64 protein-coding genes and 2 tRNA genes are annotated in these 52549 nt (G+C 37.4%); 6 read left to right on the forward strand and 60 right to left on the reverse strand.

The window, feature by feature from the left end; all coding sequences use genetic code 11:
* Positions 1-3 precede the first annotated feature (3 nt).
* Positions 4-153: a 50S ribosomal protein L33 gene (gene rpmG / locus FC77_RS07825; RefSeq protein ID WP_082137161.1), complete on the reverse strand. Its 150-nt coding sequence runs from the start codon at positions 151-153 to the stop codon at positions 4-6.
* Between the two features lie 177 nt (positions 154-330).
* On the opposite strand from rpmG, the gene FC77_RS00330 reads away from it, so the two are divergent.
* On the forward strand, positions 331-2073 hold the full coding sequence (locus tag FC77_RS00330) for a 1-deoxy-D-xylulose-5-phosphate synthase (RefSeq protein ID WP_054681175.1): 1743 nt from the start codon (positions 331-333) through the stop codon (positions 2071-2073).
* Positions 2074-2131: 58 nt separating this feature from the next.
* On the opposite strand, the gene FC77_RS00335 is transcribed toward FC77_RS00330, so the two are convergent.
* The 9 genes from FC77_RS00335 to FC77_RS00375 all read right to left on the reverse strand — a co-directional run bounded on the left by FC77_RS00335 (position 2132) and on the right by FC77_RS00375 (position 10969).
* On the reverse strand, positions 2132-3628 hold the full coding sequence (locus FC77_RS00335; RefSeq protein ID WP_056969468.1) for a gluconokinase: 1497 nt from the start codon (positions 3626-3628) through the stop codon (positions 2132-2134).
* 125 nt (positions 3629-3753) lie between these two features.
* A complete protein-coding gene (locus FC77_RS00340; protein WP_054681176.1) occupies positions 3754-3981 on the reverse strand; it encodes a P8 family protein in 228 nt (75 codons plus the stop codon).
* Between the two features lie 72 nt (positions 3982-4053).
* Entirely contained in the window at positions 4054-4629 is a 576-nt protein-coding gene (locus FC77_RS00345) for a sigma-70 RNA polymerase sigma factor region 4 domain-containing protein (protein ID WP_056969470.1), read from the reverse strand.
* A 126-nt stretch (positions 4630-4755) separates the two neighbouring features.
* Complete coding sequence (rlmB, locus tag FC77_RS00350; RefSeq protein ID WP_056969472.1) at positions 4756-5511, reverse strand: 23S rRNA (guanosine(2251)-2'-O)-methyltransferase RlmB; 756 nt, start codon at positions 5509-5511, stop codon at positions 4756-4758.
* A complete protein-coding gene (locus FC77_RS00355; protein WP_056969474.1) occupies positions 5498-5941 on the reverse strand; it encodes a Mini-ribonuclease 3 in 444 nt (147 codons plus the stop codon). Before FC77_RS00355 ends, rlmB begins: the two co-directional genes overlap by 14 nt.
* Positions 5928-7358: a cysteine--tRNA ligase gene (cysS, locus tag FC77_RS00360; protein ID WP_056969477.1), complete on the reverse strand. Its 1431-nt coding sequence runs from the start codon at positions 7356-7358 to the stop codon at positions 5928-5930. The genes FC77_RS00355 and cysS overlap by 14 nt, the downstream gene beginning before the upstream one ends.
* Before the next feature lie 99 nt (positions 7359-7457).
* Positions 7458-8957, reverse strand: coding sequence for a glutamate--tRNA ligase (gltX, locus tag FC77_RS00365; RefSeq protein ID WP_056969479.1), 1500 nt, complete (start codon positions 8955-8957; stop codon positions 7458-7460).
* A gap of 77 nt (positions 8958-9034) precedes the next feature.
* Entirely contained in the window at positions 9035-10411 is a 1377-nt protein-coding gene (gene radA, locus FC77_RS00370; RefSeq protein WP_056969481.1) for a DNA repair protein RadA, read from the reverse strand.
* Entirely contained in the window at positions 10412-10969 is a 558-nt protein-coding gene (locus tag FC77_RS00375; protein WP_056969483.1) for a dCTP deaminase/dUTPase family protein, read from the reverse strand.
* A gap of 121 nt (positions 10970-11090) precedes the next feature.
* On the opposite strand from FC77_RS00375, the gene FC77_RS00380 reads away from it, so the two are divergent.
* Complete coding sequence (locus FC77_RS00380) at positions 11091-11393, forward strand: hypothetical protein (protein ID WP_054681179.1); 303 nt, start codon at positions 11091-11093, stop codon at positions 11391-11393.
* An 80-nt stretch (positions 11394-11473) separates the two neighbouring features.
* Positions 11474-12823: an aminopeptidase C gene (gene pepC / locus FC77_RS00385; protein WP_056969485.1), complete on the forward strand. Its 1350-nt coding sequence runs from the start codon at positions 11474-11476 to the stop codon at positions 12821-12823.
* Between the two features lie 52 nt (positions 12824-12875).
* Here pepC and FC77_RS00390 read toward each other — a convergent pair whose 3' ends face one another.
* The 6 genes from FC77_RS00390 to FC77_RS00415 all read right to left on the reverse strand — a co-directional run bounded on the left by FC77_RS00390 (position 12876) and on the right by FC77_RS00415 (position 17234).
* Complete coding sequence (locus tag FC77_RS00390) at positions 12876-13811, reverse strand: AAA family ATPase (protein WP_056969487.1); 936 nt, start codon at positions 13809-13811, stop codon at positions 12876-12878.
* 105 nt (positions 13812-13916) lie between these two features.
* A complete protein-coding gene (locus FC77_RS00395) occupies positions 13917-14594 on the reverse strand; it encodes a 2,3-bisphosphoglycerate-dependent phosphoglycerate mutase (RefSeq protein ID WP_056969489.1) in 678 nt (225 codons plus the stop codon).
* 11 nt (positions 14595-14605) lie between these two features.
* Positions 14606-14788, reverse strand: coding sequence for a hypothetical protein (locus FC77_RS00400; protein ID WP_054681182.1), 183 nt, complete (start codon positions 14786-14788; stop codon positions 14606-14608).
* A gap of 8 nt (positions 14789-14796) precedes the next feature.
* On the reverse strand, positions 14797-15693 hold the full coding sequence (locus tag FC77_RS00405; RefSeq protein WP_056969491.1) for a cation diffusion facilitator family transporter: 897 nt from the start codon (positions 15691-15693) through the stop codon (positions 14797-14799).
* 60 nt (positions 15694-15753) lie between these two features.
* Positions 15754-16434, reverse strand: coding sequence for a histidine phosphatase family protein (locus FC77_RS00410; RefSeq protein ID WP_056969492.1), 681 nt, complete (start codon positions 16432-16434; stop codon positions 15754-15756).
* 41 nt (positions 16435-16475) lie between these two features.
* Positions 16476-17234 carry a sulfite exporter TauE/SafE family protein gene (locus tag FC77_RS00415; protein WP_054681183.1) on the reverse strand — a complete coding sequence of 253 codons (759 nt, stop codon included), beginning with the start codon at positions 17232-17234 and terminating at the stop codon, positions 16476-16478.
* A gap of 76 nt (positions 17235-17310) precedes the next feature.
* On the opposite strand from FC77_RS00415, the gene FC77_RS00420 reads away from it, so the two are divergent.
* Together FC77_RS00420 and FC77_RS00425 are read left to right on the forward strand one after the other, a co-directional pair.
* Positions 17311-17970: an HAD family hydrolase gene (locus tag FC77_RS00420; protein ID WP_056969494.1), complete on the forward strand. Its 660-nt coding sequence runs from the start codon at positions 17311-17313 to the stop codon at positions 17968-17970.
* Positions 17971-18015: 45 nt separating this feature from the next.
* Positions 18016-18600 carry a DJ-1 family glyoxalase III gene (locus FC77_RS00425; protein ID WP_056969496.1) on the forward strand — a complete coding sequence of 195 codons (585 nt, stop codon included), beginning with the start codon at positions 18016-18018 and terminating at the stop codon, positions 18598-18600.
* Positions 18601-18673: 73 nt separating this feature from the next.
* Here FC77_RS00425 and rpsI read toward each other — a convergent pair whose 3' ends face one another.
* From rpsI to rpsL, 38 genes are all read right to left on the reverse strand, one after another.
* Complete coding sequence (gene rpsI / locus FC77_RS00430) at positions 18674-19069, reverse strand: 30S ribosomal protein S9 (protein ID WP_054681184.1); 396 nt, start codon at positions 19067-19069, stop codon at positions 18674-18676.
* Positions 19070-19080: 11 nt separating this feature from the next.
* Positions 19081-19524, reverse strand: coding sequence for a 50S ribosomal protein L13 (gene rplM, locus FC77_RS00435; protein WP_054681186.1), 444 nt, complete (start codon positions 19522-19524; stop codon positions 19081-19083).
* A gap of 105 nt (positions 19525-19629) precedes the next feature.
* Entirely contained in the window at positions 19630-20418 is a 789-nt protein-coding gene (gene truA, locus FC77_RS00440; RefSeq protein ID WP_056969498.1) for a tRNA pseudouridine(38-40) synthase TruA, read from the reverse strand.
* Positions 20419-21216 carry an energy-coupling factor transporter transmembrane component T family protein gene (locus FC77_RS00445; RefSeq protein ID WP_054681189.1) on the reverse strand — a complete coding sequence of 266 codons (798 nt, stop codon included), beginning with the start codon at positions 21214-21216 and terminating at the stop codon, positions 20419-20421.
* 4 nt (positions 21217-21220) lie between these two features.
* Positions 21221-22066 carry an energy-coupling factor transporter ATPase gene (locus FC77_RS00450; RefSeq protein WP_056969499.1) on the reverse strand — a complete coding sequence of 282 codons (846 nt, stop codon included), beginning with the start codon at positions 22064-22066 and terminating at the stop codon, positions 21221-21223.
* Complete coding sequence (locus FC77_RS00455; RefSeq protein WP_056969501.1) at positions 22042-22893, reverse strand: energy-coupling factor ABC transporter ATP-binding protein; 852 nt, start codon at positions 22891-22893, stop codon at positions 22042-22044. The genes FC77_RS00450 and FC77_RS00455 overlap by 25 nt, the downstream gene beginning before the upstream one ends.
* A gap of 179 nt (positions 22894-23072) precedes the next feature.
* Complete coding sequence (gene rplQ / locus FC77_RS00460) at positions 23073-23456, reverse strand: 50S ribosomal protein L17 (protein ID WP_054681194.1); 384 nt, start codon at positions 23454-23456, stop codon at positions 23073-23075.
* Positions 23457-23486: 30 nt separating this feature from the next.
* A complete protein-coding gene (locus FC77_RS00465) occupies positions 23487-24425 on the reverse strand; it encodes a DNA-directed RNA polymerase subunit alpha (RefSeq protein ID WP_056969503.1) in 939 nt (312 codons plus the stop codon).
* Between the two features lie 45 nt (positions 24426-24470).
* Positions 24471-24854, reverse strand: a complete 384-nt coding sequence (rpsK, locus tag FC77_RS00470; RefSeq protein ID WP_054681195.1) for a 30S ribosomal protein S11 — start codon at positions 24852-24854, stop codon at positions 24471-24473.
* A gap of 18 nt (positions 24855-24872) precedes the next feature.
* Positions 24873-25223 (reverse strand): 30S ribosomal protein S13, encoded by a 351-nt coding sequence (rpsM, locus tag FC77_RS00475; RefSeq protein ID WP_056969505.1) that lies wholly within the window; start codon positions 25221-25223, stop codon positions 24873-24875.
* A gap of 21 nt (positions 25224-25244) precedes the next feature.
* Positions 25245-25361 (reverse strand): 50S ribosomal protein L36, encoded by a 117-nt coding sequence (gene rpmJ, locus FC77_RS00480; RefSeq protein ID WP_005721621.1) that lies wholly within the window; start codon positions 25359-25361, stop codon positions 25245-25247.
* Between the two features lie 14 nt (positions 25362-25375).
* The gene (gene infA / locus FC77_RS00485; RefSeq protein WP_034980408.1) at positions 25376-25597 is read right to left on the reverse strand and encodes a translation initiation factor IF-1; all 222 of its coding nucleotides are present in this window, start codon (positions 25595-25597) and stop codon (positions 25376-25378) included.
* A 66-nt stretch (positions 25598-25663) separates the two neighbouring features.
* Positions 25664-26320 carry an adenylate kinase gene (locus FC77_RS00490; RefSeq protein ID WP_056969507.1) on the reverse strand — a complete coding sequence of 219 codons (657 nt, stop codon included), beginning with the start codon at positions 26318-26320 and terminating at the stop codon, positions 25664-25666.
* A 9-nt stretch (positions 26321-26329) separates the two neighbouring features.
* Positions 26330-27625, reverse strand: coding sequence for a preprotein translocase subunit SecY (gene secY / locus FC77_RS00495; protein ID WP_056969509.1), 1296 nt, complete (start codon positions 27623-27625; stop codon positions 26330-26332).
* Positions 27625-28059: a 50S ribosomal protein L15 gene (gene rplO, locus FC77_RS00500; RefSeq protein ID WP_054681198.1), complete on the reverse strand. Its 435-nt coding sequence runs from the start codon at positions 28057-28059 to the stop codon at positions 27625-27627. The genes secY and rplO overlap by 1 nt, the downstream gene beginning before the upstream one ends.
* 23 nt (positions 28060-28082) lie before the next feature.
* Entirely contained in the window at positions 28083-28268 is a 186-nt protein-coding gene (gene rpmD, locus FC77_RS00505; protein WP_054681199.1) for a 50S ribosomal protein L30, read from the reverse strand.
* A gap of 16 nt (positions 28269-28284) precedes the next feature.
* The gene (gene rpsE, locus FC77_RS00510; RefSeq protein WP_056969511.1) at positions 28285-28788 is read right to left on the reverse strand and encodes a 30S ribosomal protein S5; all 504 of its coding nucleotides are present in this window, start codon (positions 28786-28788) and stop codon (positions 28285-28287) included.
* Positions 28789-28804: 16 nt separating this feature from the next.
* Complete coding sequence (gene rplR / locus FC77_RS00515; RefSeq protein WP_054681201.1) at positions 28805-29164, reverse strand: 50S ribosomal protein L18; 360 nt, start codon at positions 29162-29164, stop codon at positions 28805-28807.
* 30 nt (positions 29165-29194) lie between these two features.
* Positions 29195-29725: a 50S ribosomal protein L6 gene (gene rplF, locus FC77_RS00520; protein ID WP_054681202.1), complete on the reverse strand. Its 531-nt coding sequence runs from the start codon at positions 29723-29725 to the stop codon at positions 29195-29197.
* Positions 29726-29749: 24 nt separating this feature from the next.
* The gene (rpsH, locus tag FC77_RS00525) at positions 29750-30148 is read right to left on the reverse strand and encodes a 30S ribosomal protein S8 (protein ID WP_054681204.1); all 399 of its coding nucleotides are present in this window, start codon (positions 30146-30148) and stop codon (positions 29750-29752) included.
* Between the two features lie 24 nt (positions 30149-30172).
* The gene (locus FC77_RS00530; protein ID WP_056969513.1) at positions 30173-30358 is read right to left on the reverse strand and encodes a type Z 30S ribosomal protein S14; all 186 of its coding nucleotides are present in this window, start codon (positions 30356-30358) and stop codon (positions 30173-30175) included.
* 12 nt (positions 30359-30370) lie between these two features.
* Entirely contained in the window at positions 30371-30913 is a 543-nt protein-coding gene (gene rplE, locus FC77_RS00535) for a 50S ribosomal protein L5 (protein WP_054681206.1), read from the reverse strand.
* 14 nt (positions 30914-30927) lie between these two features.
* Positions 30928-31191 (reverse strand): 50S ribosomal protein L24, encoded by a 264-nt coding sequence (gene rplX, locus FC77_RS00540; RefSeq protein ID WP_054681208.1) that lies wholly within the window; start codon positions 31189-31191, stop codon positions 30928-30930.
* A 19-nt stretch (positions 31192-31210) separates the two neighbouring features.
* Positions 31211-31579: a 50S ribosomal protein L14 gene (gene rplN, locus FC77_RS00545; protein ID WP_054681210.1), complete on the reverse strand. Its 369-nt coding sequence runs from the start codon at positions 31577-31579 to the stop codon at positions 31211-31213.
* Between the two features lie 32 nt (positions 31580-31611).
* Positions 31612-31878 carry a 30S ribosomal protein S17 gene (gene rpsQ, locus FC77_RS00550; protein ID WP_056969515.1) on the reverse strand — a complete coding sequence of 89 codons (267 nt, stop codon included), beginning with the start codon at positions 31876-31878 and terminating at the stop codon, positions 31612-31614.
* Positions 31879-31896: 18 nt separating this feature from the next.
* Positions 31897-32094 (reverse strand): 50S ribosomal protein L29, encoded by a 198-nt coding sequence (gene rpmC, locus FC77_RS00555; protein WP_056969517.1) that lies wholly within the window; start codon positions 32092-32094, stop codon positions 31897-31899.
* Positions 32084-32524 (reverse strand): 50S ribosomal protein L16, encoded by a 441-nt coding sequence (rplP, locus tag FC77_RS00560; RefSeq protein ID WP_054681212.1) that lies wholly within the window; start codon positions 32522-32524, stop codon positions 32084-32086. Before rplP ends, rpmC begins: the two co-directional genes overlap by 11 nt.
* Positions 32524-33195, reverse strand: coding sequence for a 30S ribosomal protein S3 (gene rpsC, locus FC77_RS00565; RefSeq protein WP_054681215.1), 672 nt, complete (start codon positions 33193-33195; stop codon positions 32524-32526). The genes rplP and rpsC overlap by 1 nt, the downstream gene beginning before the upstream one ends.
* A 13-nt stretch (positions 33196-33208) precedes the next feature.
* Positions 33209-33562, reverse strand: coding sequence for a 50S ribosomal protein L22 (rplV, locus tag FC77_RS00570; protein WP_054681217.1), 354 nt, complete (start codon positions 33560-33562; stop codon positions 33209-33211).
* Between the two features lie 19 nt (positions 33563-33581).
* The gene (gene rpsS, locus FC77_RS00575) at positions 33582-33872 is read right to left on the reverse strand and encodes a 30S ribosomal protein S19 (protein WP_056969519.1); all 291 of its coding nucleotides are present in this window, start codon (positions 33870-33872) and stop codon (positions 33582-33584) included.
* 19 nt (positions 33873-33891) lie between these two features.
* Complete coding sequence (gene rplB, locus FC77_RS00580) at positions 33892-34728, reverse strand: 50S ribosomal protein L2 (protein ID WP_054681219.1); 837 nt, start codon at positions 34726-34728, stop codon at positions 33892-33894.
* Positions 34729-34744: 16 nt separating this feature from the next.
* Positions 34745-35065, reverse strand: coding sequence for a 50S ribosomal protein L23 (gene rplW, locus FC77_RS00585; RefSeq protein WP_056969521.1), 321 nt, complete (start codon positions 35063-35065; stop codon positions 34745-34747).
* Positions 35065-35682 (reverse strand): 50S ribosomal protein L4, encoded by a 618-nt coding sequence (rplD, locus tag FC77_RS00590; protein WP_054681221.1) that lies wholly within the window; start codon positions 35680-35682, stop codon positions 35065-35067. The genes rplW and rplD overlap by 1 nt, the downstream gene beginning before the upstream one ends.
* A gap of 14 nt (positions 35683-35696) precedes the next feature.
* Complete coding sequence (rplC, locus tag FC77_RS00595; protein WP_056969523.1) at positions 35697-36335, reverse strand: 50S ribosomal protein L3; 639 nt, start codon at positions 36333-36335, stop codon at positions 35697-35699.
* Positions 36336-36358: 23 nt separating this feature from the next.
* On the reverse strand, positions 36359-36667 hold the full coding sequence (rpsJ, locus tag FC77_RS00600) for a 30S ribosomal protein S10 (protein WP_054681226.1): 309 nt from the start codon (positions 36665-36667) through the stop codon (positions 36359-36361).
* 317 nt (positions 36668-36984) lie between these two features.
* A complete protein-coding gene (gene fusA / locus FC77_RS00605) occupies positions 36985-39090 on the reverse strand; it encodes an elongation factor G (protein WP_056969525.1) in 2106 nt (701 codons plus the stop codon).
* Positions 39091-39122: 32 nt separating this feature from the next.
* A complete protein-coding gene (gene rpsG / locus FC77_RS00610; RefSeq protein WP_054681228.1) occupies positions 39123-39593 on the reverse strand; it encodes a 30S ribosomal protein S7 in 471 nt (156 codons plus the stop codon).
* Positions 39593-40009, reverse strand: coding sequence for a 30S ribosomal protein S12 (gene rpsL / locus FC77_RS00615; RefSeq protein WP_054681230.1), 417 nt, complete (start codon positions 40007-40009; stop codon positions 39593-39595). The genes rpsG and rpsL overlap by 1 nt, the downstream gene beginning before the upstream one ends.
* Positions 40010-40195: 186 nt before the next feature.
* Between rpsL and FC77_RS00620 the strand changes: the two genes are divergently transcribed.
* Positions 40196-40891, forward strand: coding sequence for a prepilin peptidase (locus FC77_RS00620; RefSeq protein WP_056969527.1), 696 nt, complete (start codon positions 40196-40198; stop codon positions 40889-40891).
* A gap of 75 nt (positions 40892-40966) precedes the next feature.
* Here the strand turns inward: FC77_RS00620 and rpoC are convergent, their stop codons facing one another.
* The 6 genes from rpoC to FC77_RS00650 form a co-directional block, all read right to left on the reverse strand.
* Positions 40967-44635, reverse strand: coding sequence for a DNA-directed RNA polymerase subunit beta' (gene rpoC, locus FC77_RS00625; protein ID WP_054681233.1), 3669 nt, complete (start codon positions 44633-44635; stop codon positions 40967-40969).
* A gap of 15 nt (positions 44636-44650) precedes the next feature.
* Positions 44651-48295, reverse strand: coding sequence for a DNA-directed RNA polymerase subunit beta (gene rpoB, locus FC77_RS00630; RefSeq protein ID WP_056969529.1), 3645 nt, complete (start codon positions 48293-48295; stop codon positions 44651-44653).
* Between the two features lie 229 nt (positions 48296-48524).
* Complete coding sequence (locus tag FC77_RS00635; protein ID WP_056969531.1) at positions 48525-51008, reverse strand: ATP-dependent Clp protease ATP-binding subunit; 2484 nt, start codon at positions 51006-51008, stop codon at positions 48525-48527.
* Between the two features lie 314 nt (positions 51009-51322).
* Positions 51323-51396: transfer RNA gene (locus tag FC77_RS00640), tRNA-Pro, on the reverse strand.
* Positions 51397-51433: 37 nt separating this feature from the next.
* A tRNA-Gly gene (locus FC77_RS00645) sits at positions 51434-51508 on the reverse strand.
* Positions 51509-51566: 58 nt separating this feature from the next.
* Positions 51567-52352, reverse strand: a complete 786-nt coding sequence (locus FC77_RS00650; RefSeq protein WP_056969533.1) for a tyrosine-protein phosphatase — start codon at positions 52350-52352, stop codon at positions 51567-51569.
* Positions 52353-52549: the final 197 nt, after the last annotated feature.

Below are 52549 nucleotides of genomic sequence, written 5' to 3' on the forward strand. Positions count from 1 at the left end.
TTCCTACCTCGTTTCCTTATGTAAAGTCATTTTACCGCAATGCTTACAAAATTTTCTTAATTCTAGTCGCTGAGTGCGATTCTTACTTGCCGTGATTGAGTAGTTACGAGAGCCACATACACTGCAGGCCAAAGCTGCCTTTTTCACTGCCATAATCTCACTTCCAAACCCCTATATTTTAGCAAATTTTTTTTACTTAAGCAATTCATTTTATAACCTTTAATATCGTATCGTCAATAACTTTTAATTATTGAAAGCAATTAAAACAAAATGTTTTATAATTGGAAATATAAAATCTATAATAATCTCATAATTAATAAGGAAGTTCATATGAACAAGCATCCAGATTATTTATTAAATAAGATTTCTGGTCCAAAAGATCTCAAGAAATTGAGTATCCCAGAAATGGAAAAATTAGCAAAAGAAATTAGAACTTTAATCTTAGAAAAAGACGCAGCAAAAGGTGGTCACCTTGGCCCAGACTTGGGTATTGTGGAAGCTACAATTGCTTACCATTACGTGTTTGATGCACCAAAAGATAAGATTGTTTGGGACGTTTCACACCAAACTTATCCACACAAGATGTTAACCGGCCGTGCACAAGCATGGCTTGATCCTAACCACTACGATGACGTCACGCCATTTACCAATCCCGATGAAAGTCCCTACGACTACTTCGCTATTGGTCACACCTCAACTTCTGTTGCCTTAGCAACTGGAATGGCTAGGGCACGTGACTTGATGGGTGGTCATGAAAATATTACGGCTTTAATTGGTGATGGTTCAATGACCGGTGGTCTTGCCTATGAAGGCTTCAACAACGCCGCAATTGAAAAGCATAATTTAGTTATTGTTGTAAATGATAACCAGTGGTCTATCGATAAAAACGTTGGTGGTTTAGTCACTGCACTTAAAAAGCTCCGTGATTCTAACGGTGAAGCTGCAGAAAACCCATTTAAGGCTATGGGCTTTGATTATCGCTACGTTGCAGATGGCAATAATATTCAAGATATGATTAATGCGTTTAAGGCAGTTAAAGATGTTGATCATCCTATTCTTTTACACATTAATACCCTTAAAGGAAAGGGTTATAGCCCAGCTCTTAAAGATGAAGAGTTCCACCACTGGGTAATTCCGTTTGACCTAAAGACTGACAAACCACTCACACCAGAGAAAAAGCCAAATCCTAATACTGTAGCTACTGACGTAATTAAGGAACAAATCAAGGCTGGTAACAAGATAATCGCAATTAATGCTGCTATTCCAAGCAACTTTGATTTAGATGAAATTAAAGATAAGTACCCAGATCATTACAAAGACGTTGGTATCGCTGAACAAGAATCGGTCGCTTTTGCCACGGGCTTTGCAAAAGAAGGCGGAACTCCTGTCTTATTTGAAAATTCCAGCTTCTTACAGCGTGCCTTTGACCAATTATCACACGATACAGCTGCTAACGATTTACCAGTAGTTATGATGGTCGGTGCCGGTGGTATTTCAAGTGAATCTAAGACCCACTTGGGTATGTTTGACCAAGTACTGATTTCTAACTTGCCAAACTGGATCTACTTAGCTCCAACTAACTTAGCTGAAGAAAAAGCTATGATGCATTGGGCAATCGAACAAAGAAAGCATCCAGTAGCAATCAAGATGCCGATCAACGATGTACCTGAAGGCGACGATAATAAAGTCATCAAAGATTATTCCAACATTCAATACCAAGTTAAGCCTGGTAAAGATGTCGCTGTCCTTGCTTTAGGTGACTTCTATCAATTAGGAGCAAAGGTAGCAAGTAAATTAAATGCCACCCTCGTAAATCCTGTCTCTGCTAATATTCTTGATAAAGATACCTTAGATAAATTAGCAGCCAACCACAAAGTAATTATCACCCTTGAAGATGACGCACTTGATGGTGGATACGGTGAGAAGGTAGCATCATATCTTGGCAATAAAGGTGTTAAGGTACTTAACTATGGTCAAAAACGTGTTTACACTGACCAAACGCCACTCAAAGAGATTTATAAGCAAAATCATTTAACAGTTGACCAGATTGTTGCTGATGTAAAAGCACTTTAAAGTAAATATAATTTAAACAAAAAGTAGCTATATTCAAATTAATGAATATAGCTGCTCTTTATTTTTGCCTTTTTTGAAAAGCAGCTATTTTAGCATAACTCTTTTCTAGGTCTTGTCCTATTTCACAATAAAGCGGAAAAAGATTTTGATAAAGCTCAGCTTCCTCTTGATCCGGAAAATAAGTCTTATCTTCTTTAATTAAATTTTTTATCTTCTCCCGGTTCTCAGTAAAACCCAATTCTTGCCTTGCTAAGAGCATCGCCGCCATCGTTCCGCTCTGATCGTTTTTCATAGTTACAACCGGAATAGCAAATATGTTAGCAATCATTTGGCGAACAAAGTTACTACGGACAAATCCACCGGTAATACGCAATTCTTTCGGCTTACCTACACTTGCAGTCAACAAATGCGCCGCAGCCCGTAAATTAAAAATAATGCCTTCTAGAACACTACGAGCCATATAAGCTTTAGTATGTTTTCGGGTTAGGCCAACAAAAGACCCGCGAGCGTTTGAATCCCAAATCGGTGCTCGTTCTCCACCAAGATAAGGATGAAAAAGTAACCCGTCACTACCGGCCGGAGCAGTTTGTGCTAAGTCTAAAAAATTTTTGGCGGTAGCCTGCGGGCCTAAAAGCATTTTCTTGGCCCATTCAAAGATAATGCCACCATTATTCACGGGGCCCCCTAATAAATAATTATTTTTAGAAGACGGGTAGCAGAAAAAACGAGCCTTTTTATCCAGTAATACCTTTTTACTAAACATTCTGACTGCCCCAGATGTGCCTATGTTCAGAGCAAATTCGTTTTTATCAACAGCACCAACCCCAACTGTAGATAAATAACCATCACTAGCACCAGCAATGACTTTGACATCTGCAGGCAAGTCTAACTTATGCACATACTCATCCTTCATTTTGCCAATAACAGCAGTTGGTTGAACTAATTGTGGAAAATTTCTATCTTTCAATCCAAGCTGATTTAATATAATTTGATCCCAAGCAAGTTTTTTTAAGGAAAATAAACCCGTACCAGCGGCCATTGTTATGTCTTCTTTAAATTCTCCGGTCAAGCGATAAAGTAAATAAGTTTTAATATCTACCCATTTATCCACCTGTGTAAACAATTCTGGCTTATTTTCTTTTAACCAAGCCAACTTATACACAGGGGCCATTGGATGAACGGGCATCCCTGTCTGCTGATAAATTTTAAGAGCCAGGCCAGATTCTTTATCCCGCAAAACAATATCCTTTGCCCGATTATCTGCCCAAGTAATACTATTAGTTAACAGCTCACCATTTTTATCAAGTCCGATTAAGCTATGCATCTGACTTGACCAAGAAATAGCTATAACCTTACCCTTAACCATTTTGGATAATTTAAAGATAATCGTTTGAACCGCAGCAAAAATCAAACGTGGATCTTCTTCTGCTTGGTCCTCTTTAAGTTGAATTAAAGGATAGCCCTTCTTCAATTCAGCTTTTTTCTTACCATTTATATCATATACGGTACCCTTAGTAGCAGTCGTACCAACGTCTAGTCCGATAATATAATTCATTCGCTCATACCTATTTCTTCATTAACAAACCAAAATAAAAACAGCTACCAAAAAGTAGCTGTTTTTATTAGTGGTCATAACTTTAAACGTGGCCACCATGCGTAAGACATTGTTATTAGTTAGATTTACTTCTTAAGATTGTCGTTAACAAAGGCTTCGATCTTATCGTCATCGTCCTTTAAGAACGGAAGCATATCTTGCTCAGTCTTCATGGTATCTCTACCATTCTTTTCCATGAAGTAGTCCCAAAGGGCATCTCTAACTGGTACGTTTGAGTCGCTCCAGTCAAATACTTCTTTCATATGACGGTCTAATAATGCAGTCTTAAAAATTTTACCTTTTTCTTCTGCCATCTTAAATTACCTCCTAAAATTATTCTACAAATTAAATTATACCGCAAATTTAAATTTGCTTCTACAAAAAGGTTAATTAAACAATACTTTTCGTAATTTTTGAAGAACTCTCGACCTTGCTCTAAGTAAAGCCATACGGTCTATCTTCAGTCTTTTCACAATTTTTTCTTGATCTGCTTCTCCCAAAATAGTTAGTAAAGCACTAATTTCTAAAGCAGATAAACTATTAAGGAATTCAGTATAGGTCTCACTAATCGGCACTTCTAAACAACAACCAGTCGGTTGCTCAATACATTCGGTATTATTTTCAATCAAAGCTTCCAAAGAAATAGATTCCTTAAAAGCCCGTCTTCTATATGCCAAATCATACCTAACCAAAGTCCTGGCATGGTTATTGAGACGCTTCTTAAAATAGCTACCAAACTTTCCCCTCTTATGCGAATATACAATCGCAGATTTATAACACACGATCATTGCATCCTGCTCCCAATCCTGATGATCATAGTGCCGTAAGAAATAATTCTTTTCCACAGCATTAATCATTGGGCGGTAGTAATAACATAACTCCTGCAAGGCATCATCATCTTCATGACAAATCCTTGCAATCAGATCAGCTTCTATTTTTTCGGTTAATTCAGATACTTTCATTTCTATCCCTACTCCCTTTACTGAGTAAGAATATAGAAGTACTGAGTGCAAAAATAGCGAATCCATGTTCATATAAACATAAATAATCTTTTGTAAGCACTTAAATGACAATAAAGAAGGTATGTACTATTTTAATGGATTTCTGCTATTCATCATTTGATAAAGTAAAATACCGGTCGCAACACTCGCATTTAAAGATTGAACGTGTCCAACCATTGGTAAAGTAAGGGTTTGATCCATCTGTTCTTTAAGAAGATGAGAAATCCCTTTGCCCTCATTACCAATAACAAGCACGGTTTTACCATTGGCATTCCAACGGCGATAATCCGTACCCTTCATATCTGTGCCAAAAATCCAATAACCCCGTTTCTTCAACAATTTGGTCGTTTGAACTAGGTTATTAACACGGGCAACCGGAACATAATCGATAGCACCAGTAGACGTTTTAGCTACTACAGACGTTAAGCCCGTAGCGTGCCTTTTAGGAATAATAATGGCATTAACTCCCGTTGCATCAGCGGAACGCAAAATTGAGCCTAAATTATGGGGATCCTCAATTGAATCAAGCATAAGTAAAAAGGCATCTTTATCATTTTTTTCAAATTGATCAAGCAAAGCATTTAGATCAGCATATTCAAAACTAGAAATTGCTAAAACCAAGCCCTGGTGGTTTTGTCCCTGAACCAGTCGATCTAACTTATTTTTAGGAACTGTTTGTACAACCAAACTTTTCTTTTTAGCTAAGGCATACACTTGATTAGCAAAGTTTTCTTGAATGCCATGCTGTAAAAACACCTTATTAATCCGGTCCGCATTCTGCGTCCGCAAAAAATCTAAGCCACTATGTCTACCAAATACAAAATCCTTATCATTCGAAGTCATATTTACTTGTGCCACCATCTTCCACAGTCTTAATACACCACTTGCTAAGATCCGCTACGCGTTCATTTTTGCCTAATAAGTCTAGATAGCCCCAAACAGCTTCAAAACCAGTTGAAAGCTGGTAAGTCCTTAAAGTAGTATTCTTAGCCTTTGTGTGACTCTTAGAATTACGGCCACGACGAAAAATCGTTAATTCATCTTCAGTTAAACGATTTTCATCTTGGAGCTGGGTAATTAACGCTGCTTGAGCTTTAGCAGAAACATAGTGTGTTGCCTCACGTTGCAAAACTTGTGGCCTCACAATGCCACCTTTTACCAAATGCCGCCGAATAAACACTTCATAAACAGCATCCCCTAAATAAGCTAGAGTCTGTCCACTTAAAACGTTAGGATCAAAATTTTTTTCAGTTAATTTTTTAATTTTCGTCACGAGTCCACCTTGTCCCCTGTGGGGTATCTTGGATGGTAATACCCATCCTCTTTAAACGATCACGGATTTGATCACTGGCTGCCCAGTTTTTATTCTTACGAGCTTCATCACGCATCTTTATTAAAGTATTTATCTTTTCATTATCTGGAGAGGTTACTTTAGCGGTTAACTTTTTAGTATCAATTCCAAAGATACTGAGCCAGGAATTCAATAATTCCTTAAAGTGTTTCAATTCACCCTTATCTACTTTGCTAAGATTAGCATTAGCATTAACAACGGGCAAAACATCATAAATTGCGGTTAAGGCATTTTGAACATTGAAATCGTCGTCCATCGCTGCTTCAAAATGCTTTTGTGTTTCTTGAACGGCCTGTTTTAATTCTGCAGAAGCAGCACTTTCGGTATCATCCGCCAGACGGTAGTCAATGCTGGTCAATGTGTTTTTAAAACGGTTCAAAATAATTTCAGCCTGTTTTAAATTTTCCTCAGAATAATTAATTTGTCTTCTATACTGAACACTTGCCATAAAGAAACGTAAGACCTGTGGATCAACCCTTTTTAAAATATCATGGACAGTTACGAAATTATGAAGCGACTTGGACATCTTTTCTTGGTCTTTACCCACAGTGACAAAACCATTATGCATCCAGTAATTAACAAATTTTTTGCCGGTTGCTGCCTCACTTTGAGCAATTTCATTTTCATGGTGAGGAAATTCCAAATCCTGGCCACCACCATGAATATCGATCGTATCGCCTAAGTACTTGGTAGACATAACTGAACATTCAATATGCCAACCAGGGCGGCCTTTCCCCCATGGTGACTCCCATGCAATTTCATCTGGTTCTTTCTGAGCCTTCCATAGGGCGAAGTCGATCGGATCTTCCTTACGTTGCTGTTCCTCATCATTAATATGTTTTGAGGCACCTTCTTCAAGTTGGGCAATATTTTGATCGCTCAGTTCACCATAATGAGCAAATTTCTTAGCACGATAATACACGTCACCATCGACTTCATAAGCATAGCCCTTATCGATCAACTTTTGAATAAAAGTGATAATAGATTTAATTTCATGGGTAGCACGGGGATGTAAGGTTGCCTTTTCTACATTTAAAGCATTAGTGTCTTCTAAATAGGCCTTAATAAAACGATCCGCCAACTTTGGAACAGTCGTCCCTTCTGCTCGGGCCTCATTAATCATCTTGTCATCAACATCAGTAAAGTTAGAAACATACTTAACCTTATAGCCTTTATATTCAAAGTAACGGCGAATAGTATCAAAAGCTATAACACTTCTAGCATTTCCAATGTGGATATAGTTATACACAGTTGGACCACAGACATACATTGTAATTTGTCCGGGATGAATTGCTTTAAATTTTTCTTTTTTTCGCGTTAAAGTATTGTAAATCTTCACGAGTGTTTCCTTATCCCTTCTTAAAAATAGCTATTTTTATTTTAACAGAACTATAAAAAAGAAGCTGCGATTAATCGCAGCTTCTTTAACTTTTACTAATTAAAGGCCATTATCCTTCATTTGTTTCAAAGTTAAGTCTAGATGAGTTTTAACCCGTTTCTTACCTAAAAGTTCCATGGCTTCCCCAATACCAGGACCTACCATCGATCTTGTGGTAGCAATTCTAATTGGCATAAATAACTTTCTACCCTTAATGCCAGTCACATGACGAGTAGCATTAATTGCCTTCATAATCTGGACAGAGGTAAAACGCGGAATAAGATCAATTTGTTTCTTAAATTCCTCAATTACCGGACGAGCATCATCTTTACGAATTTCATCAATTTCCTTATCAGATAAATCTTTAGGATCTTCAAAGAAAATTTTTGCCAAATCAATAATTTGTTTGGTATAAGACATCTGAACAGAATAAATGTTAACCAATTGTCTTACCCATTCCATCTTTTCTGGACTAGGATTTTTATCTACTAAACCAGCTTCTTGCAAATTATTTAAAGCTAAGTCTAATAAGGTATCCCTATTGGTTTTCTTAATGTACTGGTTGTTAATCCATTCCAGTTTTTTCTGGTCAAAAGCAGCCGGAGACTTAGATAAACGTTTAGGATCAAACTGCTTGATCAATTGCCGCTTATTAAAAATTTCGTTTTCACCAACCGGTGACCAGCCAAGCAAAGCAATAAAGTTAAACATAGCATCTGGTAAATAACCCATGTCACGGTACTGTTCAATAAATTGCAGAACAGATTCATCACGCTTAGATAATTTCTTACCAGTCTTGGCATTAATAATCAGAGTCATATGACCAAACTTAGGCGGTTTCCAACCCAGTGCTTCATAAACAACTAATTGTTTAGGAGTGTTAGAAACATGGTCATCCCCACGAAGGACGTGGGTGATCTTCATTAGGTGGTCATCAACTACAACTGCAAAGTTATAAGTTGGCATCCCGTCACGTTTTTGAATGACAAAGTCGCCACCAATAGTATCAGATTCGAAACTCAAATGTCCCTTAACAATATCATCCCATTCATATGTTTCCATTTCAGGAATATGAATCCGGACAACAGGCTTCAATCCCTTAGCTTGAGCTTTAGCTTGGGTTTCTTTGATTTCATCAGCTGTCATACCTTCATATTCATAGGTATAATGTGGTGCAACACCCATAGCACGTTGTTCCTCACGCTGAGCTTCAAGTTCTTCCTCAGTCTTATAGGAATAATATGCTTTGCCTTCAGCAACCAATTGCTTGATATATTTGTTATAAATAGCTTTTCTATCTGATTGCCGATAAGGACCGTAGTCGCCGCCTTTATCAGGGCCTTCATCCCAATCAATACCTAGCCAATGAAGGTTATCCATCTGAGATTTAGAACCGCCCTTAACGTTACGTTTTTGGTCGGTGTCTTCGATTCTTAAGACAAGGGTACCCTTATTATGACGAGCGAATAAATAGTTAAAAAGTGCTGTACGTGCATTACCAATGTGCAAGTGACCAGTTGGACTCGGTGCATATCTTACACGGATTTTTTCTTTAGCCAAAATTCATGCCTCTTTCAAAAATAGTAAATTCAAACAGTTTTAGTTTACGCGTAATACAGGAAAAGTTCAATTTTCTGTTAACCAAAAACAAGCTTTAAAGCTTGCGGGATACTCGAAACGGGAACAACTTCAATTTCCAAATCTTTTAATCCCTTATACATATTGTGACGAGGAATAAAGATCCGTTTAAACCCAACCTTAGCTGCCTCATTAACTCGCGCCTGAATTTTATTTACCCGCCGAACTTCTCCGGTTAAACCAACTTCGCCTACAAAACAATCTGTAGCACTTATTTCTTTGTTAGTATAACTCGATGCCACAGACATCGTTATAGCTAGATCAATCGCTGGTTCGTTTAATTTAATACCACCGGTCGCGGTAAGATATACATCCTGATTTTGCAACATAAGGTTGCCCCTTTTTTCAAGTACCGCTAAAAGAAGGGCGGCTCGATTATAATCAATACCTGATGTAGTCCTCTTAGCATAGCCAAACGCTGTTGGTGTGACTAGCGCCTGAATTTCAGCTAACAGAGGTCGTGTTCCTTCAAGTGAAACCACAACGGATGAACCTGTCGAACGCGGTAAACGTTCGTCAAGAAAGATTGACGAAGGATTAGTAACTTCTTTTAAGCCCTCATTTTCCATCTCAAACATCCCAATTTCATTAGCAGCACCAAAACGATTTTTTACAGAGTGTAAGATTCGATAGGAGTGGTGTTTATCTCCTTCAAAGTAAAGAACGGTATCCACCATATGCTCCATGATTTTTGGCCCAGCAATTGCTCCCTCTTTAGTAACATGGCCAATAACAAAAATAGTAATTGCGTCCATTTTAGCAATTTTCATCAACTCACTGGTTACTTCCCGAACCTGTGAAGCTGAGCCAGTCATTGTATCTAAACTTGGCTCATTCATGGTCTGAATAGAATCAATTACAACGAAATCAGGCTGTACATCATTAATTTGCTCACGAATATCGTGCATATCTGTTTCTGGATATAAAAGCATATCACTAGCGCCTAAGCCTAAACGATTGGCACGCAGCTTAATCTGACTAGCTGATTCCTCTCCAGAAACATAAAGAACTTTATATTTTTTAGATAGATCACTCATGATTTGTAACATCAAAGTAGATTTACCTATTCCAGGATCCCCACCGATTAATACAAGTGAGCCGGGTACAATACCACCACCTAAAACACGGTTCAATTCTTCAGATTTAGTGGCTATCCGGTCGTCTTTTTCCGCTTTAACTTTATCTAACTTAACAGGCTCATTTATACCTGTTTTCTTAATCAACCGACTGGGGCTGGCCTTGGCAGAACGCTTTTGAACTTCTTCCGTTTCCTTTTCAAATTGATTCCAGGCGCCACAATTAGGACAGCGCCCTAAATAACTTGCAGAAATATAACCACAAGAACGGCACTTATATTTGGTTTTTATACGGGCCATTTAATCCTTCCCCTCATCATCATTGGTGGATCCAAAACCACTAACTCGTTTACGGCTAACCGGTTGATCATCATCGGTCTTTAAGTACTTCATAAAAATTCCCTGGGCAATCCTATCACCCTTATGAATCCGCATAGGACGGACACCATAATTAATTATTTGAACAGAAATTTCGCCTTCATTATTAGGGTTATTGTAATAATCAGAATCAATTACCCCGATTCCATTAGGTAAAATTAAATTCTTTTTAAAGGTATTCGAAGAACGATTAGCCAAAAGCAACACTTCATCGTCTGGCATATATGCTTTAACTCCCGTCGGGATCAAAAATGGCTTAAGAATTTGATCAGCTAATTCATAATCTCTTTCATATAACTGGTGGCCATTTCGAATTAACCTAAAAATCCGTACAAAGTTTAAACGCCAAATACTTGGAATAACAACATCCTTAGCAGCCTCAAAATCATAACCTGCACTTGCAATAGTTTGTCTCTTCGGTAAATTGATATTATTATTTTTATATTTAGAAACTATTTCAAAACCACGTGTTTTAACCATTTTTAACTCCTTTTAAGTTACTAGGTATTTATTTTACAATAGTTTTCGGGGCTTATTGCATTTAAAGTCTTCTATAATTAAATACGATAAAAATTATATTTATTTTTAACAAGGAAAAAATATGACAGAAAATGATAATCATCACCAAATTTTTGAAAAATATGATAAAGACCACGTTCTAATCTGTCGCTGGACCATGGACAAAATTGAAAGGAAAGACAGCACCGTTTGGATCATGAACCACTTCTTCGTTAATCCAAAAGAAAATACTACCCAAATTTTAGATAAGGAAATGCCAACCGCATTAAAACTTGCACAAAAATCTGCCTTACCTATTTGGCCATTAGATCCCGTGGTAATTGCCTATTTTGCCCAACATCAAGAATTTGCTCAATACTGGTATCACAGACCTTTTACGCTATAATTACGTAATATAGACGCCATTCAGTTTATAGGATAAAATAGTATATAAAAGCACTAACCGACAAGGAGGTAAACAGCTTTATGTCAAAACAAATTACGAATGAAGACATTAAAAATTTTAAAAAAGATTTAGCCAATCATCCTGCAGCCAAAGTTGCTGGACGCGCTGCTCAAGAAAACGGTATTTTCAAGGCCAGTCAAAATTTACAGTCAAAGATCGATTTAGATCCTACCTTTTCTATAGAAATCAATACGGGCAAGCCATCTGACCAAAAGCAATCAGGTCGTTGCTGGATGTTCTCAGCATTGAACACGATGCGCCACCCAATGCAAAAGAAGTTAAAGATAAAGGATTTCGAATTATCCCAGAACTACACAAACTTTTGGGATAAGTTTGAAAAATCCAACTGGTTCTTCGAAAACGTGATTGCTACCGCCGATAAGCCACTAGGCAAGCGTAAGGTCGCATTCTTATTTGCTACCCCACAACAAGATGGTGGTCAATGGGACATGCTTTGCGGCATCATTGAAAAATATGGCATCGTTCCAAAGAGTGTCTACCCAGAAACTGCCAACTCCAACAATTCAAGCGCCTTAAATGATACCTTGAATACTTTACTTCGTAAAGATGGTTTAAAGTTAAGGAAAATGGTTAACAGTGGCAAGTCTAAGGATAAAGTCGAAGCTCGTAAAAATGAAATGTTAAACGATGTCTTTAGAGTACTATCTATTTCTTTAGGCATCCCACCAAAGAAATTTGATTTCGAATATAAGGATAACGATGGTAACTATCACCGCGATCCAGATGTCACCCCTAAAGAATTTTTCGACAAGTATGTTGGTATGAATTTAAGTGACCACATTTCAACCATTAATTCACCAACTAAAGACAAACCTTACCATAAAGTATTCTCAGTTGAATATTTAGGTAACGTTGAGGGTGGCCGACAAGTTCGTCACCTTAACTTAAAAGTTGATGAAATGAAGAAATTAATTATCAAACAGCTTAAAGCTGGGGAAGTTGTTTGGTTCGGTTCAAACGTTGTGAAGGATTCAGAACGTAAAGCTGGTTTATTAGATACTAAGCTTTATGACCGCAATGAATTATTTGACGTTGACTTTTCTATGTCCAAGGGTGACATGCTTGATTCAGGCGAAAGTATGATGGATCATGCCATGGTTATTACCGGTGTCGATATTGTTGACGGGAAACCGACCAAATGGAAGATAGAAAACTCATGGGGTGTAAAGCCTGGCTTCAAAGGCTACTTCGTAATGAGTGATAAATGGTTCGACAACTTCGTCTACCAAGCAGTTATTAACAAGAAATTCTTGCCTGATAATTTGAAGAAAGATTACGATGAAGGTGTTAAGAATCCTATCCAGTTACTTCCATGGGATCCAATGGGTGCCTTAGCATTTAAATATTAATTATTTTATTTAATATCAAAAAAGCGTTACAAATTTGTAACGCTTTTTTTCTTTACCAAATGTGCAGTAAACGATTAGGTTGCAATTTACTCAAGTTAAACTGATGAACATGCTGCTGCTTATTTTCAGGAAATTCTTTAACAAAATCAGCTAAGTTATATAGACCTGTAGAGTAATTCCATACGCCCTTAACTTTTCTAATCGGATCCAACATTTCACTTCTAATGGGATAAGTCGAGATCAAAAAATGTTTGTGGTGGAATTTAAAAGCAAAGTAAGGAAACTCAAAATCATCCACAACCTCATTGCGCGTTTTACCAATCGCAATCACATTACGATACGTACCATATTTTTCTGTAAATTTTTTATTAAACGAAAAATAAAAATTGGAAATATGTACGCGCGGAAAATCGCTCTCTTTGACTTGATCCGGAACCGCAATCACGTGTGAAAAATGATCGAGGTTACTCTCCCTTTGTGACAATGCCCAATTCATTTGGTTAGGTGTAATTGAACGAGCCCAATTGGGTACCTCTGGGTGAGCCTTGTACGAATTATACATTTGTTTAACCACTTCTGGCTTTACCCAATCATAATGCACGCGCACCTGATTACGTTTTAACAAACTATTTAAGGTCTTATGCTGCATTAGATCAACAACAAATAATTCATAATGATACTTATCTACCCAAGGTTTAAAGTGTTCGATTGCACTAGGAACAATGTGCGTACCGTCGACAATTACCGTCTCACCATACGACATTTTGTGCTCAACGAGGTTATCCACCATTTGCTCCGTACGCACTGTAACGTGACGTGGAATTACTTGATGTAAGTAATCGGTATCTTCTTCATAATAAACAGTTAAATCCGCCAATAATAATCTAATTTGATCGCGACTGATCGCGTAAGGCTGTAAGTGATGCCGAGAAATAAAAGAAGATTTACCGGAGCCAGGTGCACCTCGTAATAAAAATATTTTACGCATGCCTTTACTCCAAACTAAGAATCTATATAAAATCTATATCGTAATAAATTTTACCATACATCGGCATAATTCCTTAGAGAGAACAAAAAAGCATGTTCAAATATTTTATTTTAAAATTTCTTTATTAGTAATATTCAGCCTATTATCCATCGTATAAATAATGGGTTCAGCGTTCGGTACCTCTAATTTCACGATATCATGATCATTAATATTTTCTAACTTTTTAATTAGGGCCCGTAAACTTGAACCGTGAGCCACGATTAATTGGTCTTCATTATTAAGAAGTCGTGGCGCTACGTGATCATAATAATATGGCATTAACCGCAACTGGGTTTGATACAGACTTTCAGCACGCGGCATTAAATGCTGATCACATAAACGGTAGCGCCTGTCAATCATAGGTGAGCCCTGCTTAGGCGGGACAGAATAAAAGCCACGCCTCCACATCAGTACTTGTTTTACACCAAAGACTTTACGAGAAACATCTTTATTAAGGCCACGCAAAGAACCATAATGACGCTCATTAAGACGCCAGGTTTTAGTAATCGGTAAATATAAAAAATTACATATATCGGCAACAATATTAGCCGTCATTATTGCCCGCGACAAAACTGAGGTGTGAATGTGCGTGGGATAAAAATCAGGTATTTGCTGAATAAGTCGACCCGCTTTTTCTGCCTGCTCTTCACCCTTTTTAGTTAACGGAACATCATTCCAACCCGTATAAACATTAGTTGCATTGGCTATACTCTCACCATGTCGTACTAAAACTAACTTGACCATTTCAAGCCCCTTTATAAAAAGTGCATAATCAACAATACGATTCCACCAATAGTAAAAACTATTCCTAAAATCATAAAAGCGGTAATTCCGTGCTTATTATTTGGTTGCCGCCGGCGGTTAAAAGCATAAGCCATATCATATAGACCAACTATAAGAACTATGATCGCCGTAAATATATTTACCTTAAAAGCCATTTTTTCTCCTAATTTTCACGTTTATAACCAGGTGCAATCATATCGTCGTTTCTTCCACGCTCACATTCAGCTTGAAAGTTAATATGGTTAATTCCTAATTTATCTTTCAATTCTTTACCGATTTGCTGTGTCACTTTTTCAAATTCACCAGCAGTCAGATCTTTATCAACGTTAACATGAGCATCAAGCATAATACAATTGTCGCTATAACGCCATAAATGTACGTGGTGAATATTTTTTATTTCTGGAAAAGAGAGAACTATCTTATTTACCTGCTTTAAGTCAATATTGGGATTAGATTCCATTAAAATGTTAGCAGCCTTCATGGTAATTTTATAAGCTTCATACAGTACAAATAGTGACACTAACATTGTCAAAAGCGGATCAAGCCAGGTAACGTTCCAAAAGTAAATGAAGATAGCGCCAATTACGACCGTTACACTTGATAAGGCATCACTAAACATGTGAACAAAAGTTGAACGGACGTTTAAATTTTTCTTAGCGTCTTTCTGCATAGCGATCATCGAAATGAAATTTGCTAATAAGCCAACAATTGCGACTATTAGCATGATTCCGCCCTTAATATGTTCAGGCTGCCAAAAACGTTCAATTGCTTCTACAAACAAAATCAAGCTGATAATAATTAAAATGATTCCGTTAGTAAAAGCAGCCAAGGTTTCTGCTCTTTGATAGCCGAAAGTTTTATTTTGGTTACGGCTCCTGCGACTAATTAAATGTGCCACAAAAGAAAGGATAACGGCCCCAACATCACTTAAATTGTGCACCGCATCTGATAAAAGTGCCAAGGAACCCGAAAATATTCCTCCAATAAACTCAGCTACAGTAATAATTATATTAAGTGCCGTTACGTATGCATAACGTTTACTTGTATGATCCTCATTCATATGAACTTTCCTCTCGGCTTTTAGTGTACCAAAAAAGTCCCACATTTGCAGTGAGACTCCTCATAAATTTTCAGCTTTTACATTATAATCAACAATTTCAAATTTTCCATTGTCATGCAGAATTCCACGACTGACACTACCATTATCTGGAAATGGAATATCATGAATCCTGTCACTCTTATTCCAGTACTTAATAGCTAAGGTTTTAATAAAATCACCGTGGGTAACGAGTAAAACCCTTTTTTCATTTCTAGTTAAGTTATGCAACAATGCGATTGCTCGAATCATGCGATCATCAAGTTCTGCTGTATTTTCAGCCAAATGTCGGGGATCAGCTTTTTTGGTTGCTTCACGAAAATTATACACACCTACTGAGTTAATTATTTTACCAACATTAGTCTCATGACCAATGCCTGCCGCTTGAGCAACCTGATCCCAAGTATGGTCTATATCGTCCCCTTCAAAAGATCCAAAAAATACTTCTCGAAATTCTGGTAATTTTTTAATCTTACCAATTTCGGATACCACGTTAGCATTTTTCATAAGGTGAACCGTGTCAATTGCTCTCTTCAAATCTGAAGAATACATATTATCAAAATGAACCTGACTCAATGCTGAGGCCGTCTTCTTTAAATCATTAATCCCTTTAACAGTTAGTGGGGAATCACACCAACCTTGAACTTTGTTTAGTTGGTTAAACATCGTCTCACCATGACGGACTAAATAAACTTCCGTTGCCAAGATAAAAATCCCCCTTCCTTTTTATAATTGTAACAAAGCCGCTATAAATATGCTTTGTAAAAGAAATAACCTGCTTGAAAGAACGCCAAACAAGCAATAAATATCCTAATTATTTTAGCAGAAACGTGCCGTAAAATAATTGGGCCAATATAACCACCAATAAACATCCCAATTGCTAATGGAATTGCCTGTAACCAATAAATATGGGAAGTAAAAGCAAAAATTATCAAAGCAACTAAGTTTGCTAAGCCGGTAATCACATTTTTAATGGCATTAATAACAATAAATCTATCATTAGTAATATAAGTTAACAGTACCAAAACAATGACGCCACCAGCGGCACCAAAATAGCCCGTATAAGCGCCCATTCCTAATAATGCAATAATATATAAAATCCGTTGCCAGTTTGCCCGCTTTTTAGGAGTCAAACTATGATGCTTCCCAGTTACAAGCACCATGATCCCAGAAAAAGCGATAAAAATAGGAACTACTTTTTCAAAAACGTTAGATGGAAATGACAACAATAAAGAGCAACCAATAATTGAGCCCAAAACTGTAAAGATTGAAAAGAAGCCTACCTGTTTCCAATGCCCCTTTAGCTCCTTAGTTGAAGAAATCGTGGAACCAATACTCGTCCAAATCAGCGCCGCATCGTTAGTTACATTCGCGTATACTGGTGGTATCCCTACCGCAAGTAATACAGGGTACGATGCAAGCGAGGCCATTGAAGCTACCGATGAAAGTAATCCACCAGCCACTCCGCCTACTAAAAGAAAAATTATTGTTCCGATTGAGGTCATAGATAAACTCCTTTTACATAATAGTCTTATCCATTATAATGCAATTAAAGAACGAATAAAAAGAAGGTAATAAATAGTGTCTACATATGAAACTTTAATCTTCATCCCTGAAGGAAGTTTATTAAATGAAAAAGTAGCTGAAAGAAATGCTTTAAGGCAAACGCTAAAACATTTTCAACATGAATTTGGACCAGCAGAACGTTTAAAATATACAAGTTTACAAAAACAAGTAAAATTATTACCACAAAACAAAAGAATTGATTTGTTATTACAAACTTTTTTAAAACAGGACTTATCCGAAACTAAAGCTGTCTTTGAACATAAAATGCGGGAGCAAGACCAACTAATTAAAGGAAGTCCCGAATTTCTTGACCAAGTAAAAGGCAAGTTAAATTTAATTTTACTTGCAAAAGAAAGTAAGGGACAAATTTTGCCTCGTTTAGCGAAAAGTGAACTGATGAATTATTTTAGCGTCCAATACTTTAAAGATGATTTTAGCAAGCCTCTGCCTAATAAAGATATCTTCTTTAAAATTTTAGATGATAATCCCACAATCGATCCAGATACAACGTTGGTAATTGGAACTAACCTTGATGAAGAAATTCAAGGTGCAGAAAACACTAATCTATATTCATTATGGCTTGCTCCCAGGAAAGAAAAACTTCCTATCAATCCACACCCAACGCTTCATTTATCAAAATTAAGTGATTTATTATTTTACCTAAACCTGAATTAACAGTTACAATATGATATGTAATCAATTTCAGAAAGGAAGATGCTTATGACTAAAGCTGCTGTAGTTTTTGCAGATGGCTGTGAAGAGGTTGAGGGACTCAGTATTATTGATGTCCTTCGCCGTTTAGGAGTTAAAGCCGACATGATCGGCTTAACTAGTAAAACTATTAACGGTGACCACAACATAAAATTAACTTGTGACAAAATCGTTGATAACAGTTTACTTGATTATGATTTAGTTGCTTTCCCTGGTGGAAAAACTGGTGCAGAAAATTTACGGGATAACAAAAAATTGCAAGATTTAATGGTTAAACGCCACAAAGAGAACAAGTGGGATGCTGCAATGTGTGCTGCTCCTATTGCCTTAGCTCGCTATGGACTTTTAGCTGATACTAATTACACTTGCTACCCGGGATTTGATGAACAAATTAAAAAGGACGCCCCAACTGGCCACTTTAAAGAAACAATTACTGTTACTGACAAAAACAAGAAGATTTTAACCAGTCGTGGTCCTGCTACTGCTTGGGCATTCGCTTATGCGATTGCTGAAGTTTTAGGAATTGACACCAAAGCTTTAAAGAAAGGCATGCTTTACGATTATCTAGCTAATAATATTCAAGACAGCCTTTAATCATTTATTTTAAGAAATAAAAAAGATATCCCAAATCGGGATATCTTTTTTTGTATAAGCGTAAATATAGAAATTAACGCTTTGAGAATTGAGAAGCTTTACGGGCTTTCTTTAAACCTGGCTTCTTTCTTTCTACCATTCTTGGATCACGAGTTAAGAAACCTGCCTTCTTCAATGGACCACGGAAATCTGGGTCAACTTCAAGAAGTGCTCTTGCAACACCAAGACGGATTGCACCAGCTTGGCCAGAAAAGCCACCACCATTTACATTAACCTTAACGTCATATTGACCATCGGTCTCAGTTAATGTCAAAGGTTGTTTCAAATCCTTAACTAAGTTAGGGAATGGAATATATTGATTAACATCTTTATTATTAACAGTAATTTTACCGTTACCTGGTACTAAACGTACGCGCGCAACTGAATCCTTGCGGCGACCAGTACCTGCATATGCAGCTTGTTGTGCCATTATTTAACCTCCTAGATTAATTTATTAATGTCTAATTTCTCAGGCTTTTGTGCTTCTTGCTTATGATCAGCATTTGCATAAACATGCATCTTCATAAATTCTTGGTGACCAAGAGTATTCTTTGGAAGCATACCTTTAACTGACAATTCAACTAATCTAACTGGGTTATCAGCACGCATCTCACCAGCTGAGGTAATTCTCATACCGCCACGGTATTCAGAGTGATGGTAATAAAGCTTTTTGGCAGCCTTTTTACCAGTCAACTTAAGCTTTGAAGCGTTAATAACAATAACGTTATCACCTGTATCAACATTAGGTGTGTATTGAGGCTTATTCTTACCTCGTAAAATAGTGGCTATAGCTGCAGACAAACGTCCTAAAGAGATATCTGTTGCATCAATAATATACCACTTACGTTCAATTTCATTAGGTTTTGCTAATTGTGTAGTACGCAATGTAAATTCCTCCGTTTATTCGTTGTTTGAAAACAATAAGTTGCCGGGGCCTATCATGGACAAACATACTGTATTAGGATACGTCCTTTTACCAAAAAAGTCAATTTATAAATCAAGATCTTGCCGATATTTTTTTGGTATGTCTTCATAAAAAACGTGATAAAGAAATAATCCATTAGCCTGAGCGGTTTCTCTTACTTCTTGTCTATTTTTTGCTTTAATTATTCTTGGAACGTCATTTATTGGCCGTTTCCCGTTTCCAATTTCTAATAACATTGCTACTAAAATTCGAACCATATTATATAAAAAACCGGAACAAATAAAATCAAAAATTACTTCATTTTCTTTTTTATCCTCTTGAACATTTACATAATACATTGTGCGAATTTTATTTTTTATTTGACCACCACTTGCGGCAAAGCTAGTAAAATCATGAGTCCCTAATAAATCTTGGGCAGCCCGCTGCATTTTACTGACATCAACAGGATAAGGATAGTGTCCCGTATAGAAGCGCTTAAATGGATTGGTAAATTTATCTAAACTAACTCGATAACGATACCATTTCCCGGTAGTACTATACCGAACGTGAAAATTTTTATTAACTATCTCACTTTTTCTAAACACTATATCCAATGGCATCATCGAATTAAGTGCAAAAAGCATTCTTTTAGGAGGAATAATATTTCCCGGGTAATCAAAATGAATAACCTGACCCAGTGCATGAACACCAGCATCTGTTCTTCCCGATCCTTGCACTATGACTTCTTTGCCCTTAGTCATTTTCGTTAAGGCAGCTTCAACTGTGCCTTGAACAGTCCGCTGGTTTCGCTGTGTTTGAAAGCCATGAAAAAGATGACCATCATAGGCCATCGTCATTTTATATCTTATACTCATTTATTTTGTCCTAAAGACTAACAACAATAAAACTAAAATTATGAAATATGCTAGCTCATATAAATCATACTTGGACCATTTTAATATTCGGTACCTTGTTCTATTTGCTCCATCACGGTAGCCCCTTGATTCCATCGCTGTCGAAAGATCAACGGCTGTCTCCAATGAATTTATAAATAAGGGAACTAACAAAGGAGTTATTGCTTTAGCTCTTTTAATCAAACCGCCATTATTAAAATCAGCTCCACGAGACCTCTGAGCGTTCATTATTTTAAGAGTTTCATCAAAAAGTGTCGGTACAAAGCGTAAGGCAATTGACATGACTAAAGCAATTTTATCTATGGGTACCTTAACATACTTAAGCGGCGTTAATATCCATTCCATTGCATCAGCAATTTCAAGTGGCATAGTCGTTACTGTCATTACCGTTGAAATTAAAATAATTAACGTAAAACGAATAAAAATATAAATTGCATTAGTAATACCATAACTAGAGATAGTGAAAATTATCCAGTTCCAATATATTTGTCCACCAGTTGTAAAAAAAAGCTGAAGTACAGAAGTAAATAAGATCAACCATATTAGTGGCTTAACCCCATCCCAGAATACTTTTGCTTTTAACTTTGTCGCTGCGACAGCTAAGAAACTAAAAATAGTAATGATAGCGTAAGTAACCCAATTATTAGCTAGAAAAATTATAAATATGAAAAGGATAGTTACGAGTAATTTGCCTCGAGGATCCATTTTATAAACAAGTGAATTTCCAGGTACATATCGACCTATTAGGATTTTACTCACAGGCTCACTCCTTTAAATTGTTTTCTATACCCTTTACCAATTCCTTAATAGTTAAAGGAGTATTAGAAAAAGTAAAATTAGTTAATTTTGAAGCAAACAACGAAGCCTTTGGTTCCTCAATATAATGTTCTTTTAGCCAAGAACGATCTTTAAAAACCTCAGCTGGTCTTGCATGCTTAATCAATTTGCCACTTTCCATCACCAAAACATCATTAGCGTAATTAGCAACATCATCCATATTATGCGTTACCAAAATCACAGTATGGCCTTCTTGCTGATATTTAGAAAAAAGACCCATCATCTGTTTCCGGGCGCGTGGATCCAAACCAGCAGCTGGTTCATCTAAGCAAAGAATATCAGGTTCATAAGCCATGACTCCCGCAATGGCTACTTGACGCATCTGTCCACCAGAAAGATCAAACGGTGATCTGTTAGCCACGCTTTTCGGTAAACCTACCCGCGTTAGCCAAGTCCAAGCCTTCTCCTTTGCTTTTTGCTCACTATAACCAAAATTCTTAGGACCAAAAGCAATATCATCAAGCACAGTATTTTCAAATAATTGTGCTTCCGGGAATTGGAATACCAAACTAACGTGCTTTCGTAATTCTTTTAAGTTTTTATTTGAAGTGGTTGGAAGAATGGTTTGACCAGCTATTTCTATTCTACCCTTACTTGGTTTTAGTAAAGCATTAAAATGTTGCATTAAAGTAGATTTACCACTGCCAGTATGGCCAATGATCGCAATAAATTGTCCTTCTTTAATTTTGAAACTAACATTATCTAATCCTTTTTTTTCAAGTGGTGAACCAGGAAAATAAGTATAGCTTACTTTTTCGAATTTGATTGACATAAATAATTTATCAACTCTTTTTCTGAATTAATTTCTTTAGGAATAGAGATACCTGATTGCAGTAGCTTTTCTTTAACCTGTGAAGCGAACGGAACATCAAGACCCAAGCTTTTTAATAATTTAACTTTACTAAAAATTTCCTTTGTATTGCCTTGATCAACCAATCCGCCATTATTCATAACAATAATCTGATCCGCTAAGTTAGCCTCATCAATGTCATGCGTAATGGAAACGACGGTCAAATTATCCTTCTTTTTCATTTGATGAACAATTTGTAAAATTTTACTACGGCCACTGGGATCAAGCATTGAGGTAGCCTCATCTAAAATAATTATTTTGGGTTGAATAGCTAATATACCAGCAATGGCTACACGCTGCTTTTGGCCCCCTGAGAGATTAGAAGGCTCTGCATTAGTGTAATCATCCATGCCAACCGCTTTAATCGCTTCTGGTACAATTTTAAGCATTTTAGATCTAGGTACTCCACGGTTCTCCAACCCAAAAGCAACATCATCAGCTACAGTGGCACCAACAAATTGGTTATCGGGATTCTGAAAAACTATTCCAACTTTATCTCTAATATTCCAAACAGTTTTATCAGTTAATTCTGTGCCATCAACTTCGATATAGGGACTATTTTTATTATCCGGAACCAATAGCCCGTTGATTAATCTGATAATAGTAGACTTACCACTACCATTATGACCAATAATAGAAGTCCACGAACCTCTTTTAATATCGAAACTAATATTATTTATGGCTGGAGACGTGGTATCCGGGTACGTAAAACTAACATTTCTAATTTTGATAATACTATCTTTTGCCATCTCATCTCACCATCCTAAAAACTGCTTTAATTGTAACAGAAAAAAGAGTAAAAAAAATCACCCATGAAGAGGGATGATTTTCATCATCTAAGCTAGACTAAGCTTTCGCCATCATCTTCGCGCTTATTCTCACTTTCACGGATAATTCTTAATAGCTATTAAGTTTACATTATTCCAAATTATACTAATTCAAGAATAACCATTGGAGCTGCATCACCCTTACGAGCTAATGCCAACTTCATAATTCTGGTGTAACCACCATTACGATCTTTATAACGAGGTGCAATATCACTGAAGAGTTTTTGCAATGCTGACTTAACAACAACTGCATCTTTTTCTTCATGAATATCAGCAACTTCATCACGCACAAAAGAAGCAGCTTTTCTTCTAGAAGCTAAATCGCCACGCTTGCCTAAAGTTATCATCTTTTCAGCAGTTTTACGAATTTCTTTTGCTCGTGCTTCAGTAGTAACAATGCGTTCTTTAATAAACAACTGGGTTGTCATTTCTCTAAGCATTGCTTTTCTATGTGCACTATCGCGACCTAATTTACGGTATGCCATCAGTTTACCTCCTTTATTTACCTACTTAAGTTAATCTTCTTGACGAAGGGAAAGTCCTAAGTCAGCTAATTTGTTTTTAACTTCTTCCAATGATTTACGTCCCAAATTACGTACACGCATCATATCTGCTTCGGTCTTATCAGTTAACTCTTGCAGAGTATTAATGCCTGCTCGCTTTAAGCAGTTATATGAACGAACAGAAAGATCAAGCTCTTCGATAGTCATCTCAAGCTTCTTTTCCTTCTTATCGTCCTCTTTTTCTACCATTACATCATTGAATTTAGTATCTGCATCAGCAGTTTCGAACACTTTAAAGTGTGCTACCAAAATCTTAGCAGCAAAACTAAGGGCGTCATTAGGCTTGATTGAACCATCAGTCCAAATCTCTAAAGTGAGCTTGTCAAAATCATCTCTCTTACCAACACGAGTTGACTCAACCTGGTAATTAACCTTTTTAATTGGTGAAAAAAGAGAATCAACTGGGATAACACCAATCGGCATATCATCACTCTTGTTATCACTTGCAGTAACATAACCACGGCCTTTTCTAACCGCAATTTGCATATGTAAGTGACCACCTTCAGCAATGGTACAAATATATTGATCTGGATTTAAGACCTCTACATCTGCGTCAGCCTTAAGATCATCAGCAGTTACAGTAGCCGGACCTTCAACGTCCAATTCAATGATCTTTTGATCATCTGAAAGACACTTTAATTCAAGTTTCTTCAGATTCAGAATCATCTTAGCTACATCTTCTCTGACGCCAGGAACTGTTGAGAACTCGTGTAAGACACCATCAATTTGAACATAGACAAGTCCAGTACCTGGTATAGATGTAAGTAAAACTCTACGTAATGAATTACCTAAAGTAGTACCAAAGCCTCGTTCAAGTGGTTCAACAACAAATTTACCGTAGGAATCTTCTTGCTCAACAACGGTAATATTTGGTTTTTCAAATTCAATCATTACTAGGCCCCTTTCAAAACGTAACGTCCTTTATTAAGAACAAAATTAAACACGACGACGTTTTGGTGGTCTAGAACCATTATGTGGTACCGGCGTAACATCACGAATTGCAGTGATTTCAAGCCCTGTAGCTTGAAGTGATCTAATTGCAGATTCACGACCGGCACCTGGTCCCTTAACAGAAACTTCTATGTGTTTCATGCCTTGGTCCATGGCACTCTTAGCGGCTGCTTCAGCTGCCATTTGTGCTGCAAACGGAGTAGACTTACGACTACCCTTAAAACCTAATGCACCGGCTGAAGACCAGGCAACTGCGTTACCTTGAATGTCAGTAATCATGACTAAAGTATTATTAAACGTAGAGTGAATATGAGCAACGCCTTTTTCGACATGCTTCTTCACACGACGCTTACGTGCTGTTTTAGGCATCAATAAACCTCCTTATAATTATTTATTCTTTTTAGTGCCCTTACGAGTACGGGCATTATTTTGGGTATTTTGACCACGAACTGGAAGTCCACGGCGGTGACGCATACCACGGTAAGAACCAATATCAACTAACCGCTTAATGTTCATGCTAACTTGACGACGCAAGTCACCTTCAACACGATATTTATCAACTTCTGTGCGGAGTTTTTCTTGGTTTTCTGGAGTTAAGTCTTTTGAACGTATATCTTCAGAAACGCCAGAATCTGCACAAATTTTCTTAGCTGTTGAATCACCAATACCATAAATATATGTCAGAGCGACAACTATTCTTTTATCTCTTGGTAAGTCAACACCAGCAATACGTGCCATAAATTGCACCTCCTATTTAATTTAACCTTGACGTTGCTTGTGCTTTGGATTTGCTGAACAAATAACCATTACACGCCCATGTCTTTTAATAACTTTACAATGTTCACACATTGGTTTAACAGATGGTCTAACCTTCATGTTTGCCTCCGTTATTATTTTATAAATCGATACGTAATTCTACCTTTTGTCAAATCGTATGGAGAGAGTTCAACCGTCACACGGTCTCCTGGTAAAATACGAATATAATGCATTCTAATTTTACCGGAAACATGTGCTAAGATAACAGCTCCATTTTCCAATTCAACTTTAAACATAGCATTAGGTAAGGTATCAACTACCTTACCTTTTACTTCAATGACATCATCTTTTGCCAAAGTTGTTCCTCCGCAATTAAAACAGTCACACTTTGAAATTATAACACGTACGAGTAAATATACAAATTATTGATTATTACTTAGTACTGTGTCTATATCTTCAAAAACTTTTTCTGGAGTTTGTTCACCATTAATCACAGTCAACAAACCTTTCTTTTGATAGAAATCCTTTAATGGGGTATTCATTTTCTCATTAACTTTAAGACGATTCTTAACTACTTCAGGTTTATCATCTTCACGTTGATAAAATTCATGTCCACCACAACGATCACAAGTGTTCTTTACTTTAGGCATCTTAGAGATTTTGTTGTAAGTGGCACCGCAATTTTTACACATAAAGCGAGCTGACAAACGCTTAATTAAAGTTTTTTCATTTACTTCAAGTGAAATAACATTTGTTAAAGGCTTATTGAGTCGCTTAGTAATACCTTCTAGTAATTCAGCTTGAACCGTAGTTCTTGGAAAACCATCTAGAATATAACCATTTTTAATATCAGGCTGTCCTAAACGTTCCTCTACTAACTTTGCAGTAACCTTGTCAGGTACCAAATTACCTTTATCAATATAACTCTTAGCTTCAAGCCCAACTTTAGTCTTGTTAGCCATTGCTTCCCTAAACATATCTCCAGTTGAAATATGAGTTAAGTGATATTTATCAACGATTCGCTCAGATGCAGTACCTTTACCGGCACCTGGCAAACCTAAAAGAATTAAGTTAATCATTATCTATTCCTATCTGATGAATCCAACATATTCTCGCTTCATTAATAATCCATTAATTTGACGAGATAATTCTAGGACAACTCCAATAACAATTAAAAGACTTGTCCCACCTAAACCAATTGAACTAGGCAAATTCCAGAAATTAGTAGCTAATTGTGGTAACAACGCAACTAATCCTAAGAATACTGAACCAACAGTTGATAACCTTATCAATAGTTTAGAAATGTAATCTTGAGTGTCTTTACCTGGCCAAATACTTGGAATGTATGCACCTTGCTTTTGTAAATTCTTAGCTAGCTTCTCAGGGTTAACCTGAACAAAAGCATAGAAGAAAGTAAACAAAATAATTAAGAGTGTATAAATGATAACTCCAGGTGTAGTTTGTAAGCTAAAAATATTAGTTAAAACTTTAAACCACTGCTGATCACCCTGAGATTTTTGAAAGGCCATTAAAATCGTTGCTGGTGTAATAATAAACGAACTCGCAAAAATTACTGGAATAACTCCAGAAACATTGACCTTCAATGGTAGAAAACTTTCAGAGCCACTGACAGTTGCTCTTCTTGTGTATTGAATTGGAATACGACGATCAGCTTGTTCTACCCATGTAACTAACTGCGTTACGATAAGAATTGCAACGATAATCGCGATGAAGAACAAAATACCTTGCCAACGATCACTAGAGCTATTGTTAATAACTCCTTCTTTAAAGACTTGCCACAAACCTGCCGGCAATCGAGCAATAATACCAGCAAAAATAATTACTGATATACCATTGCCTAAGCCTTTATCAGTGATTTCATCACCAAGCCAGCTCAACAACATGGTCCCGGCCGTCATAATGACAGCTATTTCAATGTAAGTTTGTGGTGTTTGCGTTTTAACTAAACCCATCTGGGTTAAAGCGTTAAAACCAAGCGTAATACCAATACTCTGTACAAAAGCCACAAATAATGTAAGCCATCTTGTAACTTGATTGGTCTTACGCCGACCAACTTCACCTTGTTTTCCCCATTCAACCAAGGTTGGAACAATATCCATTTGCAACAATTGAATAACAATTTGCGCTGTAATATATGGAGAAACACCTAATGAAAAGATTGAATAATTATCTAGTCCACCACCAGATACAGTATCCAGCATTGGAACTAAACCAGTTTGTGCAACCTGAGTGATCGCTTTTGCATTAACACCCGGAACAATAATATTTGCACCGATGCGATATAGCAAAAGAATAAAGAGAGTAAAATAAATCTTATTTCTAATTTCTTTATCCTTAAAGGCGTTCTTCAAGGTCGAAAACATTAGATCACCTCAACAGTTCCGCCAGCGGCTTCAACTGCTTTCTTAGCAGCTGCGGAAACTTTATTAACCTTTACGTTTAACTTAACTTTCAATTCACCGTTAGCAAGTAATTTAACGCCTGATAATTCTTTCTTTACCAAGCCATTATCCTTAAGATCTTTGATAGTGACTTCACTACCATCTTTAAACTTGTTTAAGTCATCTAAATTTATAATTGCATATTCTTTACGATTAACGTTCTTAAAACCACGTTTAGGCATAGTTCTGAATAATGGCATTTGACCACCTTCAAAACCTAAACGAGTATAACCACGGGCTAATTGACCTTTTTGACCACGTCCAGCAGTTTTACCGAAACCGCTTGAAGTACCACGCCCAACACGCTTTCTAGCGCTACGTGAACCTTCTGCAGCATGTAATTCTTGAAGCTTCATTAAATCGGCACCTCCTTGATAAACTATTTCTTAATCTCTTCAACAGAGATTAAGTGAGCAATTTTCATTAATGCACCACGAGTTGCAGCATTGTCCGGAAGGACAACAGTACTACTTACTCTACCCAAACCAAGAGCTTTAACAACTTTCTTTTGGTTAGGCAGACGGTGCGCAACACTTCTAATTAAAGTAACTTTTAAATCAGTCATCTATAATCTCCCTAATCTAGTCCTTAGTTTGGCGAAGCTTATCAATCTCTTCACTTGTTCTAAGCTTCTTTAATCCATCCATAGTTGCGCGAACAACATTGATTGGAGTGTTTGAACCAAGTGACTTTGAAGTAACATCGGTAATACCAGCCATATCCATAACGATACGTACGGCACCACCAGCAGTAACACCAGAACCAGCTTCAGCAGGCTTGAACAAAATACTGCCTGAGCCATAATGACCAATAACTTGGTGGGGAATAGTTGTTCCAACTTTAGGAACATTAATCATTCTCTTTTTACCATTATCAACGGCTTTACGGATTGCTTCTGGGACTTCTTGAGCTTTACCAGTACCAAAGCCTACACGACCCTTTTTGTCGCCAACAATTACCAAAGCAGCAAATCTCATTCGTTGTCCACCTTTAACAACCTTGGTGACACGATTAATTGCTACTAACTGATCTTCGATATCGTCCTTTTTTCTACGATTATTACGAGAATCGTTGCGGTTTGCCATGTATTATTCTCCTTTCCTAGAAATCTAATCCGTTTTCACGAGCGGCATCTGCCAAAGCTGAAATACGGCCGTGGTATAAGTAACCACTTCTATCAAATACAATGTTTGAAATATTCTTAGCCTTTGCTGCTTTAGCAATTGCTTTACCAACAGCAGCAGCTTGGTCTACTTTGTTTGCATCTTTAGATACAGATTTGTCCAAAGTTGAGGCACTTGCTAGCGTTACACCCGCTACGTCATCAATTAATTGAGCGTAGATGTTTTTGTTTGAACGAAAAATGCTTAAGCGTGGGCGCTCAGCAGTACCAGAAATCTTGCTACGAATACGTCTATGACGCTTCAAGCGTAATCTGTTTTTATCTGGTTTAGAAATCACAATTTCACCTCAAAAAAATTTAATTAATTATTATTTACCTGTCTTACCTTCCTTACGACGTACATATTCATTAGTATAACGAATACCTTTACCTTTATAAGGCTCAGGTGGACGTACATCGCGGATTTCAGCTGCAAATTGACCAACATTTTGTTTTGAAATGCCACTTACTTCAATATCAGTTGCTGAAGAAGTTTTAACATTGACACCTTTTGGTGCAGTCAATACAACTGGGTGAGAATATCCAACATTCAAAGTTAATTTGTCACCTTGTGCTTGTGCACGGTAACCAACACCAACTAACTTTAAAGTCTTCTTATAGCCTTTAACTACACCCTCGATCATAGATGCTAAATTAGCTCTTTCTGTACCATGAAGTGGCTTATCATTTTCATTTGAACGTGAAAAATTAATCTTGCCATCTTTTTGTGCAAAAGTAATTCTAGGATCGAAATATCTAGTTAATTCGCCCTTTGGGCCCTTAACAGTAAGATTGTCACCTTTCTTGGTAACAGTGACACTGCCAGGGACTACAATTGTTTTTAAACCTATACGGCTCATTGATTGTTCTCCTTTCTGTCAGAATTACCAAACGTAAGCGACAACTTCACCGCCAACGTCTTTTTCTCTAGCTTCTTTGTCGGTAATAACACCAGCAGAAGTAGAAACGATGGCAATACCTAAACCATTAAGAACTTTAGGTAAGTTTTCAGAACTAACGTAATTTCTAAGACCTGGCTTAGAAATTCTCTTTAATCCTGAAATGACACGTTCTCCGTTTGGACCGTATTTCAAGAAAATCTTGATAACGCCTTGTTTATTATCATCAGTAATTTCGTAATCCCGAATAAAACCTTCGCGTTTCAAAATTTCTGAAATGGATTTTTTAATATTTGATGCAGGAATTTCAACTGAATCATGTTTTGCCATATTGGCATTTCTAATTCTAGTCAAGTAATCTGCGATCGGATCTGTCATGACCATTTATGCTATCCTCCTAACCGTATACTACCAACTAGCTTTTCTAAGTCCTGGGATTTGACCCTTGTGTGCTAAATCTTTTAAGCAAATACGGCATAAACCAAACTTACGATATACGGAACGTGGACGACCACATCTCTCACACCGAGTGTATTCACGTGAAGAAAATTTAGCAGGACGACGATTTCTAATTTTTTGTGATGTTTTAGCCATTAATGTCCTCCATTATTTTGCAAACGGCATACCAAATTGACTTAAAAGTTCACGAGCTTCTTCATCAGTCTTGGCAGTAGTAACGATAACAACATCCAAACCTCTAGTGCGGTTAACTTTATCAAAGTCGATTTCTGGGAAAATCAATTGTTCTTTAATACCCAAAGTGTAATTACCACGACCATCAAATGAACGGGTTGAAACACCACGGAAGTCACGAACACGTGGGAGAGAAACATTGATTAACTTGTATAAGAAATCATACATTCTATCTCTTCTAAGAGTAACCTTAGCACCAATAGACATACCTTCACGTAAACGGAAGTTAGCAATTGATTCCTTGGCTTTAGTAACCAGTGGTTTTTGACCTGAGATCAAGGTTAATTCATTAACTGCTTCATCTAGGTTCTTTGCATTGGAAACTGCGTCACCAACACCCATGTTCAATACGATCTTTGCAACCTTTGGTACTTGCATACTTGAATCATAATTAAATTTATCTTGTAATGCAGGAACAACTTTTTCTTTATATTCTTGAGCTAAATAACTTGCCATTTGTGTCCTCCCCTCTATTTCTTCTTATTCTTCTTGTTTTCAGTTTTCTTATTTTCAGCCTTTGAGATAACCTTAACGTTTGATGCATGAATTGAACCTTCAGATTCAACTACTCCACCCTTTGCGTTAGTTTGTGAAGGCTTTTGGTGTTTCTTGATCTTGTGAACGCCCTTAACAACCACACGGTCATTTTTAACGTCAACAGAAAGAACATTACCTTCTTTGCCTTTATCTTTTCCAGCTATAACTTTTACCTTGTCACCAGTTTTAACAAACATCAGTGCACCTCACTAACAATTATATGACTTCAGGGGCAAGAGAGACGATTTTCATAAAATCATGCTTACGCAATTCACGTGTAACTGGCCCAAAAATACGTGTACCACGTGGGCTCTTGTCAGCATTAATAATTACGGCAGCATTTTCATCGAATTTGATGTATGAACCATCTTCACGACGTGCACCTGATTTTGTTCTAACAATGACAGCTTTTACGATGTCACCTTTTTTGACAACGCCACCTGGTGTTGCTTGTTTAACAGTAGCTACTACTACGTCACCAATATTACCAGTCCTACGTCTTGATCCGCCTAAGACTCGGATGACCAAAAGTTCTCTGGCACCAGAGTTATCAGCAACCTTTAAACGGGATTCGTTTTGAATCACTATGTAATCCTCCCCACACTAAATCCGCAAAATTAAACAGATTTCTTAACAATTTTAACTAAACGGAAGCGTTTTGTACGAGATAATGGACGGGTTTCCATGATACGAACAGTATCGCCAACTTTAGCTTCATTATTTTCGTCTTGTGCATAATACTTCTTTGAGTATCTAATGCGCTTCTTGTAAATAGGGTGATTCTTATAAGTATCAACAACAACTGTAATAGTTTTGTCCATCTTATCTGAAATTACTCGGCCCTGATATACGTGACGATGATTTCTTTCAGTTGATTCGCTCAAGTTAATAACTCCCTTCCATTAATTTTTTTCTAACGCTTTTTCGCTGAGAATTGTTTTAATTCTAGCGATATTCTTGCGAACTTTGCTCAAGCGAGCGGTATTTTCTAATTGACCCGTTGCTTGTTGGAAACGCAAATTAAAAAGTTCTTTTTTATATTGCTTTTCCTTGTCTAACATTTGATCAGTGGTTAATGCCCTGATATCCTTAGCCTTCATTAGAATTGCCACCTACTTCCGAACTTTTAGTCACAAATTTACATTTGATAGGTAACTTAGTTGAAGCAAGTCTTAAAGCTTCACGAGCTGTTGCTTCATCAACGCCACCAATTTCAAATAAAATCTTTTCTCTCTTAACTACAGCTACCCAGCCTGCTGGTGCACCTTTACCGGAACCCATACGTACACCAACACCTTTAGCAGTATATGATTTTTGAGGGAAAATTCTAACCCAAACTTTACCGCCACGTTTCATGTAACGTGTCATTGCAACACGGGCAGCTTCAATTTGTTGAGTAGTAATCCAGTGTGATTCGAGGGCTTTTAAACCATAGTCTCCAAAGGCAATGGTTTTACCACCTTTAGCAGCACCACGCATTTTACCACGAAATTCACGACGGTGTTTTACTCGTTTTGGTACTAAAGGCATTATTTCTTTCCTCCCTTCACTGTTTTCGTGGCTTTCTTATTCTTACTTGGTAAGATTTCACCACGATTGATCCATACTTGGACACCAATTTCACCATAAGTAGTGAATGCATTGACCCAAGCAAAGTCAATATCAGCTCTTAAAGTTTGTAATGGAACTCGACCTTCAGTATGCCATTCTCTTCTAGCCATGTCGGCACCGTTTAAACGACCAGAGGTTTGTACTCTGATTCCTTCCGCACCGGCACGCATAGTTCTTTGAGTAGCCTGACGCATAGCACGTCTAAAAGCAATACGAGCTTCCAGTTGACGAGCAATACCATCAGCTACTAATTTAGCATCAAGATCTGGTTTCTTAATTTCAACAATATTTACGTGTACTTGCTTCTTAGTTAAAGCATTTAATTGTTTTCTTAATGCTTCAACTTCAGAACCACCTTTTCCAATTACCATACCTGGTTTAGAAGTGTTAATTGAAATATTGATTCTATTTGCTGCACGCTCAATTTCAACAGTAGAAACAGAGGCGTCTTTTAGCTTCTTAGAAATGAATCTTCTAATACGTAAATCTTCATTTAAAGTATCTTTATATCCCCTGTCAGCATACCATTTTGATTCCCAATCGCGAATTACGCCAAGACGGAAACCATTTGGGTTAATCTTTTGACCCATTAATATACCTCCCTTAATCGTTCTTTTCTGAAACTACTACAACTACATGACTAGTTCTCTTATTAATTGGAGAAGCCATGCCTTTAGCACGAGGACGAAATCTCTTCAAAGTTGCACCTTCGTTTACGTATGCTTCAGATACGTAAAGATTAGCACTTTCAAGATCGTAGTTGTGTTCTGCGTTAGCAATAGCTGAACGCAAAACTTTTTCAACGATTGGGGAAGCAGCTCTAGACGTAAATTCCAAGATTGCTAATGCTTCAGCAACGCTCTTGCCACGAATTAAATCAACGACTAATCGAGCTTTTCTTGGAGCGATGCGAACAGTCCTTGCTTCAGCCTTAGCTGAACTAATTTGTTCTGCCATTTAGATGTTTCTCCTCTCTCTATGATTGAACTGGTGCTGTGGCCTTGTCTTCGGTAGTTCCATGGCCATGGAAAGTTCTAGTTGGAACAAATTCGCCCAACTTATGACCTACCATATCTTCAGTTATATAAACTGGGACATGTTTTCTACCATCGTGAACAGCTATAGTCAAACCAACAAAGGAAGGAAAAATAGTTGAACGACGTGACCAAGTCTTAATAACTTGTTTTTTATCTGACTTTGCTTGTGCATTAACCTTCTTTAACAAAGATGCATCAGCAAAAGGCCCTTTTTTAATACTACGGCTCATTAATTAAACCCTCCTTCTATTACTTACTACCTTTACGGTGACGAATAATTAATCTCTCGCTGGCTTTCTTGACACTTCTAGTCTTAATACCACGAGCCTTTTTACCCCAAGGGGTCATAGGTTGTGGACGACCAACAGGTGCCTTACCTTCACCACCACCATGTGGGTGATCGTTAGGGTTCATTACTGATCCACGAGATTGAGGACGCTTGCCTAACCAACGCTTACGACCAGCTTTACCTAATTGGATTAATGAGTGTTGTTCATTACCAACAACACCAATGGTAGCACGACAAGCTGACAAAACCTTACGAACTTCGCCACTTTGTAACTTAACCAAAGTGTAGTTACCATCATTACCCAATACTTGAGCACTTGTACCAGCACTTCTAACAAGTTGTCCACCTTTACCAGGTCTCAATTCAATATTGTGAATTGGTGTACCAGTAGGAATATTCTTTAATGGTAAAGCATTACCAATTTTAATATCCACTGAATCACCTGATTGAAGAATGTCTCCAACTTTTAGACCTTTAGGTGCCAAAATATAAGTCTTAGTACCATCGGTATAATGCAATAATGCAATATTTGCGGTTCTGTTTGGATCGTATTCAATAGATTTTACAACAGCTTTTGTATTATCTTTATTACGTTTGAAGTCAATAATACGGTACTTTTGTTTATGACCACCACCACGATGTCTAGTAGTAATATGACCATATGAATTTCGACCTGCAGTATGTGATTGTGATTCAAGTAAGGTCTGTTCTGGCTTACTCTTAGTAATCTCAGCAAAGTCGGAAGAAGTCATATTACGGCGACCATTTGTGGTTGGCTTATAAATTCTAATAGCCAATTAACTGACCCTCCTATTACTTTTTCTCTTTTTTATCTTTGTTGTCTTGTTTTTCGTCTTGAAAAAACTTAATGTCATTTGAATCTTCAGTCAAAGTAACAATAGCTTTTCTACGACGAGCAGTCTTACCAGAGTAACGACCTACTCTTTTATCTTGACCACGTACATTCATAACATTAACTTTTTTTACTTTAACATCAAAGATTTCTTCAACCGCGTTACGAATTTGAGTTTTGGTAGCATCTAAAAGCACGTCGAAAGTGTACTTTTTATCATCCATTAAATTCGTGGACTTTTCAGTAACGACTGGTCTTAAAATAATATCGCGTGCATCCATTAAGCCAAAACCTCCTCAATATTCTTCACAGCATCTTGAGTCAAAATTAACTTTTCGTAGTTAACTGCATCCTCAACATTCAAGCCATTAACTGGAACGACTTTAGCATTCGTTAAGTTTCTTGCAGAAAGTTGTACGTTCTTGTCGTCAGAAACAACTAAAACTTTACCTTCAACATTTAAATCACTTAACATTGATACAAAATCCTTAGTTTTAGGAGCTGACATAGTCAACTTATCTAATACAATTAAATCTTTATCAATCAATTTTTGGGAAAGAACTGACTTGATAGCCAAACGACGTTGTTTCCTCGGCATAGAATATGCATAAGAACGTGGAGTCGGGCCAAATACGGTTCCACCGCCGCGCCATTGTGGTGATCTAATAGAGCCTTGACGAGCACGACCAGTACCCTTTTGTCTCCATGGCTTCTTACCACCACCGCGAACGGCAGATCTATTCTTAACTTTTGAGGTACCTTGACGCTTACCAGCTCTTTGTCTGATGATAGCATCAAAAACTACACTTTCATTGGGCTTAATGCCAAATACATCATCACTCAGTGTAACTTTACCTGAATCTTTACCGTTTTGATCGATAACTTTTAAATTAGCCATTCTAGTCCTCCTTCCTATTTCTTAGCTTTAGTAGAATTATGAGCAGACTTAACAGTAATTAATGAATTCTTGGCACCTGGAACGTTGCCTTTAATCAATAATACGTTTTTATCTGCAACAACTTTTTCAATTACTAAATTCTCAATGGTAACTCTCTTGACACCCATGTGTCCTGGTAAATGCTTACCTTTAGGTACACGGTTAATAATTGAACCCATTGAACCTGGTACTCTGTGGTATCTTGAACCGTGGGCTTCTGGACCTCTACTTTGGCCCCAACGTCTAATGTTACCTTGGTATCCATGACCTCTTGTAATTCCAGTAACGTTTACAGCGTCACCTTCCTTAAATGTGTCCACAGTAACTTTTGAGCCGACTTCATAATTCTTAAGCTCAACACCGCGGATTTCCCGAATGAAGCGCTTAGGCGAAGTCTTTGCTTTTGCAGCATGACCTTTTTCCGGTTTGTTGCTCAAAACATCACGTTTATCTTGATAACCTAGTTGAACTGCTTCATAACCGTCTGATTCAACCGTCTTAACTTGCATAACAATGTTAGGAGTTGCTTCAACAACAGTTACAGGAACAAGGATACCATCTTTAGTGAAGATTTGAGTCATACCAACTTTTCTTCCTAAGATTCCTTTGGTCATGATTACACCTCTTTCTATTTAAATTACAGTTTAACTTCGATATCTACTCCGCTTGGAAGATCAAGCTTCATTAATGAATCAACAGTTTTAGGTGTTGGACTTAAAATATCGATTAAACGCTTATGCGTACGCATTTCAAATTGTTCACGTGAGTCCTTGTTCTTGTGTGGTGAACGAAGAACAGTGAACAAAACCCTTTCTGTTGGAAGAGGAACTGGTCCAGAAATTTCTGCACCTGTTCTCTTCGCTGTAGCTACAATCTTAGCAGCCGATTCATCGAGAATACCGTGTTCGTATGACTTAAGTCTTATACGAATTGATTGACTTGCCATTGAATTACCTCCTTAACGTCTTCTTTTAAAGATGACTAGCTAAGCAAAAATTCCCCGCACACTTCCGTGGCAATGCAGCCTGGTGTGCCGCAACCTTTTGCTTCAACGCTTTACAACAATTGTGACAATAGGGCATACTAATCCCCTAAATGCACAAAGACTATTGTACTTGGTACAAGCTTAAATATCAAGGACTTAGGGCATTTTATTTACTTTTTTTGAACAAAAAAGAGCTATTGGCTTTACCAATAGCTCGATTAAAACTTAAATTGTTTTAAACTTTTATAATAAATAAATTAAATTAACATTGAAAAATATTATTTATCATCAGCGTCTGTGTCTCCACCACGCTTCTTAATAATTTTTTCTTGAATTGACTTAGGTGTTGGTGAGTAGTGATCAAATACCATTGTGAAAGTACCACGACCCTGAGTTGATGAACGCAAAGTTGTTGCATATCCAAACATCTCAGCAAGTGGAACCATGGAATTTAATACTTTAGCTCCTGCACGGTCTTGCATGTTATCAATCGTACCACGACGAGCAGTGATTGAACCCATGACATCACCTAAGTATTCTTCAGGTGTAATTACTTGAACCTTCATAATTGGCTCTAGAATTACGGCACCAGCTTTAGGTGCAGCATTCCTCAGAGCAAGTGAAGCGGCAACTTTAAAGGCAGCTTCAGATGAATCGACTTCATGGTAACTACCATCATAAAGCTTAGCCTTAACATCAATTAATGGATAACCAGCAAGAATACCATTCTTCATAGCTTCTTGTAATCCTTGATCAACTGAAGGAATGAACTCACGAGGTACAACACCACCAACAATGGCATCTTCAAACTCGTAACCTTTACCCCGATCATTTGGAATAAAGTCGATCCAAACATCACCATATTGACCTTTACCACCTGACTGACGAACGAACTTACCTTGAGCCTTGGCTTCTTTAGTAAAGGTTTCACGATAAGCAACTTGTGGTTCACCAATCTCAACTTCAACGTGGAATTCACGCTTCATACGTTCAACCATGATTTGTAAGTGAAGCTCCCCCATGCCGGCAATTAAGGTTTGGCCAGTTTCAGGATTAGTTTCAGCTTTAAAGGTTGGATCCTCTTCAGTTAACTTTTGCAAAGCAATATCAAGCTTATCACGGTCAGCCTTTGATTTGGGTTCAATTGAAACTTGGATAACTGGATCTGGAACTTTCAAACTTTCCAAAATCAGTGGATGGTCAGGATCAGTTAATGAGTCACCCGTAGTCGTATTCTTCAAACCAATAGCACCAGCAATATCACCTGAGAAGACTTCAGGAATTTCTTTTCTGGAGTTAGCATGCATCTGAAGCAAACGACCTACACGTTCACGTTTATCTTTTGATGCATTCAAAACATACGAACCAGATTCAAGTGAACCAGTATAAACACGAATGAAGGTTAAACGACCTACAAATGGGTCACTAGATATCTTAAATGCTAAAGCTGCAAATGGTTTGCTGTCATCAGCCTTTAGTTCAACTTCTTTACCAGTCTTAGGATCATGAGCAACATAAGGCTTAACGTCTAATGGTGATGGTAAATAATCAATAACACCATCAAGAAGCATTTGAACACCCTTGTTCTTAAATGCTGATCCAGCAAACACTGGGAAGAATTTCAAATTCAAAGTAGCTTTACGAATAGCTGCCTTTAGTTCATCGATTGAAATCTTGTCACCGTTCAAATACTTATCCATGATGCCATCATCAACGTCAGCTACGGCTTCAACTAATTCCTCACGACGCTTCTTAGCGTCAGCTAAATACTTATCAGGAACTGGTACAGTATCCCACTTTGAACCAAGCTTATCTTCATCGTAGATATCAGCTTTCATATTGATTAAGTCAATAGCACCTTCAAAAGTATCCGCTGAACCAATTGGCATTTGAACAGCGTGTGCATTAGCCTTTAATCTTGTGTGTAAAGTCTTAACAGAATAATCAAAATCAGCACCGACTTTGTCCATCTTGTTAACAAAGACTATACGAGGAACACCGTAAGTTTCAGCTTGACGCCATACATTTTCAGTCTGTGGTTCAACACCGGCTTGGGCATCAAGTACAGTTACGGCACCATCAAGAACACGAAGTGAACGTTCAACTTCAATAGTGAAATCAACATGTCCTGGTGTATCGATAATGTTAATTCTGTGGTCTTTCCATTGAGCTGTAGTAGCAGCAGAAGTAATGGTAATACCACGTTCTTTTTCTTCACTCATCCAATCCATTTGGGTGTCACCTTCATGGGTTTCACCAATCTTGTGGATCTTACCAGTATAGTAAAGGATACGTTCAGTAGTGGTAGTTTTACCCGCATCAATGTGGGCCATAATACCAATATTACGTGTCTTAGCTAACGGAAATTCACGCTTATTAGCCATAAATTTTTTCTCTCCTTAAATAACGAACTAGATTAGAAACGATAATGTGCAAATGCACGGTTAGCTTCAGCCATACGGTGAACATCTTCACGCTTCTTAACTGCTGAACCAGTATTATTTGAAGCATCAATAATTTCATTAGCTAAGCGTTCATCCATAGTGTGTTCATTACGTAAACGAGCATATGAAACAAGCCATCTTAAGCCTAAAGTAGTTCTTCTTTCGGGACGTACTTCAACTGGGATTTGGTAGTTAGAACCACCAATACGACGAGCTCTAACTTCCATAACTGGCATAATATTATTCATGGCTTCTTCAAAAACATCAAGAGGTTCTTTGCCGGTCTTATCTTTAACAATGTTAAAAGCATCGTAAAGAATTGAAGATGCCTTGGCTCTTTTACCATCAATCATTAAATGGTTAATTAACTTAGTAACAAGTTTTGAGTTATAAACTGGATCCGCTAAAACGTCTCTTTTAGCTACATGTCCTTTTCTAGGCATTATTTATCTCCTTCTTTCTTTGCACCGTACTTGGAACGACCTTGTTTTCTGCCATCAACACCGGCAGTATCAAGCGCACCACGAACAATATGGTAACGAACACCAGGAAGGTCCTTTACACGGCCACCACGAATTAAAACAACAGAGTGTTCCTGTAAGTTATGACCCTCACCTGGAATATAAGCTGTTACTTCAATTAAGTTTGAAAGACGAACACGAGCATACTTACGTAAAGCTGAGTTAGGTTTCTTTGGTGTCATAGTACCCACACGAGTAGCAACTCCACGCATTTGTGGTGCTGGGTTGAATACTAATTCCTTCTTCATACTGTTGTAGCCATAGTCTAAAGCTGGTGACTTTGACTTAGTCGTCTTGCTATGACGGCCTTTTCTTACCAATTGATTAATTGTTGGCATTAAACTTTTCCTCCTAAAAATTGATTATTTTGTTCACACACCCAGGAGTTTCTTTTTTTGGATTCCTGAATAAATTTTTCAAAACATACAAGAACTATTGTACTCGATTCTGAAGATAAAGCAAACTTTATTTAAGTAAAAAAGTAAAATAAATTTTTTACGTATTTATTTAATGAGGTATATTCTATGAAATTTTTATTTTCTTTAACTAATTTCTTTATTGGATGTTGCTTAGCATCCCATGCAGCAGTGATTTCTGACCGCTTCGAGAAAGAAGACTTTATTTTTAAACGTTCTAAATGCGACTATTGCGGCTATGAACTCAGCCTCCTTGATGAAATTCCAATCATTTCCTACCTTCTTCTTAAAGGAAAATGCCGCTATTGCCATTCTCCTATCCCGATAAAATTATTGATAATCGAAATTATTGGCGGTTTAGCATACATCAATATTTCCTTTAATCAAAAAAGTGGCATTGCAGATGCAATTCTCATATTCTCTCTATTATTAGTAGCAATCTGCGACTATGAAGAAATGGAATTTAATTTAGCTATGCTCGTACCAGCAATTTATTTAGCTTTAATCACTGAAATCAACAGATTCCCTTCTTATAGGATTGCAGATTACATTGAATTTGTACCCATTTTAATTCTCTTAACATACTATGTTCTTAATAAAAAATTAGGTTCAGGCGACCTATTCATTTACCTAATCTTAGCTTTTTATTTCAAACCACAGTTTGCAGATTTAACCTTTCTGTCTGCATCAATTTTTCTAATCATACATTTTCTTTTAGAATATAAAGACAATTTTAAAGGAAAAGAAGTTGCATTCATCCCCTATATTTTTATTGGGTTAACCCTTCAATTACTAATTCATTAAATAATGCTACAAAAAAAGCGTTCCCACCATTTCGGTAGGGACGCAATTTTTATCTTCTCTAACAGATATTAATAACTAATTTTGTGGCTTCTTTTTAGCCTTGTCAGCTTCCTTCATCTTCTTCTCAATATCAGCAATTGAGTAGACAGATTTAGGCTTCTTGACATCAGCCTCAGGTTCCATATCATGGTAAACAGGCAAACCAGTACCAGCTGGAATGATCTTACCAATAATAACGTTTTCCTTAAGTCCAAGTAACGGATCGTTCTTGCCACGAATTGAAGCATCAGTAAGAACCCTAGTAGTTTCCTGGAATGAAGCAGCAGATAAGAAACTATTGGTTTCCAAAGCTGCTTTGGTAATACCCAAAATGACACTTTGAGCAGTAGCAGGAATACCACCAGAATTAATAACTGAGGTATTACGGTCTTTAAATTGACCAATATCCAAAACTTCACCTGGCAACATATCGGTTTCACCTGGATCAAGTACACGTACCTTTTGCAGCATTTGCCGGGTCAATACCTCGACGTGCTTGTCGGCAATATCTACACCTTGCATTCTATATGCTTTTTGAACTTCAGCTAAAATATATTCTTCAGTCGTTAAAGTATCGGTTACTTGAATTAATTCCTTCGGATCAATTGAACCTAAGGTCAACTTATCCCCACGGTGAACAGTATCACCCTCAGCAACTGCAACTGATGCAGTGTAAGGAACATCGTAACTTCTCGTCTCGATCTTGCCCTTTACGGTAATTTCACGCGTATGTTCCGCTGGGTTTTCTTGAATTGAATCAATGACACCATCAACTTCAGAAATTATAGCGCGACCTTTAGGGTTACGAGCTTCAAACAATTCCTGTACACGAGGTAAACCTTGAGTAATATCTTCAGCACCGGCAACACCACCGTTGTGGAAAGTTCTCAAAGTAAGCTGCGTACCAGGTTCACCGATTGATTGGGCTGCAACAGTACCAACTGCTTCACCGACTTCAACTTCTTCACTCGTTGCAAGGTTCATACCATAACACTTACGACAAACACCGTGTGGTGTATCACAAGTAAGAATTGAACGGATCTTAACATGAGTAACACCCGCATCACAAATCTTACGAGCTAACTTTTCATCCATCATGACGTTAGGAGTAACAATAGTTTCTCCTGTCTTTGGATCCTTAACTGTCTCAGCTGTGAAACGACCAAGTAGTCTATCATACAAAGGCTCGATCATTTCGTCGCCTTCCTTGATTGCATGAACTGTAATACCACGATCAGTACCACAGTCATCGTCACGGATAATAACATCCTGAGCTACATCAACTAAACGACGAGTTAAGTAACCAGACTGAGCAGTCTTCAAAGCGGTATCCGTCATACCTTTACGGGCACCGTGAGTAGACATGAACAATTCTAGAACTGACAAACCTTCTTTAAAGTTTGAAGTAACAGGAATTTCGAACAATCCACCGTTAGGGGTAGCCATTAAGCCACGCATACCGGCTAACTGAGTAAAGTTAGAAATGTTACCACGGGCACCAGAATCGGCCATGATAGTAATTGGGTTACGTGGATCATAAATATTAGCAATTTCGTTTTGAACTTGGTCTTTACAATCATTCCAAATACTAATTACACGATCGTGCCGTTCTTGCTCAGTAATCAAACCACGTCTAAATTGTTTAGAAACAACATCAACTTGTTTGTGGGCCTTGGCTACTTTGGCATCCTTATCCTTAATTTCAGGAACATCGGTCATACCGATAGTAATACCAGAAGTTGTTGAACTTGTGTAACCTAACTTCTTCAAATCATCCAAATATTCTGAAGTTCTTTGAACCTTATAGTACTTATAAATAGTAGCAATAGAATCAGATAAGAAACTCTTCTTAAATGGAGTAGAAAGTAGGTCATCGCTGACATCATCAATCTTCTTATGAATGTCTTCTCCCTCACCCAAGAAGTATTTAGCATCTAATGGATTATTTAAATTCTTCTCAGTTGGTTCGTTAACATAGAAGTAATCTTCAGGGAAAATTTGGTTAAATTCAACCTTGCCATAAGTAGTGATAAAAATACCGTGTTCATGACCCTTAGGCCAAGGTTTCTTCGGCATTGAATCAGCAGACATTCCGATAATAGTATGGTAATGAATGTCACCATTTTCATAAGCAACAGTTGCTTCTGCTGGTGAATCAAAGATCATACCTTCACCTTCACGACCACGCTCAGCTTGAGTTAACCAGTAGTTACCCAAAACGATATCCTGTGATGGAGTAACGATTGGTTTCCCATCTTTAGGAGCCAAGATATGGTGAGCTGCTAACATCAACATACGTGATTCAGCAACAGCTTCATCAGACAAAGGAACGTGAATAGCCATCTGGTCACCATCGAAGTCGGCATTATATGCTTCACAAGCTAATGGGTGTAAACGAATAGATTTACCTGGTACCAAAATTGGTTCAAAGGCTTGAATACTCAAACGGTGAAGAGTAGGTGCACGGTTTAAAAGAACCGGACGTTCTTTAATGACGTCTTCAAGTACATCCCAAATGTCATCATCTTGACGATCAATCTTACGCTTAGCATTCTTAATATTAGAAGCAATGCCTCGTTTAACTAATTCGTGCATTACGAATGGCTTGAATAATTCAAGGGCCATTGGACGAGGAACACCACATTGATAGAATTTCAATTTTGGTGAAACATCGATAACTGAACGACCTGAATAGTCAACACGCTTACCAAGTAAGTTTTGACGGAAACGACCTTGCTTACCTTTAAGTAAGTGTGAGAGTGATTTAAGTGGACGGTTACCTGGGCCGGTTACTGGACGACCACGACGACCGTTATCAATTAAGGCATCGACAGCTTCTTGCAGCATTCGCTTTTCATTTTGAACAATAATATTTGGTGCATTTAAATCAAGTAATCTCTTTAAACGATTGTTACGGTTAATTACCCGTCTATATAAATCGTTTAGATCGGAAGTGGCGAAACGACCACCTTCCAATTGAACCATCGGACGTAAGTCTGGTGGGATAACTGGAACTGCATCAATAACCATCCATTCTGGCTTATTACCAGAATCTTTAAAGGCATCTAAAATATCGAGTCTTCTAATGGCACGAGTACGTTTCTGCCCAGTTGCATTCTTAAGCTTTTTCTTTAAATCAGCAACTTCTTTAGCTAAGTCCACTTTCTTTAAAAGATCACGAATAGCTTCAGCACCCATCTTGGCTATAAAACGTTTACCGTACTTGGCTTTTTGCTCACGGTATTCTGCTTCGGTAAGTAATTGCTTAAATTCAAGGTCAGTATCCCCTGGATCAATTACGATATATGCAGCAAAATAGATAACTTCTTCAAGAAGTCTTGGTGACATATCCAAAATCAGGCCCATCCGTGATGGAATACCTTTGGAGTACCAAATATGTGTAACAGGTGCGGCTAATTCAATATGGCCCATCCGTTCTCTTCTTACTTTTGAAGAAGTAACTTCAACACCACAACGGTCACATACGATGCCACGATATCTAACACCTTTATATTTACCACATGCACAAGACCAGTCTTTGGTTGGACCAAAGATTCTTTCATCAAATAAACCATCTTTTTCTGGTTTTAAAGTACGGTAATTAATAGTTTCTGGCTTTTTAACTTCACCGTATGACCAGCTTCTGATTTTGTTTGGTGATGCAAGTCCAATTTGCATGCTTTCAAACTTATTTACGTCGATCAAAAGTTTAACCCCCTATTATTTAGAAATCTTATCATTACCGTCAGATTTATCTACAGGAGTTTTGGGCTCTTTCGATTCGGCATCATCTGTCTTATCTTCGGCTTTTTCAGATTTTTCGGCTAACTTCTTCTTTTGTTGTTCTTCGGCCATTCGTGACAATGTATCAATATTCAAATGCTCATTCGAATCATCATCCATATCACGAAGTTCAATTTCTTTATGATTCAAATCAAGAACACGAATATCCAAACCTAATGCCTGTAGTTCTTTTACAAGTACACGGAATGATTCTGGAACACCTGGCTTAGGAATTCTTTCACCCTTAACAATAGCTTCATATGCTTTTACACGTCCAACAACATCATCTGACTTATAAGTCAAAATTTCTTGCAGAGTATAAGCGGCACCGTAAGCTTCAAGAGCCCAAACTTCCATTTCACCAAAACGCTGTCCACCAAATTGTGCTTTACCACCAAGAGGTTGTTGCGTAACCAAGGAGTAAGGCCCAATTGAACGAGCATGAATCTTATCATCAACCATGTGAGTGAGTTTAAGGTAGTTCATAATACCTATCGCTACTCGGTTGTGGAAAGGCTCACCAGTACGACCATCATACAAAACAGTCTTACCATCTTTGTCAGCACCAGCTTTATGAATGGTGTCCCAAACATCTTTTTCATTAGCACCATCAAATACAGGTGTAGCAACATGAATACCTAATTCATCAGCTGCACGGCCTAAGTGTAATTCAAGAAGCTGTCCAATATTCATACGTGAAGGAACACCCATTGGGTTCAAACAAATATCTACTGGAGTACCATCTGGCAGGTATGGCATATCTTCTTCTGGAACAACTGCAGCAACAGTACCTTTATTACCGTGACGACCGGACATCTTGTCTCCAACCTGGATCTTTCTCTTTTGGGCAATGTAGACACGAACCATCGTGTTAACACCTGGAGAAAGTTCATCGCCGGCTTCACGAGTATAAACTTTAATGTCTTGGACAATTCCGCCACCACCGTGTGGTACACGTAGTGAAGTATCACGAACTTCTCGTGCCTTTTCACCAAAGATAGCGTGAAGTAATCTCTCTTCTGCTGATAATTCAGTAACACCTTTAGGGGTTACCTTACCAACTAAGATATCACCATCATGAACTTCAGCTCCAACACGAACGATACCTTCTGAATCAAGATCCTTTAAGGCATCTTCACCCACGTTTGGAAGTTCTCTTGTAATTTCTTCTGGACCAAGCTTAGTGTCCCGTGCCTCAGATTCATAGTCTTCAATACTAATTGAAGTATAGACATCGTCTTTAACCAAACGCTCAGAAAGCATAATCGCATCTTCGTAGTTATACATATTCCAAGTCATAAATGCAATAACTGGGTTTTGACCTAAAGCAAGTTCACCGTGATCCATAGTTGGACCATTAGCAATGATTTCACTCTTTTCAACGTGATCACCTAATTTAACATTAGGAGTCTGGTTGTATGACTTAGAGTTATTTGAACGACGATACTTTTCAAGCGTGTACTTATCTAAACTGCCATCTTCACGTCTAATTCTAATGTTGTTAGCATCAACGTACTCAACTGTACCAGGAGCCTTTGCAAGCAAAGCGGCACCAGAATCATGAGCAGCACGATATTCCATACCAGTACCAACTAAAGCACTGTGTGGATTAATCAGTGGAGCAGCCTGACGCTGCTGGTTAGCACCCATCAAAGCACGGTTAGAGTCATCGTTTTCAAGGAATGGGATACATGCAGAAGCAACAGACACAACTTGTTTTGGAGTAACATCCATGTAATCAATCTTGTCTGGACTGACTTCGACGTTATCATCCTTTTGACGAGCCAGAATCAACTTGTCTTTAAAGGAACCATCTTTATTTAAACGAGTGTTGGCACCCGCAATAATATAATTATCTTCAACATCAGCGGTTAAATAATCAATCTTATCTGTAACCTTGTGTGTCTTCCAAGAAACACGACGATATGGAGTTTCAATAAAGCCATACTTATTGATTACGGCATAAGTAGCAAGTGAGTTAATTAAACCAATATTAGGACCTTCTGGTGTCTCAATAGGACACAGACGACCATATTGCGTATAGTGAACATCACGAACTTCGTAACCTGCACGGTCACGGGTTAAACCACCAGGCCCTAATGCTGACATACGACGTTTGTGCGTCAATTCACCCAATGGGTTATGTTGATCCATAAACTGTGAAAGTTGTGAAGAACCAAAGAATTGTTTGATACTTGCAACAATTGGACGAATATTGATCAATTGTTGTGGGGTAACTGTTGATGGATCTTGAATAGACATTCTTTCACGAACTACTCGTTCCATTCTTGATAAACCAATTCTAAATTGGTTTTGAAGTAATTCACCAACACGACGAATACGACGGTTACCTAAGTGGTCAATATCATCAGTATTACCAATGTTATCTTGAAGTAAGAAGAAGTAATTAATTGAGGATAGGATATCGGCAGGAGTTAAATGCTTAACTTTCTTGTCAATATGACCATTTGAAATTAACTTAACTACTCGTTCTGGGTTAACCTTTGAATAAACTTTAATTTCTTGAACATTGATTGGATCTGGTAAAACCCCTTCTTTTGAAGGTTGGTATGTAACCATCTTAAAATCATCACGGTCAAGATATTTATCAAGGGTATCCATCAGTTTATGAGTAACAACAGTACCTTTCTTTGCAAGAATTTCACCAGTATCTGGATCAGCTAAAGTTTCAGCCAAAGTTTGACCATATAACCGGTTCTTAAGTGAAAGCTTCTTGTTAACCTTATAACGACCTACAGGTGCTAAATCATAACGACGTGGATCAAAGAAACGTGCGTATAAAAGTGAACGTGAAGAATCAGTAGTCTTAGGTTCACCAGGACGTAATCTTTCATAAATATCCTTTAAGGCCTCAGCAACCCTTGAATCAGCTGGATTCTTATGAACATCTTTATCTAAAGTGAATTGTAAAGTATCACTTTGGCCAAACATGTCAAGGATGTCACTGTCTGAGCCAATTCCCATGGCTCTAATAAGTACAGTTAAAGGTAACTTACGTGTACGGTCAACACGTACATATGATACATTTTTAGCATCAGTATTATATTCAAGCCATGCACCACGGTTAGGAATAACAGTGGTACCAAAGATTTGTCGACCATTCTTATCGTAATCACCAGAGTAATAAACACTAGGTGATCTTACTAATTGAGAAACAATAACTCTTTCAGCACCATTAACGATGAAAGAACCTGAATCTGTCATCAAAGGTAAATCGCCAAAGAAGACGTCTTGGGTCTTAATTTCACCAGTTTTCTGGTTAGTTAACTTTAAAGTTACATGCATAGGTGCGGAATAAGTCGCATCATGATCGCGGGCTTCATCAACAGTATATTTTGGCTTTTGCAGTTTATAGCCAACATATTCTAATGAAAGCTTACCTGAAAAGTCACTAATAGGCATTATGTCGTCAAAGACTTCTTTAATACCTTCGTTGAGAAACCATTTATATGATTCAGTTTGTACATCGGTTAAATTAGGTAATTTCAGTACTTCTTTAATACGTGAGAAACTACGTCTCGTCCGATTTTTACCGAAGTTCACTACGTGTCCGTTTAACAAGGAAAAACATCCTTTCTGTTAGAGAGAGCAAATATTACATTTACATTACAAATTAAAAAAACTGCAATTTTGAGCATAAAAAAGACAAAAACAACATGATGTCGTTTTTGTCTATATCATTCTGCTGGACAATATATCAGCAAAATCCTGAATCTCAGCCTTTTAAATCGACTTTAACTTTACTGCAAAACAATTTCTTTGTCAAACAAGTTGATTACACTTTTCAATTTTAACTAGTTTTTACAGTCTCTTTTTTATTTTTAGTAGAAATAACGTTAAATTTTAGTTTACCGTGTGTACTGCCAATCTTCAAACTGTTGCCACGCTTCAAGTCACCGTCAATTAACATTTCAGCAATTTTATCCTCAATATCATTTTGAATGGCACGTCTAAGCGGACGGGCTCCCATTTCTGGGTTATAACCATCCTTAGCAATCTTATCGAGCGCAGCACGAGAAATCTTTAATTGAATTCCCTGTTTATCTAGGCGTTCAATTAATTTACGCGTAAGCAGAGTAACAACTTGACGAAGCTCATTTTTGTTCAATTCATCAAAAATAATTGTTTCGTCAATTCGGTTTAAGAATTCTGGCCGGAAGAATTGTTTCAAGGCTTTTTGTACACGATCCTTCCGTAATTTAGCCTGACTTGCATTATCCGCATTAAAACCAACAGCCTTAGTTTCAAATATAGCTCGTGAGCCTAAATTAGAAGTCATGATAATAATTGTATTCCTGAAATCAATCTTTCTACCTTTAGAATCCGTTAAAAATCCTTCATCTAACACTTGCAAAAGCAAATTAAATACATCTGGATGAGCTTTTTCAACCTCATCAAGTAAAACTACCGAATAAGGATGACGACGAACCTGCTCAGATAGTTGGCCACCTTCTTCATAACCAACATACCCTGGGGCAGACCCAATTAACTTGCTACTTGCTATCTGATCCATATATTCAGACATGTCAATACGAATTAAATTGTTTTCTGAACCAAATATGGCAGCTGCTACTGCTTTAGCTAATTCAGTTTTACCGACACCGGTTGGACCTAAGAAAAGGAAAGATCCAATTGGACGATTCTCATCCTTAATTCCACTTCTGCTTCGGCGAATCGCACGTGCAACTGCCGACACAGCCTTATCTTGGCCAATAACTCTTTTATGCAGAATACTTTCTAAATTAGATAATTGCTTTGTTTCATTTCGATTCATTTGGGTAACAGGCACGCCTGTCCACTCAGAAACTACCTTTGCAACATCTTCAGGTTTAACAACAGCATTATCATCGACTTTTTCTTCCAGTCGATCAGCTAATTTATCACGTCTAGCCTGCAAACTATTTTGTTTATCTTGTAATTTAGCTGCCTCAACAAAATTTTGACTAACTGCAGCTTGATTCTTCTGATCGATAATCTTTTTGATTTGCTCATTAACCTGAGTCATTTGATCATCAGGACCTGCATTTGTTTTTATCTTAACAGCCGCACTGGCTTCATCAATTAGATCAATCGCTTTATCTGGTAAATACCGGTCTGAAATATAACGGCTTGATAAGTCAACAGCATCTTCAAGGCTAGCTTCAGAAATCTTTACGTGGTGAAACTTTTCATATTTCGGCTTTAAGCCCTCTAAAATCGCCAAAGATGCTTTTCTTGATGGTTCATTTATCCGAACTTGCTGAAATCTACGAGCTAAAGCCTGGTCTTTTTCAATATACTTTTGATATTCATCAAAGGTAGTAGCACCAATCATTTGGATGTCGCCACGAGCCAAAGATGGCTTCAAAATGTTAGCAGCATCGATTGAACCTTCTGCTCCACCAGCACCAATTAAAGTGTGCATTTCATCTACGAAAAGGATTACCTTTCCATCTTTGGTGATTTCTTTAATGATCTTTTTCAAGCGATCTTCAAACTCACCACGGTATTTGGTACCAGCTACCAAACCACCTAAGTCTAGTGAAATCACCCGTTTATTAAGCAGTCCCTTTGGAACTCGCTTCTTTACTATTTCCGTAGCAATTGCTTCCGCAACAGCAGTTTTACCGACCCCGGGTTCTCCAATGAGAACCGGATTATTCTTAGTACGTCTCGACAAGATTTCGATTACACGTGCTATCTCTTTATCTCTACCGATAACCGGATCAATCTCACCTTGACGGACACGTTCATTTAAGTTAACTGAAACCTGATCCAGGGTTGGAGTAGTGCTCTTCCTCTGCTTCTTTTGATTTGGATTTTCTGTGTTACCGGTCCAATCAGAAGAATTTGCAGAACTTTCTTCATCTAAACTTCTATGTAAATCATTCCGCAACAATTCCATATTGATATTTAAATTTCTTAAAATCATTGCTGATAGGATTTGTTCACTAGAAATTAGTCCTAACAAAATATGAGTTGTTTTAACTTTATCTGAACCAGTTCGATCAGCAAGGTTTCTTGCGTAAGCAAGTGCCATGCTTAATCTTGGTGACATTTCCATATAACTAGTATTAGCAGCTGACCCATAGCCGGTGTACCGTTCAATCTCTTCACGGACAGCTGTTGGTTTTACGCCCCAAGAACGCAAAATTTTACCAGCCTCTCCGTCTGATTCGATCACCATAGCCAATAATACATGCTCTGTTCCTATTAACCGATGATGAAAACTTCGCGCCTGCTCACGAGCTATTTCTAAAACTTGATCCGCACTTCTACTGTAAGAATTTTCCATCGTAGCACCACCTTTAAAAATGACGTTAATATTCTAATTGCTTCTATTTATAATGTAAAATACTAAGCTTTAAATAATTAAAATTTTGAAATCCACATAATCGATCACCTTAACCATAGATATAACACTTTTTATGTCAATACCATTATCATAAGCAACTTAATCAGCAGTTTTAAAATCTTTTTCATATAATTCTTAGAAAAACGTTGCAATTATTATAGCAAAGACCACTTGTATAAGCCAATATTTAACTTATTATTTGTAAGAATCAAAAAAAGACAAATAAAAAACTGCCTATTTAGGCAGTTATCATATCGGGAAAACAAGATTCGAACCTGCGACCTCTACGTCCCGAACGTAGCGCTCTACCAAGCTGAGCTATTTCCCGTTAATAAAAAAACTCACCAGACGGTGAGTTTAATCAGTGGAGCGGAAGACGGGATTCGAACCCGCGACCCCCACCATGGCAAGGTGATGTTCTACCACTGAACTACTTCCGCACAACAAAGATTATTATAGCAAATAAATTCGATTTTGCAAATTTTTTATATAAAAAACTTACTTTAAATAAAGCTTACGTAAACGATCACGTAGCGTAGGCGTAATTCCTAATTGTTCTTTAAAATACTTCTCGATCCCGCCAAATTTATTTTCAATTGTAATTAATACCGTATCAAAAAAGGAATCAGAAGCAGAACTTAAAATACGCATATTGGCTCTAAACGTGAGACTTTTATCATCTTCTTGAAATTTTTTATCACGGATTGCACGGTAGTCATTAAGCATATAATTTGAATACAAATAATCCTGACGGATAGTCTCAAGATCAACACCTAATAGATAAAGGATAAACAGAGTAACAAAACCCGTTCGATCTTTCCCCTCTGAGCAATGATAAAGAACAGTACCCTTTTCAGTATTGGCTAATATATCTAAAATTTGCCGGACTGCCGCCCGATCATGTTTTTTGATAACGTGATCGCGATAATGCTCACACATCATCTTAAAACCAACGTATTGATCTTCATTATATATTACAGAAGAATCGTTAAGATCATCTTTTCCACCTAAGGTACCATCTTCATCGGAGAGCGGAATTAAGAAATATTCAACACCTGAAATTTTCGGATCCGGACATTCTATACTTTCCGTTCGTGAACGTAGATCAATGATTTTACATAAACCATAGTCTTGCAAAAAATGCTCATCTTCAATTGAAATTTGGTTTATACTTCCCGTCCTAAGCAAACGATGGCTTTTAACTTTACGGTTGTTCCAACCATAGTAGCCACCTAGATCTCGCGGATTAAGAACCGTGTTAATTGGCAACACATTTACTTTCAAAATTGTGCATCCCCTTTTTATTCCAAAGAGTTGAAATTTTTAATTTTAAATGTAATTCTACAACAATTATTGAAATTTATTATCAAAAAAGCCCCTTATTTGTGCTAGTAAACATAAATAAGAGGTCTTTTTTATCAGTTTGAAGCTAACCCCTAAAACTGGACGTTAGTTTATTACAAATTTACACAATTTTCTTT

Source organism: Lactobacillus acetotolerans DSM 20749 = JCM 3825 (assembly GCF_001436775.1).
Taxonomy (GTDB): Bacteria; Bacillota; Bacilli; order Lactobacillales; family Lactobacillaceae; genus Lactobacillus; species Lactobacillus acetotolerans.

Coding starts and splice junctions, on each gene's coding strand:
- rplP (WP_054681212.1), bottom strand. CDS start 32,524: ATGCCTTTAGTACCAAAACGAGTAAAACACCGTCGTGAATTTCGTGGT.
- truA (WP_056969498.1), bottom strand. CDS start 20,418: ATGAGTATAAGATATAAAATGACGATGGCCTATGATGGTCATCTTTTT.
- FC77_RS00390 (WP_056969487.1), bottom strand. CDS start 13,811: ATGCGTAAAATATTTTTATTACGAGGTGCACCTGGCTCCGGTAAATCT.
- FC77_RS00335 (WP_056969468.1), bottom strand. CDS start 3,628: ATGAATTATATTATCGGACTAGACGTTGGTACGACTGCTACTAAGGGT.
- FC77_RS00415 (WP_054681183.1), bottom strand. CDS start 17,234: ATGACCTCAATCGGAACAATAATTTTTCTTTTAGTAGGCGGAGTGGCT.
- FC77_RS00425 (WP_056969496.1), top strand. CDS start 18,016: ATGACTAAAGCTGCTGTAGTTTTTGCAGATGGCTGTGAAGAGGTTGAG.
- FC77_RS00340 (WP_054681176.1), bottom strand. CDS start 3,981: ATGGCAGAAGAAAAAGGTAAAATTTTTAAGACTGCATTATTAGACCGT.
- FC77_RS00490 (WP_056969507.1), bottom strand. CDS start 26,320: ATGATTAACTTAATTCTTTTAGGTTTGCCAGGTGCCGGTAAAGGTACT.
- FC77_RS00455 (WP_056969501.1), bottom strand. CDS start 22,893: ATGGCAAAAGATAGTATTATCAAAATTAGAAATGTTAGTTTTACGTAC.
- rpsM (WP_056969505.1), bottom strand. CDS start 25,223: ATGGCACGTATTGCTGGTGTTGACTTACCAAGAGATAAAAGAATAGTT.
- FC77_RS00450 (WP_056969499.1), bottom strand. CDS start 22,066: ATGTCAATCAAATTCGAAAAAGTAAGCTATACTTATTTTCCTGGTTCA.
- FC77_RS00530 (WP_056969513.1), bottom strand. CDS start 30,358: ATGGCTAAAACATCACAAAAAATTAGAAATCGTCGTCCTGCTAAATTT.
- FC77_RS00620 (WP_056969527.1), top strand. CDS start 40,196: ATGAAATTTTTATTTTCTTTAACTAATTTCTTTATTGGATGTTGCTTA.
- rplC (WP_056969523.1), bottom strand. CDS start 36,335: ATGACCAAAGGAATCTTAGGAAGAAAAGTTGGTATGACTCAAATCTTC.
- FC77_RS00380 (WP_054681179.1), top strand. CDS start 11,091: ATGACAGAAAATGATAATCATCACCAAATTTTTGAAAAATATGATAAA.
- FC77_RS00405 (WP_056969491.1), bottom strand. CDS start 15,693: ATGAATGAGGATCATACAAGTAAACGTTATGCATACGTAACGGCACTT.
- rpsI (WP_054681184.1), bottom strand. CDS start 19,069: ATGGCACAACAAGCTGCATATGCAGGTACTGGTCGCCGCAAGGATTCA.
- rpmC (WP_056969517.1), bottom strand. CDS start 32,094: ATGAAGGCTAAGGATATCAGGGCATTAACCACTGATCAAATGTTAGAC.
- FC77_RS00465 (WP_056969503.1), bottom strand. CDS start 24,425: ATGATTGAATTTGAAAAACCAAATATTACCGTTGTTGAGCAAGAAGAT.
- rpsL (WP_054681230.1), bottom strand. CDS start 40,009: ATGCCAACAATTAATCAATTGGTAAGAAAAGGCCGTCATAGCAAGACG.
- FC77_RS00395 (WP_056969489.1), bottom strand. CDS start 14,594: ATGGTCAAGTTAGTTTTAGTACGACATGGTGAGAGTATAGCCAATGCA.
- rplO (WP_054681198.1), bottom strand. CDS start 28,059: ATGAAGCTTCAAGAATTACATGCTGCAGAAGGTTCACGTAGCGCTAGA.
- rpsE (WP_056969511.1), bottom strand. CDS start 28,788: ATGGCAAACCGCAACGATTCTCGTAATAATCGTAGAAAAAAGGACGAT.
- FC77_RS00400 (WP_054681182.1), bottom strand. CDS start 14,788: ATGGCTTTTAAGGTAAATATATTTACGGCGATCATAGTTCTTATAGTT.
- FC77_RS00635 (WP_056969531.1), bottom strand. CDS start 51,008: ATGGAAAATTCTTACAGTAGAAGTGCGGATCAAGTTTTAGAAATAGCT.
- rpsH (WP_054681204.1), bottom strand. CDS start 30,148: ATGGTCATGACAGATCCGATCGCAGATTACTTGACTAGAATTAGAAAT.
- rpmJ (WP_005721621.1), bottom strand. CDS start 25,361: ATGAAGGTTAGACCATCTGTTAAACCAATGTGTGAACATTGTAAAGTT.
- rplD (WP_054681221.1), bottom strand. CDS start 35,682: ATGGCTAATTTAAAAGTTATCGATCAAAACGGTAAAGATTCAGGTAAA.
- rplQ (WP_054681194.1), bottom strand. CDS start 23,456: ATGGCATACCGTAAATTAGGTCGCGATAGTGCACATAGAAAAGCAATG.
- rpsJ (WP_054681226.1), bottom strand. CDS start 36,667: ATGGCAAGTCAATCAATTCGTATAAGACTTAAGTCATACGAACACGGT.
- rpmG (WP_082137161.1), bottom strand. CDS start 153: ATGGCAGTGAAAAAGGCAGCTTTGGCCTGCAGTGTATGTGGCTCTCGT.
- fusA (WP_056969525.1), bottom strand. CDS start 39,090: ATGGCTAATAAGCGTGAATTTCCGTTAGCTAAGACACGTAATATTGGT.
- FC77_RS00375 (WP_056969483.1), bottom strand. CDS start 10,969: ATGGTTAAAACACGTGGTTTTGAAATAGTTTCTAAATATAAAAATAAT.
- secY (WP_056969509.1), bottom strand. CDS start 27,625: ATGTTTTCGACCTTGAAGAACGCCTTTAAGGATAAAGAAATTAGAAAT.
- pepC (WP_056969485.1), top strand. CDS start 11,474: ATGTCAAAACAAATTACGAATGAAGACATTAAAAATTTTAAAAAAGAT.
- rpsS (WP_056969519.1), bottom strand. CDS start 33,872: ATGAGCCGTAGTATTAAAAAAGGGCCTTTTGCTGATGCATCTTTGTTA.
- rplE (WP_054681206.1), bottom strand. CDS start 30,913: ATGGCAAGTTATTTAGCTCAAGAATATAAAGAAAAAGTTGTTCCTGCA.
- rplX (WP_054681208.1), bottom strand. CDS start 31,191: ATGTTTGTTAAAACTGGTGACAAGGTAAAAGTTATAGCTGGAAAAGAT.
- rplF (WP_054681202.1), bottom strand. CDS start 29,725: ATGAGCCGTATAGGTTTAAAAACAATTGTAGTCCCTGGCAGTGTCACT.
- FC77_RS00345 (WP_056969470.1), bottom strand. CDS start 4,629: ATGAAAGTATCTGAATTAACCGAAAAAATAGAAGCTGATCTGATTGCA.
- rpmD (WP_054681199.1), bottom strand. CDS start 28,268: ATGACTGATTTAAAAGTTACTTTAATTAGAAGTGTTGCGCACCGTCTG.
- rpsK (WP_054681195.1), bottom strand. CDS start 24,854: ATGCCTAAAACAGCACGTAAGCGTCGTGTGAAGAAGCATGTCGAAAAA.
- rpsC (WP_054681215.1), bottom strand. CDS start 33,195: ATGGGTCAAAAGATTAACCCAAATGGTTTCCGTCTTGGCGTAATTCGC.
- rplW (WP_056969521.1), bottom strand. CDS start 35,065: ATGGATGCACGCGATATTATTTTAAGACCAGTCGTTACTGAAAAGTCC.
- rplV (WP_054681217.1), bottom strand. CDS start 33,562: ATGGCAGAACAAATTAGTTCAGCTAAGGCTGAAGCAAGGACTGTTCGC.
- rpsG (WP_054681228.1), bottom strand. CDS start 39,593: ATGCCTAGAAAAGGACATGTAGCTAAAAGAGACGTTTTAGCGGATCCA.
- radA (WP_056969481.1), bottom strand. CDS start 10,411: ATGGCCCGTATAAAAACCAAATATAAGTGCCGTTCTTGTGGTTATATT.
- rlmB (WP_056969472.1), bottom strand. CDS start 5,511: ATGACTTCGAATGATAAGGATTTTGTATTTGGTAGACATAGTGGCTTA.
- FC77_RS00330 (WP_054681175.1), top strand. CDS start 331: ATGAACAAGCATCCAGATTATTTATTAAATAAGATTTCTGGTCCAAAA.